General features: G+C 70.7%; 45 protein-coding genes and 2 pseudogenes (2 of these 47 cut by a window edge). 23 read left to right on the forward strand and 24 right to left on the reverse strand.

Annotated features, from left to right (window positions below):
* From trxB to murJ, 5 genes are all read right to left on the reverse strand, one after another.
* A protein-coding gene (gene trxB, locus OH804_RS28215) for a thioredoxin-disulfide reductase (protein ID WP_196920358.1) crosses the window boundary here: on the reverse strand, positions 1 to 578 show its 5' portion. Its footprint begins 373 nt before the window's first position; 578 of the gene's 951 nt are visible here — the first part of the coding sequence; its start codon is at positions 576 to 578; the stop codon falls past the left edge of the window.
* A 183-nt stretch (positions 579 to 761) separates the two neighbouring features.
* The gene (locus OH804_RS28220) at positions 762 to 1778 is read right to left on the reverse strand and encodes a hypothetical protein (RefSeq protein ID WP_406060580.1); all 1017 of its coding nucleotides are present in this window, start codon (positions 1776 to 1778) and stop codon (positions 762 to 764) included.
* Positions 1775 to 2476 carry an RNA polymerase sigma factor SigM gene (gene sigM / locus OH804_RS28225; protein WP_406060582.1) on the reverse strand — a complete coding sequence of 234 codons (702 nt, stop codon included), beginning with the start codon at positions 2474 to 2476 and terminating at the stop codon, positions 1775 to 1777. Before sigM ends, OH804_RS28220 begins: the two co-directional genes overlap by 4 nt.
* 43 nt (positions 2477 to 2519) lie before the next feature.
* On the reverse strand, positions 2520 to 4127 hold the full coding sequence (locus OH804_RS28230) for a protein kinase family protein (protein WP_406060584.1): 1608 nt from the start codon (positions 4125 to 4127) through the stop codon (positions 2520 to 2522).
* A gap of 445 nt (positions 4128 to 4572) precedes the next feature.
* Positions 4573 to 6324, reverse strand: coding sequence for a murein biosynthesis integral membrane protein MurJ (gene murJ / locus OH804_RS28235; RefSeq protein ID WP_406060586.1), 1752 nt, complete (start codon positions 6322 to 6324; stop codon positions 4573 to 4575).
* A 126-nt stretch (positions 6325 to 6450) separates the two neighbouring features.
* Here murJ and OH804_RS28240 point away from each other — a divergent pair, with 126 nt between their 5' ends.
* Positions 6451 to 7911: a CCA tRNA nucleotidyltransferase gene (locus tag OH804_RS28240; RefSeq protein WP_196920353.1), complete on the forward strand. Its 1461-nt coding sequence runs from the start codon at positions 6451 to 6453 to the stop codon at positions 7909 to 7911.
* 71 nt (positions 7912 to 7982) lie between these two features.
* On the opposite strand, the gene OH804_RS28245 is transcribed toward OH804_RS28240, so the two are convergent.
* Complete coding sequence (locus OH804_RS28245; RefSeq protein WP_196920352.1) at positions 7983 to 9500, reverse strand: flotillin family protein; 1518 nt, start codon at positions 9498 to 9500, stop codon at positions 7983 to 7985.
* A 29-nt stretch (positions 9501 to 9529) separates the two neighbouring features.
* On the reverse strand, positions 9530 to 10051 hold the full coding sequence (locus OH804_RS28250) for an NfeD family protein (protein ID WP_307788552.1): 522 nt from the start codon (positions 10049 to 10051) through the stop codon (positions 9530 to 9532).
* A gap of 138 nt (positions 10052 to 10189) precedes the next feature.
* On the opposite strand from OH804_RS28250, the gene OH804_RS28255 reads away from it, so the two are divergent.
* Positions 10190 to 10675 carry a methylated-DNA--[protein]-cysteine S-methyltransferase gene (locus tag OH804_RS28255; RefSeq protein WP_406060588.1) on the forward strand — a complete coding sequence of 162 codons (486 nt, stop codon included), beginning with the start codon at positions 10190 to 10192 and terminating at the stop codon, positions 10673 to 10675.
* 128 nt (positions 10676 to 10803) lie between these two features.
* Positions 10804 to 11733, forward strand: a complete 930-nt coding sequence (locus tag OH804_RS28260; RefSeq protein ID WP_406060590.1) for a hypothetical protein — start codon at positions 10804 to 10806, stop codon at positions 11731 to 11733.
* 94 nt (positions 11734 to 11827) lie between these two features.
* Here the strand turns inward: OH804_RS28260 and OH804_RS28265 are convergent, their stop codons facing one another.
* Positions 11828 to 12907: an inositol-3-phosphate synthase gene (locus tag OH804_RS28265; protein ID WP_091396616.1), complete on the reverse strand. Its 1080-nt coding sequence runs from the start codon at positions 12905 to 12907 to the stop codon at positions 11828 to 11830.
* A 23-nt stretch (positions 12908 to 12930) separates the two neighbouring features.
* On the reverse strand, positions 12931 to 13569 hold the full coding sequence (locus OH804_RS28270; protein ID WP_196920348.1) for a PadR family transcriptional regulator: 639 nt from the start codon (positions 13567 to 13569) through the stop codon (positions 12931 to 12933).
* A gap of 175 nt (positions 13570 to 13744) precedes the next feature.
* Between OH804_RS28270 and OH804_RS28275 the strand changes: the two genes are divergently transcribed.
* The 3 genes from OH804_RS28275 to OH804_RS28285 all read left to right on the forward strand — a co-directional run bounded on the left by OH804_RS28275 (position 13745) and on the right by OH804_RS28285 (position 18941).
* Positions 13745 to 14194 (forward strand): DUF5318 domain-containing protein, encoded by a 450-nt coding sequence (locus tag OH804_RS28275; protein ID WP_406060592.1) that lies wholly within the window; start codon positions 13745 to 13747, stop codon positions 14192 to 14194.
* Positions 14195 to 14391: 197 nt separating this feature from the next.
* Positions 14392 to 17313, forward strand: coding sequence for a transglycosylase domain-containing protein (locus OH804_RS28280; RefSeq protein ID WP_406060594.1), 2922 nt, complete (start codon positions 14392 to 14394; stop codon positions 17311 to 17313).
* A 125-nt stretch (positions 17314 to 17438) separates the two neighbouring features.
* A complete protein-coding gene (locus tag OH804_RS28285) occupies positions 17439 to 18941 on the forward strand; it encodes a glycosyltransferase family 87 protein (protein ID WP_406060596.1) in 1503 nt (500 codons plus the stop codon).
* A 117-nt stretch (positions 18942 to 19058) separates the two neighbouring features.
* Here OH804_RS28285 and OH804_RS28290 read toward each other — a convergent pair whose 3' ends face one another.
* Positions 19059 to 21404, reverse strand: a complete 2346-nt coding sequence (locus tag OH804_RS28290; protein WP_406060598.1) for a hypothetical protein — start codon at positions 21402 to 21404, stop codon at positions 19059 to 19061.
* Positions 21401 to 22192 (reverse strand): deoxyribonuclease IV, encoded by a 792-nt coding sequence (locus OH804_RS28295; RefSeq protein WP_406060600.1) that lies wholly within the window; start codon positions 22190 to 22192, stop codon positions 21401 to 21403. Before OH804_RS28295 ends, OH804_RS28290 begins: the two co-directional genes overlap by 4 nt.
* Before the next feature lie 629 nt (positions 22193 to 22821).
* Between OH804_RS28295 and rpsF the strand changes: the two genes are divergently transcribed.
* The 4 genes from rpsF to rplI all read left to right on the forward strand — a co-directional run bounded on the left by rpsF (position 22822) and on the right by rplI (position 24472).
* Positions 22822 to 23112 carry a 30S ribosomal protein S6 gene (rpsF, locus tag OH804_RS28300; RefSeq protein WP_036391391.1) on the forward strand — a complete coding sequence of 97 codons (291 nt, stop codon included), beginning with the start codon at positions 22822 to 22824 and terminating at the stop codon, positions 23110 to 23112.
* Between the two features lie 81 nt (positions 23113 to 23193).
* A complete protein-coding gene (locus tag OH804_RS28305) occupies positions 23194 to 23730 on the forward strand; it encodes a single-stranded DNA-binding protein (RefSeq protein ID WP_181518404.1) in 537 nt (178 codons plus the stop codon).
* The gene (gene rpsR / locus OH804_RS28310; protein ID WP_051723758.1) at positions 23730 to 24011 is read left to right on the forward strand and encodes a 30S ribosomal protein S18; all 282 of its coding nucleotides are present in this window, start codon (positions 23730 to 23732) and stop codon (positions 24009 to 24011) included. The genes OH804_RS28305 and rpsR overlap by 1 nt, the downstream gene beginning before the upstream one ends.
* Before the next feature lie 14 nt (positions 24012 to 24025).
* Positions 24026 to 24472: a 50S ribosomal protein L9 gene (gene rplI, locus OH804_RS28315; protein WP_112583905.1), complete on the forward strand. Its 447-nt coding sequence runs from the start codon at positions 24026 to 24028 to the stop codon at positions 24470 to 24472.
* A 165-nt stretch (positions 24473 to 24637) separates the two neighbouring features.
* Here rplI and OH804_RS28320 read toward each other — a convergent pair whose 3' ends face one another.
* Positions 24638 to 26194 carry a hypothetical protein gene (locus OH804_RS28320; RefSeq protein WP_196920340.1) on the reverse strand — a complete coding sequence of 519 codons (1557 nt, stop codon included), beginning with the start codon at positions 26192 to 26194 and terminating at the stop codon, positions 24638 to 24640.
* Positions 26195 to 26608: 414 nt separating this feature from the next.
* On the opposite strand from OH804_RS28320, the gene dnaB reads away from it, so the two are divergent.
* The 4 genes from dnaB to OH804_RS28340 all read left to right on the forward strand — a co-directional run bounded on the left by dnaB (position 26609) and on the right by OH804_RS28340 (position 33574).
* Positions 26609 to 29248 carry a replicative DNA helicase gene (gene dnaB, locus OH804_RS28325; protein ID WP_406066696.1) on the forward strand — a complete coding sequence of 880 codons (2640 nt, stop codon included), beginning with the start codon at positions 26609 to 26611 and terminating at the stop codon, positions 29246 to 29248.
* 167 nt (positions 29249 to 29415) lie between these two features.
* Positions 29416 to 31488, forward strand: coding sequence for a serine hydrolase domain-containing protein (locus OH804_RS28330; protein WP_406060604.1), 2073 nt, complete (start codon positions 29416 to 29418; stop codon positions 31486 to 31488).
* A 59-nt stretch (positions 31489 to 31547) separates the two neighbouring features.
* Positions 31548 to 32888, forward strand: coding sequence for a sensor histidine kinase (locus OH804_RS28335; RefSeq protein ID WP_406060606.1), 1341 nt, complete (start codon positions 31548 to 31550; stop codon positions 32886 to 32888).
* 41 nt (positions 32889 to 32929) lie between these two features.
* Complete coding sequence (locus OH804_RS28340) at positions 32930 to 33574, forward strand: response regulator transcription factor (protein ID WP_196920334.1); 645 nt, start codon at positions 32930 to 32932, stop codon at positions 33572 to 33574.
* A 3-nt stretch (positions 33575 to 33577) separates the two neighbouring features.
* On the opposite strand, the gene OH804_RS28345 is transcribed toward OH804_RS28340, so the two are convergent.
* From OH804_RS28345 to OH804_RS28365, 5 genes are all read right to left on the reverse strand, one after another.
* Positions 33578 to 34255 carry a maleylpyruvate isomerase N-terminal domain-containing protein gene (locus OH804_RS28345; RefSeq protein ID WP_406060608.1) on the reverse strand — a complete coding sequence of 226 codons (678 nt, stop codon included), beginning with the start codon at positions 34253 to 34255 and terminating at the stop codon, positions 33578 to 33580.
* 104 nt (positions 34256 to 34359) lie between these two features.
* Positions 34360 to 34743 carry a zf-TFIIB domain-containing protein gene (locus OH804_RS28350; protein ID WP_091396643.1) on the reverse strand — a complete coding sequence of 128 codons (384 nt, stop codon included), beginning with the start codon at positions 34741 to 34743 and terminating at the stop codon, positions 34360 to 34362.
* A 22-nt stretch (positions 34744 to 34765) separates the two neighbouring features.
* Complete coding sequence (locus tag OH804_RS28355; protein WP_366632172.1) at positions 34766 to 35398, reverse strand: phosphoribosyltransferase; 633 nt, start codon at positions 35396 to 35398, stop codon at positions 34766 to 34768.
* Between the two features lie 41 nt (positions 35399 to 35439).
* Positions 35440 to 36789, reverse strand: coding sequence for a glycosyltransferase 87 family protein (locus OH804_RS28360; RefSeq protein ID WP_406060610.1), 1350 nt, complete (start codon positions 36787 to 36789; stop codon positions 35440 to 35442).
* A 50-nt stretch (positions 36790 to 36839) separates the two neighbouring features.
* The gene (locus OH804_RS28365; protein WP_406060612.1) at positions 36840 to 39371 is read right to left on the reverse strand and encodes a putative bifunctional diguanylate cyclase/phosphodiesterase; all 2532 of its coding nucleotides are present in this window, start codon (positions 39369 to 39371) and stop codon (positions 36840 to 36842) included.
* A 737-nt stretch (positions 39372 to 40108) separates the two neighbouring features.
* On the opposite strand from OH804_RS28365, the pseudogene OH804_RS28370 reads away from it, so the two are divergent.
* The 6 genes and pseudogenes from OH804_RS28370 to OH804_RS28395 all read left to right on the forward strand — a co-directional run.
* Positions 40109 to 40342 (forward strand): annotated as a pseudogene (locus OH804_RS28370) (winged helix-turn-helix domain-containing protein); the annotation flags it as partial.
* A gap of 30 nt (positions 40343 to 40372) precedes the next feature.
* Positions 40373 to 43162 carry an ATP-binding protein gene (locus tag OH804_RS28375; RefSeq protein ID WP_406066698.1) on the forward strand — a complete coding sequence of 930 codons (2790 nt, stop codon included), beginning with the start codon at positions 40373 to 40375 and terminating at the stop codon, positions 43160 to 43162.
* Between the two features lie 283 nt (positions 43163 to 43445).
* Positions 43446 to 43937, forward strand: coding sequence for a cyclic pyranopterin monophosphate synthase MoaC (moaC, locus tag OH804_RS28380; protein ID WP_196920328.1), 492 nt, complete (start codon positions 43446 to 43448; stop codon positions 43935 to 43937).
* On the forward strand, positions 43934 to 44404 hold the full coding sequence (locus tag OH804_RS28385) for a molybdenum cofactor biosynthesis protein B (RefSeq protein ID WP_406060615.1): 471 nt from the start codon (positions 43934 to 43936) through the stop codon (positions 44402 to 44404). Before moaC ends, OH804_RS28385 begins: the two co-directional genes overlap by 4 nt.
* Positions 44405 to 44457: 53 nt before the next feature.
* Complete coding sequence (locus tag OH804_RS28390) at positions 44458 to 45714, forward strand: molybdopterin molybdotransferase MoeA (protein WP_406060617.1); 1257 nt, start codon at positions 44458 to 44460, stop codon at positions 45712 to 45714.
* On the forward strand, positions 45711 to 46139 hold the full coding sequence (locus tag OH804_RS28395; protein ID WP_196920325.1) for a molybdenum cofactor biosynthesis protein MoaE: 429 nt from the start codon (positions 45711 to 45713) through the stop codon (positions 46137 to 46139). The genes OH804_RS28390 and OH804_RS28395 overlap by 4 nt, the downstream gene beginning before the upstream one ends.
* A gap of 4 nt (positions 46140 to 46143) precedes the next feature.
* On the opposite strand, the gene OH804_RS28400 is transcribed toward OH804_RS28395, so the two are convergent.
* Positions 46144 to 47610 carry a glycosyltransferase 87 family protein gene (locus OH804_RS28400; RefSeq protein WP_406060619.1) on the reverse strand — a complete coding sequence of 489 codons (1467 nt, stop codon included), beginning with the start codon at positions 47608 to 47610 and terminating at the stop codon, positions 46144 to 46146.
* A 215-nt stretch (positions 47611 to 47825) separates the two neighbouring features.
* Positions 47826 to 48371, reverse strand: coding sequence for a DoxX family protein (locus tag OH804_RS28405; protein ID WP_196920323.1), 546 nt, complete (start codon positions 48369 to 48371; stop codon positions 47826 to 47828).
* Between the two features lie 133 nt (positions 48372 to 48504).
* On the opposite strand from OH804_RS28405, the gene OH804_RS28410 reads away from it, so the two are divergent.
* Complete coding sequence (locus OH804_RS28410; RefSeq protein ID WP_307788550.1) at positions 48505 to 49053, forward strand: N-acetyltransferase; 549 nt, start codon at positions 48505 to 48507, stop codon at positions 49051 to 49053.
* Positions 49054 to 49076: 23 nt separating this feature from the next.
* Here the strand turns inward: OH804_RS28410 and OH804_RS28415 are convergent, their stop codons facing one another.
* The 3 genes and pseudogenes from OH804_RS28415 to OH804_RS28425 form a co-directional block, all read right to left on the reverse strand.
* A complete protein-coding gene (locus OH804_RS28415) occupies positions 49077 to 50318 on the reverse strand; it encodes an ATP-binding protein (protein ID WP_196920321.1) in 1242 nt (413 codons plus the stop codon).
* A 154-nt stretch (positions 50319 to 50472) separates the two neighbouring features.
* Complete coding sequence (locus OH804_RS28420; RefSeq protein ID WP_406066700.1) at positions 50473 to 50922, reverse strand: hypothetical protein; 450 nt, start codon at positions 50920 to 50922, stop codon at positions 50473 to 50475.
* Between the two features lie 500 nt (positions 50923 to 51422).
* Positions 51423 to 51713: pseudogene (locus tag OH804_RS28425) on the reverse strand (hypothetical protein); the annotation flags it as partial.
* A 540-nt stretch (positions 51714 to 52253) separates the two neighbouring features.
* On the opposite strand from OH804_RS28425, the gene OH804_RS28430 reads away from it, so the two are divergent.
* Positions 52254 to 53258 carry an EamA family transporter gene (locus tag OH804_RS28430; protein WP_406060622.1) on the forward strand — a complete coding sequence of 335 codons (1005 nt, stop codon included), beginning with the start codon at positions 52254 to 52256 and terminating at the stop codon, positions 53256 to 53258.
* A 10-nt stretch (positions 53259 to 53268) separates the two neighbouring features.
* Positions 53269 to 53922, forward strand: a complete 654-nt coding sequence (locus tag OH804_RS28435; protein WP_406060623.1) for a prepilin peptidase — start codon at positions 53269 to 53271, stop codon at positions 53920 to 53922.
* 53 nt (positions 53923 to 53975) lie between these two features.
* Here OH804_RS28435 and OH804_RS28440 read toward each other — a convergent pair whose 3' ends face one another.
* On the reverse strand, positions 53976 to 57152 hold the full coding sequence (locus OH804_RS28440) for a UvrD-helicase domain-containing protein (protein WP_406060625.1): 3177 nt from the start codon (positions 57150 to 57152) through the stop codon (positions 53976 to 53978).
* Between the two features lie 61 nt (positions 57153 to 57213).
* A protein-coding gene (locus OH804_RS28445) for a metallophosphoesterase (RefSeq protein ID WP_196920316.1) crosses the window boundary here: on the reverse strand, positions 57214 to 57671 show its end. The gene runs 787 nt beyond the window's last position; 458 of the gene's 1245 nt are visible here — the last part of the coding sequence; the start codon falls outside the window, past its right edge; its stop codon occupies positions 57214 to 57216.

The following is a 57671-nucleotide window of genomic DNA, read 5'->3' on the forward strand; positions in this document are numbered from 1 at the left end:
GCCATGATCTTGCTGGCCCGGAATGAGTCGCGGCGGTGGATGATGGTCACCGACTCCGCGAAGCGGGTGAGGAAGGTGGCCTCCTCCATCGCGGAGTCGCCACCGCCGACGACCACGATCTGCTGGTTACGGAAGAAGAAGCCGTCACAGGTGGCACACGCGGAGACGCCGTGGCCAAGGTATTCCTGCTCGCCGGGCACGCCCAGCGGACGCCACGCCGAACCGGTGGACAGGATGATGGATCGCGCCCGGTAGGCGGTCTCGCCAACCCAGACGGTGCTCACCGCGCCGGAGCCCGCGTCGCCGGTGTCCACCAGCTCGACCCGGGTCACGTCGTCGGTGAGGAACTCGGCGCCGAACCGCTCGGCCTGCTTACGCATGTTGTCCATCAGCTCGGGGCCGAGGATGCCGTCGGCGAAGCCGGGGAAGTTCTCCACCTCGGTCGTGGTCATCAACGCACCACCGGACTGCACGCCCTCAATGATCAGCGGCTTCAGGTTGGCGCGTGCGGCGTAGACCGCCGCCGTGTAGCCGGCCGGCCCGGAGCCGATGATGATCAGGTTGCGGACCTCGTCCACTGCCGTCTCCCGAGTTGTGTGTGTTCGGCGTCGGCGCGAGCACCGATGCTGATCCGAGTTGCCGACGCCTGGGTGGGGCCGGCAGCTGACTTCCAGAACGTCATCGTACGAACCGGGGATTCCCGAGCCGGGCATCCGGTGGGTCAGGTCACGTGGGCGGTCATCGTGCCATCGACCGTGGATTCACCCTACCCGCGCCGAATACCGGCTGTCCGAGCCGGACCCGGGCACTCCGCACTCCGGGCCGCTCACCCAGACCCACCGGGCGCCGGTCGCATCGGTGAAACGAATGACCAGCGCCTGATCGTCCCGGAACCTCGCGTAGTCGACCACCTCGACCACCAGTGGGGCCGATCCGTGCTCCGCCGCGACGCTGGCCAGACACGTGGTCAGCGCAACCTCGTCGCTCAGCCGGGCCAGTTGGTCCGACCCGTCGGGAGACCGACGGCGTTCGCCCTCGGCATCCACCTTCGGCTGCTCGCCCGGCGTATTGCCGGTCGCCCGGCTGGCAGCTGACGTGCTCGGCGCGTCAGTGCCGTACGCGTCGCCGAGGGTCTGCGGGGTGTAGTTCGTACCACTGCGCAGTGCCGGCCCGGTGGTGCGGACCGTTCCGGCCCCCGCGACGCCCTCGGGCGCGCTGGCCGGCTGGTTCATGGCGTTGTCGCCGCCGGAGTCGTCCGCCGCGCGCATCGACAGCTGGTTGAGGCCGAGTGCGACGGCGATCACGGCGATCGTGGCGGCGGCCACCGGTGCGCCGCGGCGAGCCCAGCCACGCCGGCGGCGGCCCGGTCCGGTGGGCGCCCGGCGCCCCACCCCGCCGGGTGTGCGGACGGCCGGCTGCCGACCGGCCTGCGCCGGTACGACGAACGATGTCGCCGCCTCGCCGTCCGGATCGCCGTTGGGCGCGTCGGCGGGTGCCTCCTCGGTCGAGGTGTCGTTCGACGGCTTCGCGGAGGCCAACGCGGCCAGGAGGCGGTCGGTGATCGCCGACGGCATCTCCGGGGACGGTTCGGCCCAGCGGGTCAGGTCCCCCCGGACCTCGGTCACGGCGGGGGCCAGCAGCGCGTACGCCTCGGCCCAGGACGGGTCCGCGACGACCAGTTGGGCGACCTCGTCCTGCTGCGGGGTGCCGTCCAACGCCCCGCCGAGGTAGTCAGCGAGGAGGTCGAGGTCGACCTCCCGGAACCCCTCGGTCGTCACGTGTCCTCCTGGTTGGCGTCCCGCCGGTACCGGCCCGACCCCGATCCGACGCCTTCCACCGGGCCGGGGTTCCCCGGCGTGACGCCGGGCACGCCAGTGATCGGGACGGCGTGGTCCGAAGGCGTCCCGACGACGGCGGGGCGGAGGTGCCCGAGCAGTACGGCGAGCCGGGCCCGGCCCCGGGCACAGCGACTCTTCACCGTTCCCTCGGCGACGCCGAGGATGCGGGCGACCTCGGCGACCGGATAGCCCTGTACGTCGACCAGCACCAGTGCGGCGCGTTGCTCAAGGGGCAGCGCGGCGAGCGCCTCGCGGACCACCAGCACCGTGTCGTGGTCCGTTGCCGGTGCCGCCGGCTCCAGCCCGCCGGTGCCGTCCTCGGCCCGGTTGCCGTCCGGCAGCGGCACTGTGGGGTGCGCCTGCCGGCGTCGGATCCGGTCCAGGCAGGCGTTGACCACGATCCGGTGCAGCCAGGTGGTGACGGCGGAGTCGCCGCGGAACCGGCTCGCCGCCCGATGCGCCGACAGCAGGGCGTCCTGGAGGGCGTCGGCTGCCTCCTCGCGGTCGCCGAGCGTCCGCAGCGCCACCGCCCACAACCGGTCGCGGTGCCGGTGGAACAGTTCGGCGAAGGCGTCCCGGTCTCCGGCGACGTGCGCGCGCAGCAGCTCCAGGTCCGTTGCGGCGGCACGCCCGCCCATCACCGCGTCCAGCGAATGCGGTGCCCGGATCGTGGCGCCCGGCTCACGACCCCTGGACCGTAATCTCCTGCACCCCCAGCTTGAAGCCACCCTCGGACGGAGCCAGCTCGGTGATCCAGAACAGCAGGTACTGGTATTTCTGGTCGGCGTCGAAGCCGTTGAACGTCATGGTGGTGCCGTCGTGGTCCTCGAACGGCTGGCCGATGGCGGTCTTGTAGTTCGCGACCAACTGCTTGTCACCGTTGGAGCTGGACGGCGGGTTGGTCGTGCCGGCGAGCAGTTGGGCGGACGCGCCGGTGGCCGACAGGATTGCCTGCACCGACTTGACGGTGTGCGGCTCGCCGAGGTCGATCCAGACGCCCATGCCCTTCTTCAGGTTGCCGAAGTTGGGCCGGTCCCGGTAGGTCTCGGTCTCCCAGCCCTTGTCCTCGTCACCGTCGATGACCTTGTCGGCGCCGTCGACCTCACTGCGGTTCTTGCTGTCCGGGTCGATGATCCGGACGTCCTTCACTGTCAGCTTGCGCGCCGCCGTGGCGGCCGGGGTGGCGTTGCCGGCCGGGGCACTGGAGGTCGGCGCGGCGACCGGGTTGGACTGCGGGTCCTCGTCGTCGCCGCCCAGCGCGATGATCCCGATCAGCAGACCGACCAGGGCGACGGCCAGCAGACCGGCGATGCCGACGGCGACCTTGCGGCCCCCGGCCGCGGCCAGGGGCGACGGCTCTTCCCCGGTGTCAGCGGCGAACCGCAGCGGCCCGCTGTTGTCGAGGTAGTGCTCATCCTCGGCGGGCACGTCCAGTCGCGCCAACTCGGCGGCGAGCACGTCGGAGGAGGGCGGCGCGATCTCGGCGTCGAGCAGATCCATGGTCAGGTCGTCCAGGTACGCCGGAACGCCCGCCCGAACCTGGCGGGGTGCGGCGATGGCACCTGCGGCGTCCCGAACGGCGTCCGGGATGGCGGCGCGGCCGTGGCCGGCGGTGGCGCCGTGCAGCGGTGCCTCGGCGTGCGGCCAGGAACCGGTCAGTGCGAAGTAGAGGACCCCGCCGACCGCGCGGATGTCGTTCTCCTGGCTGTCGGCGCCGTCGGTGCGGGCGTCAGCCAGGACCACCCGGCCCTCGTCACTGATCATGACGGTGCCGGGGTGGACGTTGCCGTGCACCATGCCGGTGGCGTGCACAGCGGCGAGCGCACTCGCGACGGCGTTGCCGATGGCGGTGGCCCGAGCCGGGTCCAGGGGGCCGTCGGTCGCCAGGTCCCGCAGGGACTGCCCGTCGACCCACTCGCGCACCACGTACGCACGGTCGGCCTCGTCGATCGCGTCGTAGACCCCGACCAGGTTGGGGTGGATGACCCGGCTGGCCGCGACGGCGGCCTGAAGCATCTCGGTGGCGGAGTCGCCACCCGGGTAACGCAGCACCACGGCGACGGGACGGCGCAGGATGACGTCGACTCCGCGCCAGACCAGCCGACCCGCACTGTCGTTGTTGATGTGCTCAACCAGTTCGTACCGCTCGGCGAGGACTTCACCGGCCGTGGGAGCACCGAAGGTCATGACCGGAGGAGCGCTTTCGTCCGCCTCCTGACCCTCGCCGACCTGGGTCACCCGTCCTCCCTCGGTGATCGTGTCGATCGATGAACCCGAACTGCTGGGCATGTGGCTTCCCGCTCTGCCGTTGAAGGAACCGGCCGACCGGTGTCGACGCCCAGCGTCGGCCCCTGCCGTACCCGTCGAGAGCGACCTTACCCGGGTTGCCCGTCTCTCCGACATGTCATCTTCCCGCCGTACCTGGCGGGGTTCCGGCAGTCGGCGAACTCGTCCGGTTACGACCGTTGTCAGCCACGTTGCTGGCACATGTACTAGCTAATCTACGGCTTCACCGCAAGTGACCGACGCCGGGGCTGGGCTGGCGTGGCGCTCGCGTTACCTCGTACGTTCCCACCGATCGGGTTGCCACCCTCAGCCGTACGGCTGGTTATCCACAGCCTGAAGCGGCGGTTGACCGGCGAATCGCGGAGTTATCCACAGGTGCATCCCCAGCCTGGTGATCCGCAGTGACGGTCCGTATGAGTGTCAACTTGTTGTAATCGGGGGCGAACGTTCAGCGACCGAGGCGGCGGCGGACCATCCCGACCACCTCGGTGATCTCCCCGATCTTCAGCAGCATGGCCAGACCCAGGTAGGTCCCGCCGATCACCGCGCCACCGATCACCAACTGGAAGATCGCCTCCAGGCGGCTGGGGGTGTCGTCACCGGGCAGCAGCTTCACCACCAGAACGCCGACCACTGCCGAACCCAGCGCCGCAACCGCGACCCTGCCGCCGGTCCGCATGATCTCGCCGAGGCCGATTCGACCGACGCGCGGCCGAAGTAGCCAGGCCGAGCCGATCGCGGCAGCCAGATAGGAGACCGTGTTACCGATCATCATTCCCGCACCGGCGAAGCTCGCCGAGAAGGCGACGTACAGCACGATCTGCACCCCGATCCGGAGCGCCACCACCGGGATGTTGATGAGAGCCGGCGTGCGGGTGTCGGGCAGCGCGTAGAACGCGAAGGTGAAGAGCTGGCTGACCGCGAACGGGACCAGCGCGAGCGCGGCGGCGAGCAACACGACGGACGTGGCGGTGGCGTTGTCCTCGTTGAACGCGCCGAACCGGAACAGCGTGAACGCGATCGGGGTGGCGAGGACGGCGTAGCAGACCGCGATCGGGGCGAGCACCGCCGTGACCGTGCGGGTACCGCGGGAGAGGTCGGCGGCGAGGTCGGCGTACCGGCCGTCGGCGGCGGCCGCGCTCATCCGGGGCATCAGTGCCGTGATGATCGAGACGGCGATGATGCCGTGCGCGGTCATCAGCAGCAGGAACACGTTGTTGTAGATCAGCGGACCGGCGGCGTTCTCCTTGCCGGCCCGGTTCAGCAGGTTGAACAGCACGATCAGGCCGACCTGGCTCACCGCGACGTAGCAGATCATCCAGGCCCCGAGCCGGCCCAGCTCGCGTAGCCCCAGCTCGCGGAAGTCGAAGCGAAGCTTCCAGCGGAAGCCGACCTTGCGCAGCGCCGGCAGCAGGCCCATCGCCTGGATGGCCACACCGAGCAGGGTGCCGCCACCGATCAGCAGGATTCGCCCGGTGGTCATTTCCCCTGGCTGGACGATCTCCGCGCCAAATATGGCGATGTAGAGGCCGGCGGTGCCGATCACCACGAGGTTGTTCAGGATCGGCGCCCACATCGGGGCGGCGAAGTGCCCCCGGGTGTTGAGCACCGCACTGATGAGCGCGCTCAACCCGGAGAAGAAGATCATCGGCAGCATCAGCCGGGCCAGCCCGGTGACCAGCTTCGAATAGTCGCCGGTCGACTCACCGCTGCCGTAGAGCCAGGTCAGCGTCGAGGCGAACGCGACCGCGAGCAGCGCCGCCACGCCGAGGGCGAGCACCGCCAAGGTCAGCAGCCGCTGGGCGTACGCCTGACCGCCGTCGACGTCGACCTTGCGGCGGCGCACCAGCACCGGGATCAGCACGCTGGTGAGGACGCCGCCGAGCAGGAACTCGTAGACCATGCCGGGCAGGATCTGCGCGGTGGTGTACGCGTCACCGACCAGCGCGCCGCCGAGCGCCGCCGCGATCACCAGGTTGCGCAGGAAGCCGGTGCCCCGGCTGACCAGGCTGCCGATCGCCATCACCGCGCTGTTGGCCGCCGCGCTCGCCTCGCCGACCTGCTCCTGCGGTGGCGCGGTCGACTCCATGGCCGGCTGGTTCAGCGGCTCAGCGGAGATGAAGGTGGCGCCGTCCCCGGGACGGGCGTTGGCACCGCCATCGTTCGCGGCGTTGGCGCTGCGGTAGAGCCCGCCGCTCATCTCCAGCCTCCCAGGGGTACGTCGAGCCGGACACCGACCCGCACGCCACAGACCATAGTCAACCCCCACCCGTTACCCGCGCCCGGCGGATCGGATCACACCCCGGCCCGATAAGCTGGCGATCCCATGTCCGAAGCCTCCGCTCCTCACGCCGCCGACCGCCGCGAACTCACCGCCGCGCAGCGCAACGCCGTCGCCGAACTGCTCCGGGTGTCCCCGGTCGCCGACGAGTTGGGCCGCCGCTTCGTCCGCGCCGGTCACGAGTTGCACCTGGTGGGCGGTTCGGTGCGGGATGCCCTGCTCGGTCGACTCGGCGACGACCTCGACTTCTGCACCGACGCGCACCCCGACGAGACCCTGCGGATCATCAAGGGCTGGGCCGAGTCGATCTGGGAGACCGGTCGCGAGTTCGGCACCATCGGCGCTCAGCGCGACGGCCTCCGGCTGGAGATCACCACCTTCCGCGCGGAGTCGTACGACCAGGTCAGCCGCAACCCGGTGGTGGTGTACGGCACCAGCCTCGACGAGGACCTGAAGCGGCGCGACTTCACGATCAACGCGATGGCGGTCAGCCTGCCCGACCACCGGTTCACCGACCCGCACGGCGGGCTGGACGACATCTCGGCCAAGGTGATCCGTACCCCGAGCACGCCGGGTGAGTCGTTCGGTGACGACCCGCTGCGGATGCTGCGGGCGGCCCGGTTTGCCGCGCAGCTGCGTTTCGCCGTGCACCCGGACGTGCACCTGGCGATGACCGAGATGGCCGCCGACCTGGACCGGATTACCGCCGAGCGGATCCGCGACGAGTTCACCAAGCTGCTCTGCGGCGCGGACCCGATCACCGGGCTGCGGCTGCTTGTCGACACCGGGTTGGCCGAGCGGTTCCTGCCGGAGCTGACCGGGCTGAAGCTGGAGATCGACGAGCACGCCCAGCACAAGGACGTCTACGAGCACACGTTGACGGTCGTCGAGAACGCGATCTCCTACGAGGAGGAGGGCTGCGACTTCATCCTGCGGATGGCCGCCCTCCTGCACGACGTGGGCAAGCCGGCGACGAAGGCGGTCGGGTCCGACGGCCGGGTCAGCTTCCACCACCACGAGGTGGTCGGCGCCCGGCTGACCAAGGCCCGGATGAAGGCGATGCGGTACCCGAAGGAGGTCACCGCGAAGGTGACCGCGCTGGTCGCGCTGCACCTGCGCTTCTACGGGTACGGGCGGGGCGAGTGGACCGACTCGGCGGTGCGCCGCTACGTCGCTGATGCCGGTGACCTGCTGCCCCGCCTGCACAAGCTGACCCGCTCGGACTGCACGACCCGCAACCGGCGCAAGGCCGCCCAGCTCGCGGCCGACTACGACGCGCTGGAGGATCGGATCGCCCGGATCGCGGCCGAGGAGGACCTGGCGCGGGTCCGACCCGACCTGGACGGCAACGCGATCATGGAGTTGCTCGGCGTACCGCCGGGGCCGGTGGTCGGGCGGGCGTGGAAGCACCTCAAGGAGCAGCGCCTCGAGCACGGCCCGCTGGATCGCGACGCCGCCGAGGCGGAGCTGCTGCGCTGGGCCCGCGCTGAGGGCCTGATCACCTAGGGCTTCGAGCCCTGCGAAGACGCCGACGGGCGCCACCCCCGAACCGGGAGTGGCGCCCGTCGCGTACACGGTCAGCGGGTCTCGACGGCCTTCCCGTCGACGGACGCGGTGCCGTTGCCGGCCGGAGTGGACGCCGAGCCGAGCCTCGCCAGCAGCCCGGGCAGGTCGATCCCGGTGAGGTCGCTGCCGAGTTGGAGGCCCTGGGCCACGTTGCCGGCCACCGACCTGGTGAGCGACGACGCGCCGTCGGTGGAGATGACTGTCATCTTGTCGATCGCCCCGATCGGCGCACTTGCCGCCTCGACGACCTGTGGCAGCACCTTGACCAGCAGGTCCAGCACGGCCGCCTCGCCGTACGCGGCGAACGCCTCGGCCTTGCGCGCCATCGCGTCCGCCTCGGCCTCACCCTTCGCGAGGATGGCCGCGGCCTCGGCCTGACCTTCCCGCTCCACCGCCTCGGCGATGGCGGAGCGCCGCCGCTGCTCGGCCTCACCCTCCTTGGCGCCTTCGATGGCGTTCGCCTCGGCGAGCGCGGCCCGCCGGGCCCGCTCACCCTCACCGGTGAGGCGGGCCTGTTCGGCGGAGGCCTGCGCGGCGGCGATGACGGACTGGCGTTGCGCGTCGGCGTGCAGCACTGCAGCGTTGCGGGACGCCTCGGCTTCCTGTTCCACCTTGTACCGGGCAGCGTCGGCCGGCTTGCGCACCTCGGTGTCGAGTTGGCGCTGCTTCAGTTCGGCGTTGCGCTCGGCCACCTTCTGCTGCTCGGAGAGGATCGCCTGGTCCCGCTCGGCCTGGGCGAGCGGTCCGGCCGCCGCGGACTTCGCCTTGGCCGCGTCGATCTCGGCCTGGATACCGGCCTGCTTGAGGGCCAGGTTGCGGTTCGCCTCGGCGATTGCCTCCTCGGCGAGCAGCCGCTCCTGTTCGGCCTGCTGCCGGGCCCGGGCCTCGGCGATCGCCGCGTCCTTGAGCACCCGGGCGGCCTCGGGTCGGCCCAGGTCCTGAAGGTAGGAACCTTCGGCGAGGATGTCCTGGAGCTGGAAGGTGTCCAGCACCAGACCCTGGTTGGTCATCGAGTGCTCGGCCTCCTCGGCGACCGCACTGGCGAACGCCGCCCGGTCCCGGATGACCTCCTCGACGGTGAGCCGACCGACGATCGACCGCAGGGCGCCGGCCAGCACCTCCCGGGTGAAGTTGTCGATCTCGTCCTGCTGGTGCAGGAACCGCTGTGCCGCGGCCCGGATCGCGTCCTCGGTGCCGCCGACCTTGACGATCGCCACGCCGTGCAGGTCGGCGCGGATGCCCTGCTTGCTCACCGCGCCCCGGATGCCGACGTCGATCCGCCGGCTGGACAGGTCGAGCGACTGGAGTTTCTGCACCACCGGCAGCACGAACACCGATGCGCCCAGCACGACCTTCTGCCCGGAGTTGTCGGTGGACCGCGCACCGTCGGCGGTCTGCGTGGTGCGGCCCTTGCGACCGGTGACGATGAACGCCTCGTTCGGGCCGGCCACCTTGATCCGGGAGAGCACGAAGAGCACCAGGATGAGCGCGAGGAGGACCGCGCCACCGACGGCGATGAGTAGGGCCATATGAGGAGTCCCGTCTACGAGGGGGAAGGTCAGTAGGTCTCTACGTGAACGCTGGTCTCGCTGAGCGCCTGCACGACGAAGACCTGGGCGCCGATCGGGATCGGCTGGTCCGCGCGGGCGCTGAGCTTGACCGGTTGGCCGGCGAGGCGAATGCGAACCTCGCCGTACCCGTTGGCCGGCACCGGGGTGACGACCAGGCCGAGCGCGCCGACCAGGTCGTCACGGGTGGGGGTGGGGTCGGTGCGCATGTTCCGCGCCGCCCGGCTCAGCCGGGACGCCAACCAGCCGGTGGGCACGGCCGCGAGCACGCCGCCGGCCACCGCCCCGACGACCATGCCAGGGGTACGCGCACCGAGCAGCTCGTTGACGATGGCCGCGCCGAACCCGAACGCCCCTGCGAAGCCGGCCACCGTCTCGACCGAGATCGGCCCGTCCACGTCGGCGTGCCCGAAGTGGAGCAGCTCGGTGCCGAGCAGGGCGAGCGCGAGCACGCCGATGCCTGCCCCGCCGATGATCAGAAAGATGAGCGTCCCCGTTGCCACGACCTGCACGGTATCGACGCCGCGCAACGCCGAACGGCCCACCGAGACGCGGAGATGATCTATCGATTCGGGCCGCCGAGGAGTGGCGTTCAGCCCGACGCTGGTAGCCGGGCCGGCGAAGGAGCCCGCACCGGGGAGAATGGGTGGATGCGTTGGACTGTGCTCGACTCGCCGATCGGTGAGTTCTCCGTCGCCACCGACGGCACGAGCGTGTGCGGGGCGCACTTCGGCCGGGTGGACGCGGCGGCCGACGAGCCCGGCGACGCGTTGTCCCGGACGGCCGTCGACGAGCTGCGGGCGTACTTCACCGGCGAGCTGACCGCGTTCACCGTCCCGGTGTCGGCGCCGCGCGGCTCCGACTTCGAGCGCGCCGTGTGGCGGGAGATGACCCGGATCCCGTACGGGGAGACGCTGACCTACGGCGAGGTGGCGAAGATCGTCGGTGATCCGGGAGCGGCCCGGGCGGTCGGGGTGGCCTGCAACCGCAACCCGGTCCCGGTGATCGTGCCCTGCCATCGGATCGTCGGCGCGGGCGGAAAGTTGGTCGGCTTCGGTGGGGGCCTGCCCCGCAAGGTCAAGCTGCTGGAGTTGGAGGCCGGGGTCGCGCTGCGGCACGCCTGGTCGGGAGCCTGACGGCCGGAGTGGCGGCCGCCGGTCGCGCCTCTGCCCTGGACGCATGAATTCGACCGATCGGTCGATGTGGATGATCCGTCACAACAGCGACGATCGATCGTCAATGCGTCAACAACCTCGGGGGACCCATGACTGAGAACCAGGACAAGACCGTCGACCGCCGCCGTCTGCTGCGCCGAGCCGGCACCGTCGCCGCCGGCGTCGCCGGTAGCACAGTGGTTGGCGCTGCCGTCGCCGGCCCGGCCCAGGCCGCACCCGGTGACCCGGTGCTTCAGGGCAGCGCCAACAGCGCTGGCGCCGCCACCACGACCCTCACCAGCACCGCAGCCGGGCCGACGCTGCGACTGGCGAACCCGGCCATCATCAGCGAGGACGGCCTGGCTCTTGCCCGGCCGTCGCTGCAGCTGGCGCCGAGTGGCGACTACCTGCACCAGGATTCCCAGCCCGGCTCGGTCGGCATGGACAACTACGGCAACCTCCAGGTGGTCGCCGGGCAGTACAACGGCGAGGCCCTCGTCGATTACGTGCACACCAGCGGCAATTCGAACCGGATCGTGCCGATCATCCCGCAGCGGGTCATCGACACCCGCTCGGCCGCGGGGCGTGAGCGGATCGTCAACCCCTCGTCGACCACCCTGGACAGCACCGGTCGTCTGCGCGAGGGGCAGACCATCCACCTCGACCTGACGGACTTCGTCTTCTTCGGTGACGCGGTGTTCGGCAACATCACAGTGACGACCACCGCCGCCCCGGGTTTCGCGCGGGTCTTCCCGTACGGCGCCGGGGCGGGCAGCGTCTCGACGATCAACTTCCAGGCCAACCAGTCGCTGTCGAACGCGTTCATGTCCGGCATCGGCTTCGACGCGGACTACATCTCCGTCTTCGCGAACAAGACCACCCACGTCATCCTCGACGTGGTGGCGTTCGTGATCGGTATCGGCGCCGTCAACCCGGCGTACCTGCCGTTCTCGTCGGGCGCGCGTACCGCCGAGGCGCTCGCCGACCGTACGGCGCGGCGTGCCACCAAGGCGAAGCAGGAGTCGCCGAGCTGGAAGTGAGCCGGTCGCCGTACCCATCGGCGAGGCACTGAACGCGACGAAGGGCCGGGTCCGTACGGACCCGGCCCTTCGACCTGCTTGCTATGTCAGCGCGTCAGCGCGTGACCTCACCGGCGATGAACTCCTCGACGGCCTGGTGGGCGTCGTGGTCGGCGTACTGCACCGGCGGGGACTTCATGAAGTACGACGAGGCCGACAGGATCGGGCCGCCGATCTTCCGGTCCAGGGCGATCTTCGCGGCCCGGACCGCGTCGATGATGACGCCGGCCGAGTTCGGAGAGTCCCACACCTCGAGCTTGAGCTCGGCGTTGAGGGGGGTGTCGCCGAACGAGCGGCCCTCCAGGCGGATGTACGCCCACTTGCGGTCGTCCAGCCACGGCACGTGGTCCGACGGGCCGATGTGCACGTCGCTCTTGCTCATCTCGTGCGGAATCTGCGAGGTGACCGACTGGGTCTTCGAGATCTTCTTCGAGACCAGCCGCTTACGCTCCAGCATGTTCATGAAGTCCATGTTGCCGCCGAAGTTGAGCTGGTACGTGCGCAGCAGCTCGACGCCGCGGTCCTCGAAGAGCTTCGCGAGGGCGCGGTGCACGATGGTGGCGCCGACCTGGCTCTTGATGTCGTCACCGACGATCGGCAGGCCCGCGTCCTCGAACTTCTTGGCCCACTCGGGGTCGGAGGCGATGAAGACCGGCAAGGCGTTGACGAACGCGCAGCCGGCGTCGATCGCCGCCTGGGCGTAGAACTTGGCGGCCTGCTCGGAACCGACCGGCAGGTAGCAGACGACGACGTCGACCTGCGCGTCGCGCAGCGCCTGCGCCACGTCGACCGGGGTGGCGTCCGACTCCTCGACGATCTCGCGGTAGTACTGGCCCAGACCGTCGAAGGTCGGACCGCGCTGCACGCTCACGCCGGTCGGCGGCACGTCGCAGAGCTTGATGGTGTTGTTCTCGCTGGCGACGATCGCCTCCGCGAGGTCCATGCCCACCTTCTTGGCGTCCACGTCGAATGCCGCGACGAACTCCACGGCGTTGACGTGGTAGTCGCCGAAGGCGACGTGCATGAGACCCGGGACGCGGTCGTTCGGGTTGGCGTTCCGGTAGTACTCGACGCCCTGAACCAGGGACGAGGCGCAGTTACCCACACCGACGATGGCGACGCGGACGGAGCCCATAGCGTCTGCCTCCTTCTTTTCTGTCACGGCCGCTCATTCCTGGTCTCTCCAGGCGGAGGCGGGCTGTTGTCTTCTCGTCGGCCGCCGGCTGTCCCGGTGTTCGGGACCGTCGGGGCTCGGCCGGAGCGCTCGTTGGCGATGAGCTCCTCCAGCCAGCGGACCTCGCGCTCACAGGCATCAAGGCCGTGGCGCTGCAGTTCCAGCGTGTAAGCGTCGAGGCGCTCGGCCGCCCGGCCCAGCACGTCACGAAGCCCTTCGCGACGCTCCTCGATCTTGCGGCGGCGACCCTCCAGAATGCGTAGTCGGGTCGCCTGGTCGGTCCGGGCGAAGAACGCGAAGTGCACCCCGAAGCCCGTGTCGTCGTACGTCTCGGGCCCCGCCTGTGCGATCAGCTGGGCGAAGCGTTCCTTGCCTTCCGCGGTGATTTTGTAGACCACCCGACCTCGTCGGCTGGTCAGCGCGGGAACCTCCTCGGCAGTGGCGGGTGTCTCAGCAGCTTCGGTGATCCATCCCGCCGCCTGAAGCCTGCGTAGCGTGGGATAGAGCGAGCCGTAGCTGATCGCCGCCCGGATCGCGCCGAGTTTGGCGGTCAACTCCTTGCGCAGCTCGTAGCCGTGCATCGGAGACTCCTGCAGGAGGCCGAGGATGGCGAACTCGAGCACTGGCCACCCTCTCTTTACCCTCCGGCGTGGAGTGGTAACCGCCGCGATGTATCGGACCGATACATCGCACGTTAGCGGGTCGCGCGGGCCAGGGCAAACCCCCGTTCCGAGGTGCTTCCGTCACGGATCGTGAGCGTGGTCGCCTGCTCGGGCCGGACCGCGTACCCTTCTCCGCATGCGTACGCAGCGCCAGGTCGTCGACTACTCGCTTCAGAAGCGAGCAGTGCTGCGTGAGCTCCTGGCCGGCCGAGTCGGCACGTACGACGTCTGCGACGCGTCGCCGTACCTGAAGAACGCCGCTCGGTTCCACGGCGAGCCGACCGACCGGCGCTGCCCGATCTGCCGGAGCGAAAACCTGACCCTCGTCCACTACATTTACGGTGACGAGCTCAAGCAGTCCGCCGGCCAGGCCCGGACACTTACCGAGTTGCCCGTGCTGGCGATGACGCTGCGTGAGTTTCAGGTGTTCGTGGTGGAGGTGTGCCTCGGTTGTGACTGGAACCATCTCGTCGAGCAGTACCTGCTCGGCCGGGACGGGCTGACCGGCGACAGCGACGGCACGAGCGAACAGGACGCGGCGGGCGCCGAAGGCACCAGCCGGCGGAGGCGAGAGGCGCAACGGTGATCTCAGCTGGTTGTACCGGCCCCGGGGCCGCAGGTGAAACCCGGGACGGTCGACCGCTTGTTGGTCCGATTGGCCCGATTGATACGGCAATGACCCTGGTCGGCTGGCACCCCCGTGCCAGCGCCCCGGGTGAAGCAACTCACGGCAACCCGGTGGCGGCGCAGCCGCGCCCCACCGCGACCGGCAGGGTGTGAGGAATGAACTCGTACGGCGATCCCAGTTCTGCGCGCGGACGGACCCAGCACATGGGTCCAGACGGTGACCCCGGACCGGGCGCGGACGACGCGTACCGCAGACCCGGCGGCAACTCTGGCGGAAGCGGCTGGTCAGCCTCGGAAGGCGGCACGGCAACTCCGGGCCGCGCCTCGGTGACCCCGCGGGCGGCCGGTGGTCGCGCCACGGTCGGCGGCTCGGCCTCGGTGCCGCCGCGTGGCGCTGCGGCCGCCGGGTCCGCCTCGGTGGGTTCGGCAGCGGCCGGCCGGCCCGGCCGGGCCTCGGTTCCGGTGTCGCCAGCACCGGGTGTGGCCGCCGGCCGCGCCGGCGCCGGTCGGGCCTCCGTCCCGGTTTCCCCGGCGCCGGGCGCACCGGCTGGTCGTGCCTCTGTCGGTGCCGCCGCAGTCGGTGCGGCCTCGGTCGGCACCGCCTCGGCGGGCCGGGCCAGCGTCGGCTCCGCATCGGTCGGTGGCCGCGCCGCGGTCGCGCGGGCGAGCGTCTCACCGGTCTCCGGTGGTCCGGGCGGCCCTGGGGGGCCTAACGGGCCGGGCGGTCCCGGTCGGGGCGGCCGTGGTCCGGGCGACTCGGGCGCCGCCGCGGCGCGGGCGAAGAAGCGCAAGCGGATGAACCTGCTGATCGCCGGGTTCGCCGTCTTCATCATGCTCGCCGGCATCGGCGTGGTCGGGTTCACCTACTACTCGACAAGTGTGGTGCTTCCGGACGAGATCACTCCGCCGCAGGCGACCACCCTGTACGCCTTCGACAACAAGACGATCATCGCCAAGGTGGGCGATCAGAACCGAACCCTGGTCACCATCGACCAGATTCCCGAGTACGTGCAGAACGCGGTGGCCGCAGCCGAGGACCGGAACTTCTACCGGCACTCCGGTGTGGACTACAAGGGCATTGCCCGTGCCGGCTGGAACAACCTCTCCGGCGGCGACAAGCAGGGTGCCTCCACCATCACCCAGCAGTACGCCCGCAACGCCTATGACAACCTGAAGGACGACACGTACGCCCGGAAGGTGAAGGAGGCGATCTTCGCCTCCAAGCTCAACGACGAGTACACGAAGCCAGAGATCATGCAGCACTACCTCAACGTGATCTACTTCGGCCGGGGTGCCTACGGCATCGAGGCCGCGGCGCAGACCTACTTCGGCAAGTCGGTGGGCAAGCTCAATCCGGCTGAGGGCGCGGTGCTCGCGGCCCTGATCAAGCAGCCGGAACCCAGCTCCACCCACCAGGGGTACGACCCGGCGATCAACCTGACCGCGGCCCAGGATCGCTGGAACTACGTGATCGAGGGCATGGTCAAGGAGGGCTGGCTCGGTGTGCCCGGCAAGGAGCCGCGGCCGGCCGCGTACCCGACGAAGACCCTCAAGGCCCCGAAGAAGGGCGGCATCGGCGTCGACTTCGGCGTCGACACCCCGTACGGCAATGTCATCAACTACGTCCGGCAAGAGATGCGGGACAGGGGCATCTGCGTCGAGAAGGACACGGAGGTGACAGACGCCAAGCCACTGTGCTCCCAGGCGCTGATGGCCGGCGGTTACCGGATCCGTACCACCGTCGACACCAAGATGCAGGCGGCGGCGGTCGCGACGGCCCAGCGCAAGTCCAAGGGCTCCGAGTTGGCCGGTGAGCGGAGCAACATGATGGCCGCGGTGGTGTCGATCGACCCCACAAATGGTCGGGTCGTCGCGTACTACGGCGGTGACAACGGCACCGGCACCGACTATGCCGGCAAGAACACCGACTCCACCGGGGCGATCAGCGGCGGTCACTCGCCCGGTTCAAGCTTCAAGATCTACACCCTCGCGGCCGCGCTCAAGGAGAAGAAGTCACTCGAGTCTCGGTGGAAGGGCAAGGCATTCAAGCCGGAAGGCACCTTCAAGGTCAGCAACGCGGGCGACGACAACCCCGACTGCGGTAACTCCTGCACGCTGCGGGTGTCCACGCTCAAGTCCCTGAACGTGCCGTTCTACTACGTCACCGAGGAGATCGGCGCGGACAAGGTCGTGGACATGGCCAAGAAGGCGGGCGTCACCACCATGTGGCGCACGGACACCAACCCGGCGAAGGCCTACGACCTGACCAAGACCGACCCGAAGGACATCACGCCGGAGCCGTTCTTCAACGTGGTCGGCTACGGCCAGTACCCGATCACGGTGCTGGACCACGCCAACGGCGTCGCCACCTTCGCCAACGGCGGCGTCTACAACAAGGCGCACTTCCTCTACTCGGTGGAGAAGCAGAACCCGAACACCGGTAAGTGGGACAAGGTCTACAGCGAGAAGCTCGACTCGCAGCGCAGAATCGACAGGAGCGTCGTGGACGACGTGACGTCGGTGCTGAAGGACTACCCGGCCGCCGTCAACCACCGGCTCGATGACGGCCGCAAGGCGGCCTCCAAGACCGGCACCTGGGAACTCAAGGACGGCAGCGAGGACAACGGCGACGCCTGGATGATCGGTTACACGCCACAGTTGGCCACCGCGGTGTGGGTGGGCAACGTGCGGGACCGGAAGCCACTCATTCTCAAGGACGGCCGTAAGGTCAGCGGTGGAAACCTCCCGGGCGAAATCTGGGAGCGGTTCATGAACGAGGCGCTGAAGGGCAAGCCCAAGCTCGACTTCCCGCCGGCGGCGAACATCGGCGACAAGGACTCCGGAAACGGTGAACCGCCTCCGCCTCCGCCCCCGCCGCCACCACCGACCAACCCGGGGGGGCAGGGCCCTCCCTGTAACCCGCTGATCGACCTGTTCTGCCAAAACGGGGGCGGCAACCCTGGGGGCAACCCCGGCGGTAACCCCGGTGGTGGCAACCCCGGCGGCAATCCCGGTGGCGGCGGAAACGGTGGTGCTGGCGGCGGACTGCTGCCCAGCCTGCCACCCAACCGGGAGTGACCCGCGCCAACGCATGACGCCGCCGCCGGCCGGACGACCTGTCCGGCCGGCGGCGGCGTTTTCGTACCCGGAACTCCGCGCCGGGACGGGACGGGCAGCCCTGTCGTACGGCAGGATGCCTCTTCATGAGCACCCAGTCGACGCCCGGCATCGACGACGCCGGAACCACCGATCACCCGTCCCGCTCCGACGGGTTCGTCCGCGGCATCTCCAGCGTCATCGGCGGGCCGCTGGGCGACCACGCGACCGCGCTGGACCGGCCGGCCGGTCGGGAGCGTCGCTTCTGGACCGCCGTGCGGATCGTGCTGGCGTTGGCGTGCCTCACGCTCGCGTTGCACTGGGTGCAGAAGTCGCCCTGCCAGGACGGCGCCTGGCAGAACAACGTCCAGTACACCCGGTTCTGCTACACCGATGTCCTTGCCCTCTACTACGCCGAAGGTCTCAACGAGGGCAAGGTGCCCTACCGCGACCACCCGGTCGAGTACCCGGTGCTGACCGGCTACTTCATGGGGGCGCTGGGCCTGCCGGTGCACGCCATCGGCGACGGCGACCCCAGCATCAACCAGGGCCAGTGGTTCTACAACCTCAATGCGCTGGTGCTGAGCGCGCTCGCAGTCGCCACGGTGGCGGTGATCCTGGCGTTGCGCCGACGACGACCCTGGGACGCCGCGCTGTTCGCACTCGCCCCGGCGCTGGTGCTCACCGCCACCGTCAACTGGGACCTGCTCGCCATCGGGCTGGCCGCCTTCGGCCTGCTGGCCTGGGCCCGTAAACGACCGGCGGTGGCCGGCGTGCTGCTCGGGTTGGCCGGCGCGGCGAAGCTCTGGCCGCTGTTCCTGCTCGGGCCGATCCTCATTCTGGCGCTGCGGGCCGACCGGGTTCGTGCAGCGCTCGTCGCCATCGGCACGGCGATCGCGGCAGTGGTGCTGGTGAACCTGCCGGCCGCGCGGGCGTACCCGGAGAACTGGGACCGGTTCTTCGAGCTGAACACCACCCGGCCGATCGACTGGGGCACGCTCTGGTACATCGGGCGCTACCTGGACGGCAAGGTCGGCAACGACCCCGCCAAGCTGGGCCCGTTCGAGTGGCTGAACGCCAACATCCCGACCCTCAACACCCTCTCGTACGCGCTGTTCGGGCTGGCCTGCCTCGGCGTGGCCGTGCTGGCGCTGCGGGCGCCGCGCCGACCGCGGCTGGCCCAGCTCGGCTTCCTGGTGGTGGCGGCGTTCCTCATCTTCAGCAAGGTCTGGTCGCAGCAGTTCGTGCTCTGGCTGCTCCCCCTGGTGGTGCTGGCCCGGCCGAAGTGGGGCGCGTTCCTGGCCTGGCAGATCGCCGAGGTCTGCTACTTCGTCGCCTTCTACGGGGAACTGCTCGGCGCGGCAACCAGCAAGCCGGTCTTCCCGGAGGGCGTGTTCGTGCTGGCCGCAACGTTGCGACTGGCCACTGTGGTGGTGCTCTGCGTGTTCGTCGTCAAGGAGATCCTGCACCCCGAGCAGGACGCTGTGCGGGCCACCTACGCGGACGACCCGGACGGCGGGGTTCTCGACGGCGCACCCGACGCCCCCTGGATAGACCGATGGCGCCGCCCCGCAAGAAGCGAGCCCTCGGTGGAACCCATCACCACCTGACCCCTTGGGCCGAACGCGACCCGGACCAGGTCAGGGTTTTCGGGGAGCCCGCCCGGCTCCGGGCGGTCAGGCTTGATCCCTGCGCCGGGCGGGCTCCCCCGAAAACCGCCCTAAGCCTCAGAGGCGATAGACGACAGCGTCGCCGACGTCCTGCCGGCTGATCCCGAGCGACTCGACCGGCGCGTCGATGCTGATTTCCCACGGCGTGCCGACCACCTCGCCGCGCAGCAGCACCACCGTGCGGACGCCGAGCGTGCGCAGGTAGTCGACGCTCGTCTGGTCCGGGAACGACTGGCTCACCCGACGAACGTCGTCGAGCTGGCGCGGCGTGAAGCCGCTACCGCCGTTGACCACGTCCGGGAACCCGTCGGTCGACCAGAGCATCACATGCTGGTCCAGGCTCTGATTGCTGGGCAGCACCAGCAGCGGCCCCTGCGCCGACCGCATCGCGGCCGGTTGGGTCGGCACCACCGGATGCGGGGTGGTGTTCAGGCCCTCGACGGTGACCAGCAGCAGCGGCAGCAGGGTTGCCATCCGCAGCCACGGCCCCGGCCACGACGGGATCCGTTGCGCTGTCAACTCACGCACCCGGTCGGTGAGCGCGGTGACCGCACCCGCCGCGAGCAGGCCGAGCAACAACGTGGTCCAGAGCATCAACCGCCCGGGGGTACGCAACCCGCTCCAGCCCGGCAGATGCTCGAAGAGTGGCACGTAGGTGAAGGTCCCGTCGAAGAAACGGGTGCCCATCGCGAAGGCCATCGTCACCAGCACCCCGGCGAGCAGCAGCAGTCGGTGCCGCAGCCGCCAGACCGAGAAGAACAGCCCACCCGCGGCGAGCGCGTACAGCACGAAGCCCGGCAGCAGGGTCATCTCCGGATGCCAGGGCAGTGCCGCCCGGGCCCCCTCGTGCAGCCCACCCCAGATCCGCGACTCCCCGGGCGCCGTCACGAAGCCCGTCGCCGGCGGCGAGAAGAGGCTGATGTCGCCGATGGTGCGTTCGGCGTACGGGTGCAGCTCGGTCACCTTGAAGAACGGCACCGCCATCAGCAGACCGACACCGGCGAACAACACCCCGCCGAGCACATCGGCGGCGAACAACCGGCGACCGAACGGAACGGCCTGCCCGGTGCGCAGCCGCCGCGCGTAGAAGAGGACGGCAGCGACCAGCACCGTACCGGCCAGGAAGTACGCGAAGGGCAGTCCGATGCCGAACCCGAGGCTGAGCTGCCAGGCCGCCACCAGCCAACCGGCGTAGACCCAACCGTCGTGCCGGCGCTCCGGCCGGTACCCGTGTCGGAGGGACCACCCGTGCCCGCGCGCCAACATCGCCAGCGCCAGCGGGATCCCCCCGTTGGAGAGCACGTGCAGGTGCCCGGCCTGGGCCAACAGCCACGGCGCATAGGTGTAACTCACCCCGGCGACGGCCGCACCGATCCGGCCGGCCCCGAGCTGTCGGGCCAGCGCGTACGCCCCGAACGTGGCGAGCGCGTGCGCCAGCACGAACATGATGTTGTAGCGCAGCACGGCGTCCTCGGGACCGCTGCCGAGCATCCCAGCCGGGGCATAGCCGAGCAGCGTGTCGGAGAACGCGAAGCTCCACAGCTCGGGGAAGAACGTGTTCGACTGCCACAGGCGCGCCGGGTCGGCCAGCAGGATGTGCCCGGACCAGGCCATCTGCCAGGCCTGCAGGCTCGGATCCCAGTAGTCCTGTGGGAGGGTGTAGCGCGGGTAGCGCAGCGTCGGCCAGGTCATCAGCACGGCCAGTGCCAACGCGCCGAGGGCGGCAAGGGTCCACTCGTGGATCAGGAACCGACCGACGGCCCGGCCCACCCGAGTGAAGATGGAGGGCCGCGGCTCCGGTGCGGAGGCGAACGCCTCCCAACGCTCCGGGCCGACCGGCTTCGCCTCACCGTCGGCCTTGTCCGTGCCGTCGGCGTCACCCGCCTTCGCGCCCTTGGCCGGTTCGCCGTCCTTGGCCGGTGCGCCGCTGTCCTTGGCCGCGTCGCTGTCCTTGGCCGGTGCGCTGTCCTTGGCCGGGCTACTGTCCTTGGCCGGGCCGTCGTTCTTGGCCGGGCCGTCGTCCTTGGAGGCATCGGTGCCCTTGGCGGTGCGGTCGCTGGCTGCGGTGCCGCCCTCTGCGCCGTCCTGCTTGGCCGTGGCGGCCTGCTTCGCTGTGGTGCCCTGGTTCGCCGCGGTGCTCTGCTTGTCGCCGCGCCGGGCCGCGTCCTTGGCGGGACCGTTCGTCGCGGGGCCAGCCTTGGGGCCGCCGTTCGAGGCGGCTCCGGTCGTTCCGCCGTCGCCGGGTGCTGGCTGGCCCGGGGTGGTCTCGGCGAGAGCCTTGTCAGAGGTGCGAGCCGGCTGGGTGGGGGTGCCCGCCGCAGCCGTGGTGGCCTGCCGGCTCTGGGCGTCGGCGCCGGTGGGGGTGGGCCGGGCGTTGCCGGTCCCGGGCTGTCCGCTCGTCATGCCGCCGGGCTCTCCGCTCCGAGTTGCTCACGCAGAAAGTCGATGTCGGCAGCCTGGCCGGCCACACCGCCCGGCGTCTCCACGACCACCGGCGCGCCGGCCGCCCGGATCACCGCCACCACCAGCTCCGGGTCGATCGTCCCGCCGCCCAGGTTGTCGTGACGGTCCTGGCCGGAGTTGAACGCACCCTTGGAGTTGTTGGCATGCACCAGGTCGATCCTCCCGGTGATCGCCTTGACCCGGTCGACCAGACCGAGCAGTTCCTCGCCGCCCGCGTACGCGTGGCAGGTGTCCAGGCAGAAGCCCACCTCGTAGTCACCGATGGCGTCCCACAGTCGGGCGAGTGCGTCCAGCCGTCGGGCGCAGGCGTTGTCGCCGCCGGCGGTGTTCTCGATCAGGACCGGTACGCCGAAGCCGCCGGAGTCCGCCGCGTACGCAAAGGTCTTGCGCCAGTTGTCGAAGCCGACGGCCAGGTCGTCGCCGGCGTTGACGTGCCCACCGTGAACGATCAGGCCCTTGGCGCCGATGGCGGCAGCTGCGGTGGCGTGCCCGAGCAGCAGCTTCCGGCTCGGGATCCGGATGCGGTTGTTGAGAGTGGCCACGTTGATGACGTACGGCGCGTGCACGTAGAGGTCGACCTCGGCAGCGCTCAGCCGCTCGGCATCTTCACGAGGCTTGGGCGCCTTCCAACCCTGTGGGTCGGAGAGGAAGAACTGCACGGTGTCGGCGGACCGGGCGGCCGCCTCCGCCAGCGGGTCGGTCGAGTCGACGTGGGCTCCGATACGCATGCGAGCGAGCCTACGTCGCGACCCCGACGGTCGGGGCGAGGGCCGGGGCGGTGTCGCGTCACCGGACGGACCGACGATCGTTGATGGGTTTGAACCGGCGACCAGCACCCGGTGCCCGCCAGCGGCGCGAGCCTCGCACCCGGCGACCGGCGGTCGACGGCCGATAGCGAGGTCACCCCCGCCGCGCGGCCCGGCGCAGCGGGGGCGACCCCATCGCACACCGGCTACCGAGCGACGACGATTCTCGGAAAATTGTGCTTTTCCCCCCGACACGGTACGAGTGCTGTTGTATCGTCAGATAACAACACGATAAAGCTCCGCGGGGCGTCTTCGGTCCAACCTCATCGGTGTGGTCGTTCCTCCCCAGGTCCCACCCAAGGAATGCGGACCGGACGCCCCGCGGCCTCGTAGACGGGGGTTCACCACCGACCGGTTGACGGTCGGACGGTGGGCCCCCGTCGGCACGTCCGGGTGCGGACCCGACCGCCCCGGGCATGATCGTTGGGACCGGGTATCCTGGTCAGGTTGTCCGCGTCCGGCCGGGTTCCCTCGGCGCGTGCGGGCGGCGACACAAGACCTCCTGCCACGGAAGGACCGTGGCCGCTTAGCCCACAGGAGGTGAGCACGTCTTGCGTCACTACGAACTAATGGTCATCCTCGACTCCAGCCTCGAGGAGCGCACCGTCGCACCGTCGCTCGACACGTACCTGAACGTGATTCGGACCGCGGGTGGCTCGGTTGAGAAGACCGACGTGTGGGGCCGCCGGCGCCTCGCGTACGAGATCAACAAAAAGGCCGAAGGCATCTACGCCGTCATCGACCTGCAGGCCACGCCTGCAGCGGTGGCCGAGCTGGACCGTCAGCTCCGGCTCAACGAGTCCGTGCTGCGCACCAAGGTCATCCGACCGGAAATGCGCTAAGAGCATCCAACCCCGGTTCGTCCGGATCAGCCTCCGCGACTCTGTCGTACTGCTCTGCGAGCCTGTACGACGAGACGCTGAGTGCGCGAGGAGATGGTCATGGCAGGAGACACCACCATCACGGTCATCGGCAATCTGACCGATGACCCCGAGTTGCGGTTCACCCCCTCCGGGGCTGCGGTCGCCAAGTTCCGAGTCGCTTCGACGCCCCGTTTCATGGACAAGGCGTCGAACGAATGGAAGGACGGCGAGCCGCTGTTCCTCGCATGCACCGTGTGGCGGCAGGCCGCCGAGCACGTCGCCGAGTCGCTGCAGCGTGGCGCTCGGGTGATCGTGTCGGGTCGGCTGCGTCAGCGGTCGTACGAGACCCGCGAGGGTGAGAAGCGCACTGTCATCGAGCTTGAGGTCGACGAGATCGGCCCGTCGCTGCGCTACGCCACGGCGAAGGTGCAGAAGATGTCCCGCTCCGGCGGCGGTGGCGGCGGCTTCGGTGGCGGCGGTGGCGGTGGCAACCAGGGCGGCGGCGGAGGCAACTTCGACGACCCCTGGGCTTCGGCTGCTCCCTCTCCCGCGCGTGCCGGTTCGGGCGCCAATTTTGACGAGGAGCCACCGTTCTAATGGCGCCTAGCGCTCGCGATCGCAAACCAGGAGCACGTGCAACGGCCAAGGCTGCGGCACTGCGCAAGCCGAAGAAGAAGGTGAACCCGCTCGACAAGGACGGGATCGCCTACATCGATTACAAGGACACCGCGCTGCTGCGCAAGTTCATCTCCGATCGCGGCAAGATCCGCGCTCGGCGGGTGACCGGCGTCACCTCGCAGCAGCAGCGGCAGATCGCCCGTGCGGTCAAGAACGCCCGTGAGATGGCGCTCCTGCCGTACACGGCCACCACCCGCTGAGAGGAGGCACCGATATGAAGATCATCCTGACTCAGGAAGTGTCCGGCCTCGGTGCCCCGGGCGACATCGTCGAGGTCAAGAACGGCTACGGCCGTAACTACCTGCTGCCGCAGGGCTTCGCGATCGCCTGGACCAAGGGCGCGGAAAAGCAGGTCACGGTCATCAAGCGGGCCCGTGGGGCCCGCGAGATCCGCGACCTCGACCACGCCAACGAGGTCAAGGCTCAGCTCGAGGGTCTCAAGGTCAACCTGAAGGTCCGCGCCGGCGACGGCGGACGGCTCTTCGGCTCGGTCACCCCGGCCGAGATCGTCGACGCCGTCAAGGCGGCCAGCGGCCCGGTCCTCGACCGGCGTCGGCTGGAGGTGCCCGGTCACATCAAGTCGACCGGCACCTACCCGGTGAAGATCAAGCTGCACCCTGAGGTGACCGCAGCGTTCAACCTGAACGTCGTTCAGGGCTGACGTCCGCAACACCACCACGAGGGCCCGCACCGATCGCTCGGTGCGGGCCCTCGTGTCGTACCTCGTCCAACCCGGCACCGCCGGTGGGCTGCGGCGGCCGTCCGTGCGCCTGCCCGGCTGCCCCGACCTGCCGTCCGCCCGGTCTGATCCCGGCCCGCCGACGCGTCAACCGATGGGCTGGCCGGTCACCGCGCTGATCAACACCGTGGAGAGGCCACCACCGACCACCGCGGCGGCAACCGCGATGGTCGCCGAGCGCCACGTCGTACCGACCCGCCGCAGCAGCGCCGCCACCACCAGACTGCTCACCAGTGCCAACCCGAAGCGCGGCGAACCGGCCAGGAGTGACTCCAAGGCGCGGGACCGGGCCGAGTCGCACCCGCCCCCACTGATGTCGGTCACACAACCAGCCGGCGCCTGGCTGTCCAACGTCAACAGCCACACGAAGATCAGCATTGCCGGCACCAGATAACAGGCGGCCGTGTACAGCAGCGGCCGGACCGACCCACCCGGATCCGGATCCAGAAGGTCGTCCTCCAGACGCCGCGCCCAGGCACCCGTGGCCGCCGACTCGACCCGCCGACGCACCGACGCCGTTCCCACCGCAGGCCGGTCCGCCCGACGACGAGGCGCACCCGCTCGCGGCACACCCGTACGCGGCGCAGGCGCGCTGCGCGGTCGCGGAGCGGTGTATCCCACCACCGGAGACCGGGGCGCCGACGTCTGAGGATCCATCCAACGCGGGTCGTCATCCGCCAGCCGAGTGCCGGACCAGAAGCCGTCCTCCCGGCTCGGCCACCCCTCGGCCGCCACCGGGCGATCGGAGCGCGGCGCCAACGTACGGTCCCACTGGTCGTCCTCGATCGCGGACCGCTCCCACTGGCCGGTGCGGTCCGACCGCTCCCAGCCACCGACGCTCTCCGCCGCCGACCACTGCCCGCTCAGATCCCCGCTGTCCGCGCCGCTCGCCGGCGGCCAGGCGTGCACGCCCGAGGCGTCCCACGGGTCCACCGCTGGCGGGTACGACGGTTCGGGTTCCGCCGCCCGGTCCGATCCGCGAACCCACGGGTCGGCCGCCGGACGGGACCAGGACTCCTCCGCCGCGCGGCGGCTCCGCCGGCTGCGACGACTCGGCTCCGGGTCCGGGACCTGCTCGGCAGGAGCGGCCTCCAGATCCCCGCCCGACCAGATCACCTGTGGACGGCCGGCGGGCGCGCGGCGGGGACGCCGGTCCGAGACAGCACCAGAGACCGGCTCGTCCTCCCCGGCGTCGGCCCGTCGGCGACCCGCGTACCCCTGATCCTGCGGCCGGTCGAGCGTCCACTCCCGGGTGTGGTCCGAATCCGGCGCCGGGCCGATCGCTGCCTGCTCACGCCGACGCGTCTCGCTGCCCCGCCGACGACCACCCGACGACTCGGCGGACCGCCGGCCCGCGCCGGAGGTCCGCTGCTCGGGCTCGTCCTCGTCGTCATCGTCCGGTGCCGCGTGCCGACCGCCGCCGTCCGCGTGCCGGACCCCTGACTCCAGCGCCCACCGGGGCAGGTAGGCGTCGACAGGCTCGTCCTGGCCGCGGTCCAACGCACGCCGTCGGCTGGAGGTGCGGTAGCGCCCGTCCTCGTCGTACGGATCAACCGGAACGGACGCCGCGCGCTCACCCCACGAGGCGGTTGGCTGGCGCTCGCGCGGGCTGCCATCGCCGCGTCCCCAGTCCCGGTAATTCACGGCCGGAGTGTGACCCTTCTGAACCGAAAGCGGAATCCGCTGTCCAGGTGTAGCCGTTCGCTGGAGATAGTACGGGACGATCGTGTCACAGGCCCGACCGAAATATTCTCCTCCACAGGCTGGGGAGCATGTTTCACCAGGTCAGCGAGTTCTGGCCAAGAATTCCCCAACGGTTTTCCACAGGCTGTGCACACGCTGCGCACATGCTGTCCACCGGGATCCACAGGTTGTCCCGAGGCTCGTCCACCGGCGTTGTTGAGTCTCTGACCTCGGGGTCCGTATGGTTGGCCCTCGACCGCCGGCGATGGCCCCCGATCGACCGGACCGGTCGGAGGAGAAGTGTCAGACCCCAGCGGTAGAGCTGGGACTGGATCCGGCGCAGTGGAGGGGGGACCCGTGTCGGTCACCGACGACATGCGGGCAGAGCCACGCTCCGGCGGAGGCCAGCCACCCGGGCAGCGGGATGGCCAGTTCGACAAGACCCCGCCCCAGGACGTCGCCGCCGAGCAGTGCGTCCTCGGCGGCATGCTGCTCTCCAAGGACGCCATCGCCGACGTCGTCGAGATCCTCAAGACCAACGACTTCTACCGGCCGGTGCACGCCACCATCTTCGACATCATCCTCGACATCTACGGTCGCGGTGAGCCGGCCGACTCGATCACGGTCGCGGCGGCGCTCGCCGACTCCGGGGATCTGGTACGCATCGGTGGCGCGCCGTACCTGCACACCCTGATCGCCAGCGTGCCCACGGCCGCCAACGCGGCGTACTACGCCCGCATCGTCAGCGAGCGAGCCGTGCTGCGCCGGCTGGTCGAGGCCGGCACCAAGATCGTGCAGCTGGGCTACGGCACCGCCAGCGGCGGCAGCCGCGACGTGGACGACGTCGTCGACCTGGCCCAGCAGGCCGTGTACGACGTCACCGAACGCCGGGTCAGCGAGGACTTCGCGGTTCTTGCCGACATGTTGCAGCCGACGCTGGACGAGATCGAGGCGGTGGGCGCACAGGGCGGCATGATGACCGGTGTACCCACCGGCTTCAGCGACCTGGACCGACTGCTCAACGGCCTGCACGCCGGACAGCTGATCATCGTGGCGGGCCGGCCTGGTCTGGGAAAGGCGCTCGCGCTCGACACCCCACTGCCGACCCCGGGCGGCTGGACCACGATGGGTGAGGTCGAGGCGGGCGATCAACTTCTGGCGGCGGACGGCAGACCCACCACCGTCACACACGCCTTCGACGTCATGCACGACCGCCCCTGCTACGAGGTGGAATTCTCCGACGGCACTGTCATCGTGGCCGACGCGGAGCACCTGTGGAAGACCACCAGCCGCGCGAGCCGACGGCAGGCCCCGGTGCGGCAGAGGCGGCACTGGCCCGAGTCGTCGCTCGCCAACGTGCGTGCGGCACATCAGCGGCTGAGCTCCCTGCGGAACCAGCCGATCACGCTCTTCGACACGATCGAGCAGGTTGGGCCGGAGTTCCGGCACGTCCTGCACACCGTCGCCCGTGAGGTCGGGTCGGTTGGCCGGATTAGCCGTCCCATCGTCCGCAACGGCAAGCCGCAGAACTGGACTGCGCCCGGCTATCCGGCCGGTCCGCTTCTGAGCGCCCTTCTCGAGCGAGCCGAGCGAAAGGTCAATGCCGGCAGCCGGGTCGACCACGACGGCGTCGTCACCACTGCCGAGATCGCAGCCACGCTGCATACGGACACCGCCCAGCAGCGGCTCAACCACGCCGTACGGAACTGCGCTCCCATCCAACTCCCGGACCGTGAGCTGCTGGTCCCGCCCTACACCTTGGGGGCGTGGCTCGGTGACGGGCACAGCGACGCCAGCCGCTTCACCACGGCAGATCCGGAGATGGTCACGCACCTCGAGGCGGACGGCTTCATCGGGCTGTTGCGTCAGGTCGGGGTGGCGGGGAACAAGCACATCCCGGGCGCCTACCTGCGCGCCTCGGAGGCTCAGCGCAGGGCGTTGCTCGCTGGGCTGATGGACACCGACGGGACCGTCGCCCCCGCCGGCAACCTGCAGTACACGTCGACCTCGAAGCGGCTGGCTGACGACGTACGCGAACTCATCGTCAGCCTCGGCTACCGCTGCACCGTCAACGCGAAGCCGGTGCGCGGCCGCACCCGCGAGTCGTCGATCGCGTACACGTTGAACTTCTCCACCCCGGATGTCATCTTCCGGCTCAGGCGCAAGCAGGATGCACACGCCGAACGCCGCCGCACCGCCTCCGACGTTCGAACGAGCTCGCGCTTCATCGTCGACGTCCGGCCGGTCCCCAGCGTTCCGGTGCGGTGCGTGACCGTCGACAACGACGAACACCTGTACCTGGCCAGCCGGGCGATGATCCCTACCCACAACAGCACGGCAAGCATGGACTTCGCCCGAAACGCAGCGATCCGCGCCAACCAGGCGGCCGCCATCTTCTCGCTGGAAATGAGCAAGGTCGAGATCGTGATGCGACTGCTCTCCGCCGAGGCGCGGGTGCCGCTGCACGTGCTGCGCAGTGGTCAGCTCTCCGACGACGACTGGACCAAGCTGGCCCGGTGCATGGGTGAGATCAGCGAAGCACCGCTCTTCGTCGACGACACGCCGAGCATGAACCTGATGGAGATCCGGGCCAAGGCCCGCCGGCTCAAGCAGCGGCACGACCTCAAGATGATCGTGGTCGACTATCTCCAGCTGATGACCTCACCGAAGCGCACCGAGAGCCGCCAGCAGGAGGTCGCGGACCTGTCCCGTGGCCTGAAGCTGTTGGCCAAGGAGGTCGAGTGCCCGGTGATCGCGGTCAGTCAGCTGAACCGTGGCCCCGAGCAGCGCACCGACAAACGACCTCAGCTGTCCGATTTGCGTGAATCTGGCTCAATTGAGCAGGATGCTGACGTTGTCATCCTTCTGCACCGCGACGACTACTACGACAAGGAGTCCCCGCGGGCCGGGGAGGCGGATTTTATTGTTGCCAAGCATCGGAATGGGCCCACCGACACCGTGACCGTCGCAGCCCAACTGCATCTATCGAGATTTGTGGACATGGCCATCGGATGAGGTTTCGGCTGCCAGGGGCGCACATCGCACGAGCAACAGGATGATCAACTGCAGGGCTTCCACCTCGACACGTCAGCTGGTCGGCTGAGCCTTACCACTTAAGTCGTAAGTCGAATGTGGTCCTGCGCCAGATGGCGTGGCTGCGCTGCTGCAGCAGGCTCTCGGGTATGAACCAGAACGATGCACCAGCGCAGACTCCTTCCCGGTCGTACCGGTCCCGGTCGGCATTCCGCCTGCGGCGTCTCGGTGCCGCCCTGGCAACCGCGGTCGTCGTCGGGGCGGGCGTCGTCGGCTGCGGTGCCGGCGCCGCGCAGGAGCCGGCACCGACGAGCGACGCCCCGGCAGCAGCCGTCGAACCGCGCGTGTTGAACGCCAGCGACGTGAACGCCTGGCTCGACGAGATGCTCCCGGCCGCGCTGGAAGCCAATGACATCGCCGGGGCGACGGTCGCCGTCGTCAACGACGGTGGGACCGTCACCACCCGGGGGTACGGCCACGTCGACACCGGCAGCGAGGGCACCGAGCCGGTGCCGGTCGACCCCGAGCGGCACCTGTTCCGGATCGGATCGGTGTCGAAGCTCGCCACCGCCACCGCCGCGATGCAACTCGTCCAGGACGGCAGGGTCGACCTCGACGCCGACATCGCCGCCTACCTCGACTTCACCATCCCCCGCAACTTCGACGAGCCGATCACCCTGCGTCACCTGCTGACCCACACCGCCGGGTTCGAGGAGCGGATCGCCGGCCTCATCGGCAAGGAAGGCACCCGGGCCGACCTGCGCGAGGCTCTGGTCACCGACCCGCCGGAGCAGATCTACCGGCCGGGCACCGTGCCGGCCTACTCCAACTACGGCAACTCACTCGCCGGGTACATCGTCGAACGGGTCAGCGGTATCCCCTTCGAGGAGTACGTCGACCGTAACGTCTTCGACCGCCTCGGCATGACGTCGTCCTCCTTCGAGCAGCCGCTGCCCGCGGACCTGGCGGGCCGCGTGTCGAACGGGTACGACAACGCGTCGTCCCCACCCGGGTACTTCGAGATCATCGGCACCCCGCCCGCCGGCTCGATGAGCGCCTCGGCCCCGGACATGGCCCGGTTCATGCTCGCTCACCTCGGCGAACCGGTCGGCGGCACCCCGATTCTGGACGAGCCGACGCTTGACCTGATGCACCAGCCGGCGCTTGACGCCACCACGCTCGGCACCCTCGCCGGTGCACCCCGGATGACCCTCGGGTTCTTCGACGAGAGCCGCAACGGCCGTCGAATCCTCGGCCACGGCGGCGACACCCCCTTTTTCCACAGCCACCTGCAGATCTACCCGGACGAGGGCGCCGGCCTGTTCATCTCGCTCAACAGCACCGGCACGTCGGGCCTGGCCAACCACCAGCTTCGACAGAAGCTGACGAAAGCCTTCGCCGACCGTTATTTCCCGGCGGTGCCCGGCGCGGCGGCGAACAACGTGCCGGCGACCGAGCTGGCCGCCCCGACCACCGACGCCTCGGGCACGGCCGAGCGGGCCGCGATGGCCGCCGGCACCTACGAAAGCTCCCGCATGATCAAGAGCAACTTCCTGACCCTGATCGGCCTGTCCGGGCGTACCACGGTGAGCGTCCGCGATGACGGCCGGCTGCTGCTCGAACCGCGTCCGATGGCCGATTCCGCCGCCGTCTACGAGGAGATCGAGCCCTGGGTCTGGCGTGAGGTGGGCGGGCAGGAAACGATCGCGATGCGAGCGGTAGACGGCCAGGTCGAAGTTATCGGTTTCGACTCCGCGTTCGCCCTGGTGCCCGTCGAGGCCGCACGCAGCACCTACCTGGCCGTCCCGGTGATCGTCGGCTCGGTGGTCATCCTCCTGCTCACCGTCCTGGCCTGGCCGATCGGGGCGATTGGTCGCCGGCTGCGGCGGCGGGCACCGCGTGATCGGGCTGGACGCACCGCGCGCATCCTCAGCCGCGTCGGCGTCGGCTGCGCCCTGCTCGCGGTCGGCGGCTGGGTGGGCAGCTTCGTGCTCATCATCGGCCTGGAGGATCTCTCCACCGCCTCGTTGCGCACCGTGCAGGTGGCCCAGCTGATCGGCCTGCTCGGGGTGGTCCCCGCAGCGGTCCGGCTGGTGGACGACGTCCGCCGGCGGGTCGGCTGGTCGCGAACCGCCGGCAGCGCCCTGGTCCTGCTGGCCCTCGTCGGTACGGGATGGTTCGCCGTCGAGTTCATGCTGCTCTCGCCGAATATCTCCTACTGACCGTCCCGTCCCTACCCCTCCCGATCCGTCTCGATCTATGAGCAGAGGATGCTGACACGGTGAACGATCACATCGGGGGCGGCCCGCTCACCGCCGAGCCGACCGATCCGGCGGGCCCGCCCCGACTCACGAAGCGGTTGGACGTACTGCTCGCCAACCTCGGGGCGACCGGGCCGTTCGCCCGGGACTGTCTGCTCGCGGCCTGCGTCGCCGGGGTGACGTTCACGTTGATGGCGGCTCTGTTCTGGATCGTGACGCCACCGGGCGAAATCGTGGTCGACCCGGAGCGGGCCTGGCTGCTCGTCGCCCTCGGGGTCGGGCAGGCGCTGCTGCTCTGCCTGCGCCGGGTCCGCCCGCTGCTCTGCCTCGCCGGCATCGTCGGCCTTCAGGTCGCCATGATCGCCCTGTCCCCACCAGACGCGACGATCCGGGTACTCGCGCCCTTCGTCGTCGCGTACACCATCGGGGTTCTGCTGCCGGCCCGGACGGCGTTCATGCTGGTCGGCGCGGCGGTGGTGGTCGAGGCGGCAGCGGCGTTCGGCACCGCCGCCGTGACGAATCCGGACCTTCTGCTGTCGGCTGTCGGCCCTGCCGGGTCGAGCGCACTGTCCAATCTCGGCGCGGTCGTCGTCGGCAACTACGTGGCGATCCGTCGACGCTACACGCAGCTGTTGCGCCTGCAGGCCGCCGATGCGGTCCGGGCCCAGCAGACGAAGGTGCGGGCCGCGATCGAGGCGGAACGCAGCCAGATGGCTCGGGAACTGCACGACGTCGCCGCCCACCACCTGTCCGGAATGGTGGTGCAGGCGGCGGCGGTCCACCGGCTGGTTGACCGGGACCCGGAGGCGGCGAAGGCCGGCGTGGCCTGGATCCGGTCCCAGGGCAAGGAGACCCTGAACAACCTGCGGCTGGTGGTCGGGGTGCTGCGCGGCACCCCGGCCGACGGCAGCGGAAGCGGCGACACACCCGGCCACGATGGTGAGGGGAGCGTTCCGGTGCCGGGGCTGGCCGTGCTCGATGACCTGGTCCGGACCGCTCAGGACCTGGGCACGCCGGTCGAGTTCGTGGGCGTTGGGTCGCCACGTCCGGTCCCGCCGATCGCCGACGTCGCCCTCTACCGGATGGTGCAGGAGTCGCTGTCCAACGCGCGGCAGCACGCGCCGGGCGCGCCGGTGCTGATCACCCTGCGCTACCTGCCGCGCGAGGTGTCGCTGGCGGTGGTGAATGGTCCGCCAACGCGGCGTCCCGAGCCGGCGGTGCGCACCAGCAGCGGGGTCGGGCTGATCGGCATGCGGGAACGAGCGCAGTTGATCGGCGCGCGTTTCGCGGCCGGGCCGACGAGCGAAGCCGGCTGGTCTGTCACAGTGACGCTGACATCAAAGGGAAGTGATTCGTCGTGACCGGTTCTGGGACTGGGGCTGACGCTGGGACGATTCGAGTGATGCTGGTCGACGACCAGGCGGTGGTGCGGGCCGGCTTCCGGGTGCTCCTGGAGCAGGCGGACGACATCGAGGTGGTGGCGGAGGCGTCCAGCGGATCGTCTGCGGTGGCGGTGGCCGCCCGGCTGCGTCCCGACGTCATCTGCATGGATGTCCGGATGCCCGGCGGTGACGGACTCACCGCGACCCGCGAGATCCTCGCCGACGCGCCCGAGTCGCCGCCAGCCATCCTGGTGGTGACCACGTTCGACCTCGACGAGTACGTCTTCGGCGCACTCGAATCCGGGGCCAGTGGCTTCATCCTGAAAGACTGCGAGCCCGAGGACCTGATCGATGCGATCCGTCGGCTGGCCAACGGCTACGGTCTCGTCGACCAGGTCGTGACCCGCCGGGTGATCTCGGAGTTCGCCAGGCGGCGACCGGCGGCACCGCCTGAGTCCGCAGCGGCGCGCCAGCTCACCCCGCGCGAAGCCGAGATCGTACGGCTGCTCGCCAAGGGTTTGTCCAACAACGAGATCGCCGACGAACTCTTCATCGAGACCAGCACGGTCAAGTCACACCTCGGGCGGGCGATGACCAAGATCGGCGTACGGGACCGGGTGCAGACCGTGGTGTGGGCGTACCAGAACGGGTTGGCCCCAAGCTGACTGTCAGCCGAGCAGTGGGAACCAGCCCGCCGACTCGCCCAGCTCCAGCCGGTCCCGGTCGGTCAGTGGGACGCGCCCGGTGGCCTTCAGCAGGAAGTCGTTGTCGTCCCACGCGGTGGGTCGAACGGTGTCGTCGCTGAGCAGGCCGTCCATCGTCGCCACCGCGACGCGTACCGCCAGTGGGCCGGGCGGCGGCGCGTCGGGCAGTTCCAGCGTCAGGTCCAGGTGGTGGACGGCGGCCTCGGTGGTCAGGGTGGCGAGGAAATCCGGTACGCGCAGCACGTGCCCCTGCGTGGTCACGTACCCCTCGGGGTCGGCTGACGTGGCGGCGCGGACCGCCGCCGGGGCGGTGTCCTGCCAGAGGTCGACGATCCCGGTCGGGCGGTCGAAGGCGGCAGCCGATCGGCGGACCCACCAGGCGTGCCGGGCGGCCTGGTCGTCGCCGCCGGGAAAGTCACGCCAGTAGCTCACGTCGTCGACGTCGGCGGGACCGTCGGCGGGGCTGGCCAGTGTGACAAGTGCCCGCTGGGCGTCGCCAAGCACGTGCAGGAGCAGGTCGGCGATGAGCCAGCCCTGACAGCGGGTGGCTCGTTGCAGGCCGGCGTCATCCAGGCGACCGACCACCGCGGTGATCCCGTCGTACGCCTGGGCCAGCGCCTCGTCCGGTCGGATCGCGGTCATGCGATTGAGCCTCGCATGAAGCGCCGCGCCCGCCAACGATCAATGGCCCGGGTGATGTGCCCGGGTCGATACGTGGATCGACCCGGGCGGAAGGTCGGCCTGGATCAGCCGAACATCTCGTCGAGGAAACCCTTGCGCTTCTTCTGCCGGTAGTGCCCGTGGTAGCCGTGGTGTTGCTGCTGCTGGTGGCCGTAGGCCGGCTGCGGCGGGTAGCCGTGGGCGGGCGGGGGCGGCGGCGGGACGGCGCCGTAACCGGGCTGGTGCGGCGGGGGCGGCGGGGGCGGGTAGCCGGCCGGCTGCTGCGCGGGCTGCCCGGGGGCACCTCCGGTCTGTTGGCGGCTCCAGTTGGCCTCCGCCTCGAACAGCTTCTCCAGCTCGCCGCGGTCCAGGAAGATGCCTCGGCACTCCCCGCACTGGTCGATGACGACGCCGCTGCGCTCGTACTGGCGCATTTCTCCGTGACACTTGGGACAGGTGAGGCTACTCATCGCCCGACGGTACCCGGTGGACCTATGCAGTTGCTGTGAGCGCCTCGGTGACTTCTTCGTCGGACACCTCGTGGAAGTCGTCGTAGTAGACGCTGACCGCGCCGAAGTCCGCCGGACGTTGGGCACAGATGACCTGGTCGGCCTCGGCGGCGAGCAGCTCGTACGCCTCCTGCGCGCCGACCGGGACCGCGACCACGACCCGGTGCGCCCCGAGGTGGCGGACGACCTCGACGGCGACGCGGGCGGTCGCGCCGGTGGCGAGGCCGTCGTCGACGATCACGGCGGTCCGCCCGGTGAGGTCCAACTGTGGGCGGTTGCCCCGGTAGAGCCGTTCCCGGCGTTCCAACTCGGCCTGTTCCCGGTGGCGGACCTCGGCGATGTCGTCGCTGCTGAGCCGGCTGGCCACCGCGTCGTTGAGCACCTGGACGCCACCCGGACCGAGGGCGCCGAAGGCGACCTCCCGGGCCCACGGCATGCCGAGCTTGCGGACGACCAGCACGTCCAGTGGCGCGCCGAGCCGTTCGGCGACGACCCGGGCGACCGGCACGCCGCCACGGACGAGGCCGAGGACGACGACATCCGGTTCGCCGATGAGTGCGCTGAGCCGTTCGGAGAGCACCCGGCCCGCGTCGGCCCGGTCGCGGTACGTCGTCATGCCTTCAGGTTTACGCCCTGACGCGGCGTTCCGCCCGACAGTTACGCCGAAGTGGTCCGACCGGACCGCTCGTCGGGGACCGTGGCGGCCGCTGTGTCGTCCGGGCGGTGCAGGGCGGGGGCCCAGGTCAGCAGGGCCAGCGGGTACAGCAGGTAGCCGAAGCGGGTCGTGGGCATCAGGGCGATGGCGGCGAGCAGCCCGTACCCGCAGATGAGCGCGGTGGCGACGGCGGTGCGGGGCGGGCGGCGGGCGAGCCGGACGGCGATGGCCACGCCGGCGGCGACGAGCAGCGCGGCGGCGATCAGCCGGCCGGCGGGTAGCGCACTGGCGATCAGGTAGCCGGGGAACGGGGACTGCGCGGGGCTGGTGACCAGGCCGTGGCCGAGGGGGAAGCGCAGCACGTTCTCGGTGAGGGCGTCGCGGTCCACCAGCAGCGCCGGCAGTAGTGCCGCGATGGGCAGGCCGATGGCCCCGGCGGCGACCCGGGTGCCGGCGCGCCGGGTCAGACCCCAGACGATCAGGACCAGGGCCACCGGCCAGGCGAACAGCTTCAGCGCGCCGGCGAGCCCGACCGCGAGGCCGGCCCGGCCGGGTCGGTCGGCGGCGGCGAACGCGAGGGCCAGCAGGCAGAGCGCGAGTACGGGTAGGTCGTCGCCGCCGGTGGCGAGGGTGAGGGCGCAGATCGGCAGTACGGTGGCGGCCTGCACGCCGCGCAGCACTGCGGCGTCCCGTCGCTGGGCTGCGGTGGAGGTGGCCTGGCCGGTGGTGGCCGGTGTTCGGCGCAGGGCGGCCACGGCCAGGGCGAGCGCCAGCGCGGTGCCCACCGCGAACCAGACCCGGGAGTCGGTCCACCAGGTGTCGAGCAGTGCTCTGGGCAGGCCGAACATCGCCATGCCGGGCTGGTACGGGGTGTAGCCCATCAGTTGCTCGCCGGGTGGCAGGGCGGCGATGGCGTCGGGTCCGAGGTAGGGGGTGCCGTGCTCCAGGAGGCGGCTGCCGGCCTGCTCCACGACCAGCACCTCCTCCTGCGCGCGGTCGGTGCGCCCGCCGGCCCGGTCGATGCTCTGCCAGGCCAGGGGCAGCAGTGTGGTGGCCGCCCAGGCGAGACCGGTGACCGTCCAGCGGGCCGGCAGACCGGTCAGCCGGGAGGTCGGGGAGCGTCGACGCAGCAGGAGTTGGACGATCACCGTCAGCGTTGCGATCAGGTAGCCGACGGCGGCGACCGCGCCCCAGTGGCGGTGCGGCAGCAGTGTCGACGTGACAGCGGTGATCGCGGCGAAGATGGCCGAGACGGCGTAGAGGCCCAGGTCGAGGGCGAGTCCGCCAGCGGCGTTGTCGAGTGTCCGCCAGTGCCAGCGACGGCGGCGGGCGGTCGGGTCGTCGACGATCACGCGCGACAGTCTGGCAGACCGGGCTGTCCGCGTAGTGGGCCGATGCCTGCTCAGGCGGGCAGGTGTGGCAGGCGGTCCGGCCGGGAACGGCCGGCCTGGCGGCGGTTCTGGCTCAGCCGGATCACCGCCCCGGCGTCGTGCAGCGGCGCGGCCAGGGTGCCCGGTCGGCCGCCCGAACCGCGCTGCATCGCCGCGAGCAGGGTGCCGGACGGCACCGGCCGGGCGAACAGGTGCCCCTGGCCGGCGACGCAGCCCAACTCCCAGAGGGCGCGCCGCTGCGGCTCGCTCTCCACGCCCTCGGCCACCACGTCCAGGTCGAGGCTGCGACCCAGGTCGAGGGTGGAACGGATGACGGCGGCGGCCTCCGCCGAACTCTCCATCGTCGTCACGAAGCTCCGGTCGATCTTCAGCTCGTGCACGGGGATCCGGGAGAGCAGCGACAGCGAGGAGTAGCCGGTGCCGAAGTCGTCCAACGCCAACCGGACTCCCTCGTCGCGTAGCCGGCTGAGCACCCGGTCGACCACGTCGAGTTGGCTGAGGGTCAGCGTCTCGGTCAACTCCAGGACCAGCCGGTCCGGTGGTAGGTCGTGGGCGCGCAGACGGGCCAGCACCGAGCCGGGGAACCGCGCGTCGAGCAGGCTGCGCGGGGACACGTTGACCGCGACCGGTACGTCGAAGCCGGCATCGCGCCAACTGACCGCCGCGATCAGCGCCTGGTCGAGGATCGCCTCGGCGAAGGCCGGTAGCAGGCCCGAACGTTCCACCGCCTCCAGGAACCGCAGCGGGTCGATCATGCCGTGGGTGGGGTGGTGCCAGCGGGCCAGCGCCTCAGCGCTGGTCACCTCACCGGTGCCCAGGTCGACGATCGGTTGGAAGTTGACCACGAACTCGTGGTCGGCGACCGCGCGCGGCAGGTCACCGCCGAGAGTGAGGCGGCCGAGGTCGGCCGTGTCCCGGGTCGGGGCGTACGTGGAGATCCGTTGCCCGGCCCGCTTCGCCTGGTACATGGCCACGTCGGCGCGGCGCAGCAACTCGGCCATGCCGCCGTTGGACGGGGCGCCGGAGATCCCGCCGCTGGCCTCGACGCTGATTCGCATGCCATCCAACTCGAACGGCTCGTGCAGGGCGGCGAGCAGCGTCTCGGCCCGGTGCGCGGCCACCGCCGGGGCCGGCAGACCCCGCAGGAGTACGGCGAACTCGTCGCCGCCGAGGCGGGCCACCAGGTCGGTCGCCTGGGCCGCACCCCGCAACCGGTCGGCCACCTGCACCAGCACCTGGTCGCCGGCGGCATGCCCGAGCGTGTCGTTGACCTCCTTGAAGTGGTTGAGGTCGATCAGCACCAGCGCGGTCACCCCGTCGGCGTGCCGGGTGCTCAACTGCTCGGTGCCCTCGTCGAGGAGGTGTCGGCGGTTGGCCAGGCCGGTCAGCGCGTCGTGCGAGGCCGCGTACGCGTGCTCGTCGGCGACCCGGGCCAGCTCGGCGTACGCCTGCGCGTTGCGGACGGCCGTGCAGAGCGCCGAGGCGAAGGTGCGCAGGGTGTACTGCTCCCGCTCGGAGAGCTGCACCGGGCCGCGGAAGCGCAGTCGGAGCATGCCGACGTCGACGGTCCGGTCATGTCCTTCCAGCGGCGCGGGGACGATGGTGCCGTCCACGTCGGTGGGCGTGCCGGTCGGCCCGTCGAAGGTGATGCCGCCGGTGCCACCGCGCACGGTGCGGCCGCCGTCGCGCAGCTCGATCTCGACCTCGTCGGCGGAGAACAGCTCGGCGGCCTGGATGACCGCGGTGGTGAGGACGTTGTCCAGGTCGACCACGTTGAGCGCGTCGGTGGTGCGGGCCAGCCGCTGCCACGCCTGCTGCTCGGTGCGGCCTCGAATGCGTGCGGAGTAGGCCAGGTGCAGGCTCAGGACCAGAGGTGGGACGGCGAGCAGTAGCCGGGGGTCCATCCGGATGATCAGCAGCGTGCAGGCCGCAACGGCGAACCGCACGGCGAAGCCAGCGAGCCGAAGGTCGAGATTGCTGCGGAAGTGCTTCGCGATCCTGGTCTGGGAGGCGAGTGCGATGACCGGGATGGCGAGCAGATCGTCCAAGAGCGCCGCGACCAGGTAGGCGAGCGCCAACGGCCCCAGCAGCATCAGGGGGGCCGTCCCGGTGGGCGGCCAGGTCCAGGTTGTCATCGCGAGTGCCGTGCCAGCGCCCCAGGCGACGATGACGTTCTTGCCGATACCGAAGGCCAGCTTTATCGGTGTGAGGCGAAGCGAGGCGAGGGCGATCCCGACTGCGGTGCAGAGCACTACCACCGAGGTCGGAGCGATGGCCGCACCGACGATGATCGCTGTCTCGTTCCAGCTGATCGACTGAGTCGTCGACCGGATCCGTACGCGAGCCTTGACCAGCGTGCCCAACGCGATCATGAGCGTGAGCATGAGCAGGACTGCGGCGTCGCTCACCGTCTCCAGCTTCGCCGAACGCCATGCGGCCGGAAGTGACGTGGCGACGATGACCGCGGCAACAACGACGACGAGACCGACGAGCAGCAACAGCCGCCGATCGGTCTCAATCTCTCGTCGCTGAGGAAGGGTCATGCCGCTCCCGAAGGACTGCCTGCGCGTTCTCGCAGCCTACTGCTCGGGCCCTCAGAAGTCCTGTGTCGAACTTGTCAGTTCCAGTCGGTGCCACGCATCGCGTTGCCCCCTTCTCCCGCTGCGACAATTGGAGTACCTGTCCCGTGATGGGGAGGTCTTCCTCCGAAAGGCAGCTTAAGAGGCGGAAGGGCAGGCTAGAAGAAATAAATGTCGGTATGCGCAACATTAGCCAAGTTGACGCCCGTTTATCACGTTCTGTCCATCGTTACTGAACGGAGTGCGGTCGAGCTTGCCGGCGTTGGATTCAAGTGGCACCTTGCAACTGCGGACGGTATCTGACGAGGTTATGGGACTCCTTATTCGTTGAGTCTGAGGGCTCCTCAGGAGTTACCTCATCCGGAGTTTGGTCAAGCGTGAGGGCGGCATGGGCAGAGTTGGTGCGGCCGAGGGCGCCCAGCGGGGCAGGTAATGGCACCAGCCTTCGCCCGGGTTCTTGGCGACGACGGGTGAATAATCGCGTTTCGGCAGGCGGGGGTGCAACTTGCTGCCGGCACCGTGCGGTCCTGGACTGGCATTCGCGCAGCTCCTCCCGTTACTCCTACACACCGAACGTCGTTCGTATCGCCCCGTAAGCGGTGCGCCACCCCACGGGGTCGTACACTCCGTTGCGTGATCGGCTGAATACCTGATACGGCTGGCGGGGGCGGGTGGAGATTCAGGTTCTGGGCGGCCTTTCGGTGCAACTGTCTACCCGCACGCTGCGCCTTGGTACACCCAAGCAGCAGGCAATCTTCGCAATGCTCGCCGTTCAGCCCGGTCGACTGGTGACAGTGGACGACCTCGTCGATGAGTTATGGGCCGATCGCCCACCGCGATCGGCCGTAGCGAATGTGCGGACCTATGCCGCCAATCTGCGCCGGACTTTCGAGGCTCACCCGGCCGGTCGTGACGCCATCGAGCGCCAACGCAACGGCTATCGGCTCGTAGTCGACCCGGAACGGGTGGATGTCTTTCGCTTCGAGCTGGAACGGAACGCGGGTCGGGAAGCGCTGACGGTTGGCCAACTGGACCGCGCCCGCGAGCTGCTGGGGCGCGCCCTGGCTCGGTGGCGGGGACCGATGCTCGCCGGTGTTCCGTTCGGGCCCGTCCTCACCTCCCGGACCATCGCCGCCGAGGAGGAGCGGCTGTTGACCGTGGAGCTTCTCGCCGACGTCCAACTGAGATCGGGCCGGGACGACCTGGCAATTCCGCTGTTGCGCGAAGTGGTGGCCCGCCATCCTCTCCGTGAGCCGACCCATGTCCTCCTCATGCGGGCCCTGCACGAGCGCGGGGACAACGCGGAGGCGCTGGCGGTGTACGACGAGATCCGAACAACACTGACCACGGAGCTGGGTGTGGGCCCCGGGGGCAACCTTGAGGAGTTGCGCCGCTCCATCGTCACGGCGATGTCGCGCCCAGGTTCGGGGCGGGCCACCGTACGGGTTGCGGGAGTTGGCCGGGCGCGCTCGGTAGCGGTCGGGGCGGGTGTGCCGGTCGGCGCGGCATCGGAGGAGGCGGACCGGATCAGCCCGGTGGATCACCTTCCCCGGGCGGTCACCGACTTCGTCGGCAGGGAGGACGTGGTGTTGCGGCTGCTGGCGGAGACCCGGCGGGTCGAGGAGCGGGTGCCGGCCGTACACATCATCGACGGCATGGCGGGCAGCGGGAAGACGGCCCTCGCCGTGCACCTCGCCCGTCGGCTGTCCGATCGATACCCGGACGCCGCGTTGTTCATCGACCTGTGCGGGCACGGTGACAAGAACCGGATCGAGCCGGCGGGCGCTTTGTTCACCCTGCTTCGACAGCTTGGGGTGCCGGCCGACCGGGTTCCGGTGGAGTTCGACGACAGAGTGGAGTTGTGGCGACAGGAGCTGGCCCGCCGCAGGGCAGTGGTGGTTCTCGACAACGCCGCGAGCAGCGAGCAAATCATGCCCCTGCTGCCGGCGGAGCCGACCACCGTTCTGGTGGTTACCTCGCGGCGACGGCTCTCCCATCCGGATGCCGGACCGTCGCGGACGCTGCCGGTGATGAGCCCCCACGAGAGCGTGGATCTGCTCCGCGTGAGCGTCGGCCGGGACAGGGTCGAGGCCGAACCGGAGGCGGCCGCCGAGGTGGTGCGTCGGTGCGGGTACCTCCCTCTGGCGATTCGGCTGGCCGGTGCCAGGCTGGCGCATCGGCGCGGCTGGCGGTTGGCGGACCTGGCCGGGCAGATGGCTGGCGACGCTCCAGTGCTGCACCATCTGGCTCAGGAGGAGAGCACCGTCACCGGGGCCTTCGCCGCTTCCTATGAGCCGCTCACGAGTTCGACCAAGCGTGTCTTCCGGTTCCTGGGTCTGTACCCCGGCAGTCGCTTCGGCGTGCCGGCAGCCGCCGCGCTGACCGGGCTGACGATCACGGAGGCTCGCGCGGCGCTCGACGACCTCGTCGACAGGAACCTGGTGGAGGACCTGGACTCGACGCGATATCGACTGCACGACCTCATGCGGCAGTACTCCATCGAGCTGTGTTCGCGTACCGACTCCGCGAGCGACCGAAAGGCCGGTTTGGCTCACCTGTTCGACTTCACTCTGGCGGTGGCTTTGGAGGTCGCCAAGACGCTGGAGCTCAACGACCTGGAATCTCGCGTCACACATCTCCCGTTCGGGCGACCTGAGTTGGTCGACGCGATCGGGGCGCCCACCGCTGACTGGTTGGAAGCGGAGCGGACGGACCTGGTAACGATGGTAAGGGCAGCGCTCGATGAGGGCTTCCACGAGCACTCGTGGCGGCTGGCCCGTGCCCTCTGGCGATTCTGTTACATCCGCGGATACTTCGAGGACATCATTACGACCCACCGGCACGCGCTGACCGCAGCGGACGCATCCGGGGACGTCGGTGCAGCGGCCTTGATGAGCAACTACCTCGCTTCCGGATATATCCGGACTGGCGAAAACCGGGAAGCACTGCACCATTTGACCCGCGCTGTCGCCCTCTCCAAAGACTCGCGGGACGTGCTCAGAACCGCGCGGTACCGCGCCAATCTCGCCGCTGTCTACTACTGGAGCGGCAACCTGACTGGAGCGGTGAGGGTCGGTCTTGAGCGCTTGCGTGACTACAAGGGATACGGCAAAGCCAAGGTGCCGATGGCGCTGCCGAACCTCGGCATGGCACTTACCTCACTGGGTCGCTACGAGGAGGCGTTGCGCCTGCATCGCCTGCACCTGGCGTGGGCCCGGACAAACTCCGACGTCTTCCACACACTCAACGCCCTCAGCCACATCGGCGCCGTGCGGGTCCGAATGGGCGATCTGCCGCAGGCGATCCGAATACTCCTGGCCTCGTTAGCGCTACGCGATCGCACCGGCCACCGGTACGCCGAGGCTGAGGTGCGCAACGACCTCGGGATCGCCTATCGCGGTCTGGGTCGTCTGGTGGAGGCCCAGCAGGAGCACGAGTTGGCGCGGAATCTGTCGATCGGTTCAGGGGAGCGACACGTCGAGGCGGCCGCGCTGAACGAACTCGGGCGGACCCTGCTGGCGCAGGGGCGGAGTGGCGAGGCGTTCGAGGTGCACCAGGAGGCGTTGCGGTTGGCTACTCGGATCGCGCACCCACACGAGCAGGGTCGGGCCCTGGCCGGGCTGGCCGAACACTTCGTCCGCACGGACCCGGTCGAGGCGCGGCGGCACTGGGAGCGGGCGTTGGCGATCTTCCGGCGGATGGGGGTGCCGGAGCGCTTCGAGGCCGAACGCCGTCTCGCCGAACTGGCTTCCTGAACGGTGGATTCGGGGCCCTGACCAGGCAAAACGGCTCTTATCGATTTCTTATCGCCGGGCCCGGTAACTTCTCGGCCGTATCGGCGAACGGGGGAGGTTCTGCCCGTGGGCAGAACCGGGTCGTCGACACGCACCCGCTGCCGGGTCCCCCCAGCGACCTCGGCGGTGGGTTGGTGAGGGAGGAGCGGCGTCGGGGCCGTTGCGCCGTCAGCACCCGGTGCGGCCGTCAGCGTGACGCCGCTCCTTCCGACCACCGTCGTACCGCACCGATAGGCTCACGACCGTGACCGAACCTGCGCAGCTCAGCCACGTCGATCGCGCCGGCGCGGCCCGCATGGTCGACGTCTCCGCCAAGGCGGTGACGGGGCGGCTGGCCGTCGCGGCCGGCCGTTTGCGGACCACACCCGAGGTCATCGACCTGTTGCATCGCGACGGGCTGCCCAAGGGTGACGCGTTGGCCGTCGGGCGGCTGGCCGGGATCATGGGGGCCAAGCGCACTCCGGATCTGATCCCGCTCTGCCACCCGATCGCCCTGCACGGTGTCACAGTCGACCTGACGCTGACCGCCGACACCGTGGAGATCACTGCCACTGCCCGCACTGCGGACCGGACGGGGGTGGAGATGGAGGCGTTGACGGCGGTTGCTGTCGCCGGTCTCGCCCTGATCGACATGGTCAAGGCGGTCGACCCGGCGGCCTCGGTGGAGGCGGTCCGGGTGCTGCGCAAGGAGGGCGGCAAGACCGGCGAGTGGGTTCGTCCGGAGGACCGGCCGTGATCCGGGCTCGGGTGATCGTCGCTTCCAATCGGGCCGCGGCCGGTGTCTACGCCGACACCAGCGGGCCGCTGCTCGTGGCCGGCCTGCGCGAGCTGGGCTGCCAGGTCGACGAGCCGGTGGTGGTGCCCGACGGTGAGCCGGTCGGTGACGCCTTGCGGGCCGCCCGCGCGGACGGTGTCGACGTGGTGGTGACCAGCGGCGGCACCGGGGTGACCCCGTCGGATCGGACACCTGACGTGACCCGTGGCCTGCTGGATTACGAGATCCCCGGCATCGCCGAGGCGATCCGCGCGCACAGCCGTGACCGGGTGCCGACGTCGGTGCTGTCCCGGGGCCTGGCCGGGGTCGCCGGCCGGATGCTGGTGGTCAACCTGCCCGGCTCGACCGGCGGCGCCCGGGACGGTCTGGCCGTCCTCGGGCCGATCCTCGGGCACACCGTCGACCAGCTTCGCGGCGGGGACCACTGACCGGTGCGCGCCAGGCCCGGGCGGGTGTCGGTCAGTGCCGATAGGCTCGGCCGGTGAGCACGGAAACCGCACCCACAGCGGATCGGGTCGCCGCACCTCCGCCAGCCGGGTGGGAGGAAGCGCGTTCGCGGGTCTACGCGGTCGGTCTGGCCGCCGCGCTGCCCGCCACCGCCCGACCACTCGTCGACACCGACGGGTCGACCCTGGCCGAGCCGTTGACCACCCGCACCGACCTGCCGGCGTTCCCCACCTCCAGCGTGGATGGCTGGGCGGTGCGCGGCCGTGGGCCGTGGCGCGTCGTCGGTCGGGTCCTGGCCGGCAGCACCCCCGCGCCGCTCACCGAGGACGACACCACAGTCGAGATCGCGACCGGTGCGATGGTGCCCGAGGGCGCCACCGCCGTGCTGCGCGTGGAAGAGTCGACAATCGCTGACGGCCTGGTCAGCGGCGTTCCCCGGGAGGCGCCCGAGTGGCGGAAACCCGGCGAGGAGGCGTACGCCGATGAGGAGTTGTTGCCGGTCGGCACGCCGGTCGACCCGGCGGTGATCGGCCTGGCGGCCGCCTGCGGGCACGACACGCTGCGGGTCCGGCGGGCGCCGCGTGCCGCGCTGCTGGTCTTCGGCGACGAGTTGCTGACGGCGGGTCCGCCCGCCGCCGGTCGCATCCGCGACGCGCTGGGGCCCGCGGTGCCGGCGTGGCTGCGACGGTACGGCTGCCAGGTCCGCCCATCCGACGTGGTCGGCCCGGTGGCGGACACGCTGCCCGCGCACGTGGCGGCCCTGCGCTCGGCGCTGTCCAACGCCGATCTGGTCTGCACCACCGGCGGCACGATGAACGGCCCGGTCGACCACCTGCACCCGACCCTGGAGGCGCTCGGCGCCGACTACGTGGTCAACACGGTGGCCGTCCGCCCCGGCTTCCCGATGCTGCTGGCCCGGCTGACCGGCCCCGACGGGCGCGCCCGGTTCGTGGCCGGGCTGCCGGGCAACCCGCAGTCCGCCATCGTCGCGCTGGTGTCGTTGGTCGCCCCGCTGCTCGCCGGCCTCCAGGGCCGGTCGATGCCGCTGCTGCCGCAGGTCACGTTGGCCGAGGCGGTGCCCGGTCGCGGCGACCACACCCACCTGGCGCTGGTCCGACTGGACCGGGCCGCCGGCGTCGCGTTCCCGGTCCGCCACGTCGGTTCGGCGATGCTGCGCGGCCTGGCCGGCGCGGACGGGTTCGCGGTCATCCGACCCGGCACCAGCGGCGAGCCGGGCGACCGGGTGCCGATCGTGCCACTGCCGTTGTTTCCCGGGGAGCGTGCGTCGTGACCGCACCAACGATCACCTTCGGCGAGGTCACCGACCAGCCGCTGGACCTCGCCACGCACGAGGCGGCGGTCGCCGACCGCCGGGCCGGCGCCGTGGTGTCCTTCCAGGGCGTGGTCCGCGACCACGACCACGGCCGCCAGGTCACCAGCCTGGAGTACGAAGGGCACCCGAGCGCCGCACAGGTGCTCCGCGAGGTGGCCGCCGAGATCGCCGCTGAGCCCGACGTCTACGCGGTGGCGGTGTCGCACCGGGTCGGCCCCCTGGCGATCGGGGACGTGGCGCTGGTAGCCGCGGTGAGCACCGCGCACCGGGCGGCGGCCTTCGCGGCCTGCGCCCGGCTGGTCGACGAGGTCAAGGCGCGACTGCCCATCTGGAAGCGGCAGGTCTTCACCGACGGCACCGAGGAATGGGTCAACTGTCCCTGACCGCTCAGCGGTGGCCGTTGACCACCACTGCCCTGGCGAGCCGGTCGCCGTAGAACGCCGGCTCCGCGCCGGGGCGCCAGGGCAGCGCGGCGACCAGCACGATCAGCGCGAGCGCCAGCGAGTTCTCCATCAGTGCACCGAACAGGCCGTCCTGGTAGTGCGACATCTCCGGCAGTTGGTGTTCGTACGGCCAGATCGGCGAGATCAGGAAGAGTAGGTAGAGCCCGATCGCGGCGACGCCGTGGCGGAGCCCGGTCAGCGTCGGGTACCAGATCGGCGGCCGTAGCCCGTTGACCCCTGGTAGACCGCCGAAGACCGGCCCCTGGCCGGTGCGCTGCGGCATCCCCCGGCTCGCCTCGCGGCGACGTACGGCGGCGTCGGCCAGCACGATGATCGCCGGGATCACCCAGACCAGGTGGTGCGTCCAGGAGATCGGGCTGATCACGTTCGCTGTGAGACCGACAAGCGTGAAGGCGGTCAGCTCGTCACCGTCGGCGCGGGAACTGGCCGCCCGGGACAGGCCCAGCGCCAGGACCAGGACCGAGAAGGCCAGCCACAGCAGCCCCGGGGTCTCGATCGAGTCGTACAGCCGGGCGAGCAGACCGGCGAGGGACTGGTTGGGAGTCATGTCGGCCGCGCCGACCCGTTCGGTCTGCCACAGCACGCTGCCGAAGTAGGTCCGCGACTCGTCACCGACGATCGCGAAGGTCGCCACCGTCACGCCGATCGTGGTGCCGATGGCGGTGGCAGCCACCCGCCACTGACGGGTGATCAGCAGGTACGCGATGAACAGCGCCGGGGTGAGCTTGACCGCGGTGGCGAGGCCGATACCGGCCCCGGCCCAGGCCCCGCCGTAGATGAAGCGCAACAGCGGGCCGTCGGTGGCGGCGTAGTGGGTGCCCCGGCGGGACCGCCAGCGGAGGCCGATCAGGTCAGCCATGATCAGGGCGAAGAGCAGGATGTTGACCTGGCCGTAGCCGAGCGTCTCCCGGGCCGGCTCGATGGCGACCGCGAGGGGCACCGCCAGGGCCACCGTGAACCACAATGGCCACCCCAGCCGGTCCACGATGGGTCGGAGCAGCCCGGCCAGCACCAGCGCCAACGCGGCGATGCTGGCGGCGGCGTTGACCATGCCGGCCGCGCCGATCGGCAGCTGCGCCATCGGCAGCATGACCAACCCGGCGAAGGGTGGGTAGGTGAAACCCAGGGTTGTTCCGGGCGCGATGAACTCGTAGAGCTCGTGACCGCTCGCCCACCACACCACGGCACCGTGGTAGATCTTCATGTCGAAGAAGTTGTACGGCCGCCCGAAGGTGCCGATGGCGAGCCATGCGGCATAGGCGACGGCGGCCACGATGGCGCCCCGTACGACGTTCCTGCGATCGATCCCGCGCGTCACGCGGTCGATCCCGCGTGTCACACGTTGGATTGGGGCGAGGCGGTCCGCCCGTCTACCGACAGCCGTCGGCATGGCGTGGCCACCCCCGTACCAAGGTCGTCCTACCCGTCCAGGTCCTGCACGGAGCCTAGAACGGCGCCTCACGTCAGTGCCTCCCGCGTTATGCGACCGTGTCCGATCCCACACATGTTTTTGACATTTCCACCGCGTTAACGCCTACCGGGTGGTTCAGGTAATTCGTCGCCTTAGCGGGGGGTGGGGGTGAGACAGAGACGGATCGACGCAGGTCAGCCGGGAAGTCGACGTGCGGTGGACGCCGAGCGGACGGCGATGCGGGCCTCGCGTCGGGCCGTCCGGACGGCACGTTGCATGGAACGTCGAGAGTGGCCGATGCGATGACCCGTCCGCCACCGCAGACCGGGCTTGCCGCCGGTGTCCGCCGCGGCGAGCAGCAGACCGCCGAGGAGCCCGAGGTTCTTCAGGACGTGAATCTGGTTGTTGTTCTTGGCGATCGGGTCGTCGTTGTTCCAGAAGGGATGCCCGGCGATGGTCACCGGCACCAGCGTGCCGGCGAGGACCAGCGCCGCCGGCCGACTGAACCGGCCGGTAGCCAGCATCAGACCCGCGCTGACCTGCACGGCCGCGTTGAGCCGGATCAACGTCTCGGTCTCGGTGGGGAAGCTCGGGTGCGCCTTCTTCAGCACGGGTGCGACCTTGTCGGTCACCGGTTTCGCGGCCACCGCCAGCCGGCCGGGGGCGCGGAAGTTGCGATACCCGCTGACCACGAAGATGCCGCTCAGCATGGCGCGGGCGAGGGAGCGTACGGGCGTCATGGATCAGTCATACCCCGTCGCGGCGTTTGCTACCCCGTCAACCGCAGGATCGGATTGGTGTTCGTACACGTACGCCACGCCGAATCGAGCGACAGTCACTGATGGACGGGAGCTGGCGGGTAACGTCGCGCGGGTGACCACGCTGCGGCTACGCCCCGAGGACCCGGCCGACGCCGGCCCGGTCCGCCGCGTCCTGGCCGCCGCCTTCGCCCGCCCGGACGTGGCGACGCCACCGGAGGTCAGCCTGGTCGACGAGCTGCGCGACACCACCGCCTGGTTGCCGGAACTGGCCATGATCGCCGAGTACGGCGGTGAGGTCGTCGGTTACGCGCTGCTCACGAGGGTGCGGCTGCGGCCGGAGCGGGGCTCGGACGTGCCCGCCCTGGCGCTCGGCCCGGTGGCGGTCGCACCGCACCGACAGCGAGTCGGGCACGGCACGGCGGTCGTGCAGGCCGCCCTGGACGCCTCCACCGAGCTGGGCGAGCGGCTCGTCGTCGTCCTCGGCGCCCCGGCCTTCTACCGCCGGTTCGGGTTCGGCCCGGCGAGTGAGCTGGGCCTGACCGGCCCGTGGGCCGGCCTCGGTGAGCCCTGGCAGGCGCTGGTGCTGCCGCCGTCCACCAGCGAGGAGGGCACGCCGCCGCGCGGTGAGGTGCTCTTTCCGGCGCCCTGGTCGAAGGTCTGACCGGGCCGGCCCGTGGTTGGCGGTCAGGCCGGCTGGGTCCGCAGGTACCGGCCGAAGTGCGGGACCGTGAAGGCGACGGTGCCCCGTTCCCCGGAGTAGATCAAGCCCTTCTTGATGAGCGCGTCCCGGGCTGGGGAAAGGCTGGCCGGTTTGCGACCCAGGGCACGGGCGATCTCCGCGGTGGGCACCGCGGCGTCCATGTCGTCGCGGACCACCGCGCCGGGCTCGCCCTCGACCGCTGACATCATGGCCATCGCCCGCATGTACTCGCGTTCGGCGGGAGTGGCCCGTTCGAACCGGGACCCGAAGAACCCGACCGCCAGTTCGGCCTCCGCCTCGGGCGCCGCGACCCGCACGTCGGCCGCGGTGATCGGCGAACGCGGCGCATGATCCCAGGTCGCCTTGCCGTACGCCTGCACGAAGTAGGGGTAGCCGCCGGACTTCTCGTAGAGCAGGTCAAGGGCCTTCTGCTCGTACTCGACCTCCTCGCGCTCGGCGGGCGCGCAGAGCGCCCGGTCGGCGGCGATCCGGTCGAGCCGGTCGATGCGTTGATAGCGGAACAACCGCTCGGAGTACGACTTGGCGGCGCTGAGCACGGCCGGCAGGTGCGGAAGGCCGGCGCCGACGACGATCAGCGGCGCGCCGAGCTGGGACAGCTCGTGACAGGCGGCGCAGAGCGCGGACACGTCCTCCGGGCCGAGGTCCTGCATCTCGTCGATGAAGATGGCGATGCCGGTGCCGACGTCGCTGGCCACGGCGGCGGCGTCACTGAACAGCTCGACCAGGTCGATCTCGATGTCGCCGGAGTCGGCCCGGCCGCTGGCGGCTGGCACGTCGATGCCGGGTTGCCACCGGTCGCGCAGTTTGGTGGCGGCACCGGACCGGCCGGTCGGGGTGGACCGCTGGGCGAACGCCTTGAGGACGCCGAGGAACGCGTCGATCCGGTCCGGTGCGCGGTGGCGGGGGGCGAGCTCCCGGACCGCCATGTGCAGCGCGGCGGCGACCGGTCGGCGCAGCGACTGATCCGGTCGGGCCTCGATCTTGCCGCTGCCCCAGAGTCGGTTGATCGCCTGCGACCGGAGGGTGTTGAGCAGGACCGTCTTGCCGACGCCCCGCAGCCCGGTGAGCATCAGGCTGCGCTCGGGTCGGCCCCGGGCGATGCGCTCGAGCACGATGTCGAAGACGTCGAGCTCCCGCCCCCGCCCGGCGAGTTCGGGCGGACGCTGGCCGGCGCCCGGCGCGTACGGGTTGCGGACCGGATCCACGCATCGCAGATTATCGGGCCATCTAGCTGCGAGGCTAGACATGGATAGATGAGGGTACCGGCGTGTCGAGACCGTCGACCACAAACTAGGGCTGTCTAGCGTCCACGCTAGACAGCCCTAGTTTTGGCAATCGGACCCGATCGGCCGGATCGGGCTAGCGCTTCTTCAGACAGAGCACGTAGTCGAACAGGTCGACCGAGTTGTCGTGCACGTAGTTCGCTGTCGCCTGCGGCGCGAGCGTCTCGCACCGGTCGCCGTCGGTGGTCGCCGGAATCCGCAGCAGCACCTGATAGGTGTTCGGGCCGCACGGCACCTTGCGCAGCTCAGCGTCGTCCTCGCTGCCGTCGTTCACCACGCAGTCACCCCGCGCGAACTCCTCGTCCGGAGTCGGCGCGGCCGACGTCGGGGCGTCGCTGGCCAGAGCGGGTGGCACGACCGGGGCGCTCGTCGACGGGGTACGCGCGGCGTCGCTGCCAGCGTCGGCCACCTTCCAGACCGCCCAGCCGGCCAGGCCGAGGCACGGGCAGAGGACGAGCAGCACCACCACAGTGATGATGAGAGCGACGTTGCGGCCGGTCTTCTTCACCGGCGCAACGGGTGGCATCCCGTAGCCGCCGGGCGGCTGCTGACCCCACGGCGCGGGCGGCTGACCCGGCATCGGGCCGGCCGGCTGACCGGGCATCGGGCCCGCCGGTGGGTACGGCCCGGGCGGTGGGAACGGCCCGGACTGCGGTGTCGGCCCGGCCGGCGGGTAACCCGGCCCCGACGAGGGCGGGGTCGGGCCGGCCGGCGGGTACGGGCCGGGTGGTGGGTATCCCGAGCCCGAGGTGGGCGGCGGCGCCCACATCGGCGTGGTCGGCGGCTCCGGGTCGGTGGGCGGCGGCGCCCACATGGGTGCCGTCGGTGGTTCCGCGTCGGTCGGCGGCGGACCCCACTGCTGCCGGGTCGGGTCCTCCGCGGTCGGCGGGGTGCTCCACTGGGGCAGAGTCGGGTCGACCGGTGGTGAGCTGTCCGGCCCGCTGGGCGGGCGCTGGGACTGGTCGTCCGGCTGATCGGAACCCGCAGGTCCGTAGGTCGTCATGTCATCCCCGGGGGTGGGTGGTCTCAGCGTTGCTTGAGGCAGAGGACGAAGTCGAGAGTGTCCAGCTCACTGTCGAAGAAGTACCAGTTGGTGTAGCCCTCTACCTTGCCGCACTTGGCCTCGGCGTCCCGCTCGCCGCTGGTCGGGCCGTCGATCCGGCTCAGCACCTCGTACGACTTGGCGGCACAGCCGCTGATCAGCAGCTTGGGCTTGCCGCCGGCGGTGCCGTCGTTACGGACGCACTGGCCGACCTTCGCGAACCGGGGATCTGCCGACGACTCCGGCGCGGCGGCGCTCGGCGTGGGCTCGACCGCGTCCGCGCTGGGCTCACCGGCGGCGGCCGAGTTGCTCGGCGCGGCTGCCGGCGCCGGGTCGCTCTGCCCACGGCGGAACCAGAACATGCCGGCGGCGGCCACCACCAGCAGGACGACGACGGCCAGTACCGCGATCAGCGGCCCTCCACCACGTCGGCGTGGTGCCGGATCCTCGCCGTACTGCTCGTCGGGCCGGTACGGCTGCCCGCCGTAGTTCGGGGTCGGCTGGTACGGGCCGCCGTAGGGCGCGCGGGGCTCGGGACCGTAGGGCGGGGTGGGCGGGCCGCCGTACGGCCCGGGTCGTCCCTGCGGTGCGGGTGGGTACGACGGGACCGCCGGCGGGTAGGACTCCGGCGCGGGCGGGTAGGGCTGCTGCCCCGGGTGACCCGGCGTCTCGTCGGGTCTCTGCCCACGCCACGGCCCCGGGTGGCCGCCCCCCGGTTGTCCGTAGTTCGTCATGCCGCCCTCCTGCACGAGTGGTGAGAGGCCGGCCACCAAAGCGGGACGCGGACTCCGAGGTCACCGTAGCGTGGTCCACTGATGAGCTCACCTTCACCGAGCGCCACGGCCCTCGGCGGCCGTCGCGCCAGCGCCACGCCAACCCTGATCTGGACCGCGTTGATCGTGGTCTACCTGCTCTGGGGGTCGACCTACCTGGCCATCCGGATCGCAGTGGAGACACTGCCTCCGCTGCTGTCGGCCACCCTCCGGTTCGCCGTGGCCGGCCTGATCCTCGCGGTGGTGCTGCGACTGCGTCGAGGTCCCGGCGCGCTGCGGGTGGACCGACGGCAACTCGGCTCGGCCGCGCTGGTCGGGGTGCTCCTGCTCGCTGGTGGCAACGGCCTGGTGGTGCTCGCTGAATCGGGACCGCCGGGGGTTGCGGTGCCGTCCGGGATCGCTGCGCTGCTGGTGGCCACGGTGCCGCTGCTGGTGGTGCTGTTGCGTTCGGCCACCGGGGACCGGCCGCCGATCTGGACGTTCGCCGGGGTCACAGTGGGCTTCGTCGGCCTCATCCTGCTGGTGCTGCCCGGCGGTGGTTCGGCAGCGGTGCCGCTGCTCGGGGCGTTGACAGTGGTGGCGGCGGCCGCCTCGTGGTCGGCCGGCTCGTTCCTGTCCGGACGGATCCGGATGCCCGCCGACCCGTTCGTGGCCACGGTGTACGAGATGGTGGCCGGCGCGCTGGTGCTGGCGGTCGTCGCCGCCGGTCGGGGCGAACTGGCCGACTTCCACCCGGCGGAGGTCAGCACCCGGTCCTGGTTGGCACTGGTTTACCTCATGGTGGCCGGTTCGCTGGTGGCCTTCACCGCGTACGTCTGGTTGCTGCAGAACGCGCCGATCTCGCTGGTGTCGACGTACGCCTACGTGAACCCGGCGGTCGCGGTGGCGCTCGGCGCGTTGCTGGTGGCTGAGCCGATCACCCCACAGGTGCTGCTCGGTGGTGCCGTCATCGTCGTCGGGGTCGCCCTGGTGGTGTCCACCGAACGGCCGCGTCGGGCGGGCACGGGATCACGTTCGGGGGCCACGCCGGTGCGCGACCGCCAGTAACGTCCGGCCCATGTCGGCCGCCGCGCTGGTGTCGATCGCGCTGCTCGGTGCGCTGGTCGGCCTCGTCGTACCCCCGGTGTCGCGGCGCTTCACCACGCCGGACGCCCGGTCACGGGCGTTTCCGGGGCGGCAGCCGGTCCGGCGGCCCTGGGGCGACCCGGTGGTGGCGGCCAGCGTCTTTGTCTGCCTCGCCGTCGCCGTGGGTGACGACCCGGCGTTGCCGGTCTTCCTGGCGGTCGCGGCGGTCGGTCTGGTGCTGGCCCGGGTCGACCTGGCCTGCCTGCGGCTGCCCGACCCGTTGGCCCTCGTCGCCGGGACGCTGGCCCTTGGTGGTCTGACCGCTGCGGCGCTGCTGTCCGGCACTCCCGGCCGGCTGCTCGGCGCGCTGGGAGGTGCGGCGGTCGCGGGCCTGGCACACGTGCTGCTGGCAGTGCTGCCCGGCTCCCGGCTGGGTTTCGGGGACGTGAAGCTCGCCGCCGTCCTCGGCCTGCCGCTCGGCTGGTCGGGTCGGGACGCCCTGCTGGCGGGGCTGCTCCTGCCGCATCTGCTGCACGGCGGCCTGGTCCTCGGTCTGCTCGCCGCCCGGAAGGTGCACCGGAACACCCTGCTGCCCCTCGGCCCGGCCCTGCTGGCCGGCGCCTGGCTCGCCGTCCTCCTCGACTAACACACCCCGCCCTGCCCCAGCCGGGGCGCCGGGGCGCGGGGCGGGGACGTCGGTCAGATCAGGCGGAGTTGGCGGTCCTTGGGGCGGCGGGGTTCGGCTTCGCCGAAGCGTTCGAAGAGGCCCGGGTCGATGGTGCCGAGGAACGGGGAGGGCGCGCAGTCGCGCTCGGTGCCGTGGCGGGTGCGACGGGCGGCGTGACTCACGTACAGCCGGTCCTGGGCCCGGGTCAGGCCGACGAAGAACAGCCGACGCTCCTCGGCGACGGCGTCCTCGTCGGGGGTCGAGCCCGGCCAGCGCAGCGGCAGCAGCCCGTCCTCGACGCCGACCAGGAAGACCACCGGGAACTCCAGGCCCTTCGCGGCGTGCAGGGTGAGCAGCGTGACCGCCTCGGCACGCGGGTCCAGCGCGTCCACCTCCGCGCCGGTGGCCAACTGCGACAGGAAGGTCTCCAGGTCGTCGCCGCAACGTCGGGCCAGCGGGGTCAGCAGGTCCACCGCCGAGCGGACGTCCTCGGGACGGACCGTGCCGCCCGCGCCGTCCAGGGTGGGCACTGCGAACCGCTCGGCGACCACCTGACCGGCCAGCCGCACCCGGGCGGCCAGCGAGCCGGCCAGACCGTCGGCGTGCCGTAGCTCGCGGGCGATGGCAGCCACCCCGGGCCGATCCCGCAGCCGGTCGTGGGAACGCTTCTGAACGGGGATGTTTGCCCGGGTCAGGGCGTCCACGATCGGGGCGGCCTGCGCGTCGGTGCGGTACAGCACGGCGATGTCGGAGAACGACAGCGAGGTGGACCGGCCGTCGATGCGACCCGAGTCCAGCGAGCGGTGCGACAGCCCACCGACCAGGTCGTCGACGGTACGCACCACGAAGTCGGCCTCCTCGGCCACCGACGCCGCCGGGTAGCGCCCGACCAGCGGGGCCTCCGGGTCGAGCCGGGCCGGGTCCAGTCGTCGGCCCCGGACCAGCGAGGACGGTGCGATGGCCTGCACGGCGGCGGCCAGGATCGGGGCCGACGAGCGGTAGTTGCGGTTGAGTCGGACCAGCCGGGCGTCGGTGAAGTCCTCGGAGAAGCGCAGGAAGTAGCCGACGTCGGCACCCCGGAACGAGTAGATCGCCTGGTCCGGGTCGCCGATCGCGCAGAGGTTGCCGTCGGCCGGGCTGAGCAGCCGCAGCAGCTCGTACTGCACCTCGTCGACGTCCTGGTACTCGTCGACGAAGATCCACCGCCAGCGGTCCCGGTACCGCTCGACCAGCTTCCGGTCGGCCCGCAGCAGCTCCACCGGCAGGGTCACCAGTTCGTCCAGGTCGACCAGATCCTGCTTGCGGAGCAGCGAGGTGTAGGCGGCGCTGTCGTCGCCGGCCTCGGCGCGGGCTGCCGCCCGCTCGGCGTCGTCGGCGATCCGGAAGTCGACCGGAAGGCCTGCCGCGTCGGCGTTCTCCCGCAGGATGGTCAACCCCAGCGCGTGGAACGTACCGACTGTGACGTCCTCGGCGACCGGGCCGAGCAGGCCGTCGAGGCGGTGCCGCAGCTCCTCGGCGGCCCGCCGGGTGAACGTGATCGCCAGGCAGTGCTCGGGAAAGACGTTCAGTTCCGCGCAGAGGTACGCGATCCGGTGGGTGAGCGTCCTGGTCTTACCGGTGCCCGGGCCGGCCACGATGAGCAGCGGGCCGCCGGGTGCGGAGGCGGCCACCCGCTGCATGGCGTCCAGTCGGTCCAGCAGGCCGGTGCCGACCTCCTCCATGCCGGAGAGCATCGGCTCGAACGGCTCGTGCGGAGACGGCGGCGACGCGATCGGCGGCGCGGGTGCCGGGGTCGGCTTCCGCTTCGGCTCCGCCTTCGCCGCCGGGCGCTTGGCCGCGACCCGGGGAGCCGACTCCGCAGGCCGTCGCTGCGCCGGCACCGGTACGTCGAACAGTGTCTCCTGCGCGCCCAGCTCGGCCCTGTCGAAGAGCGTGATCACGCCGTACTCGCCGTCGTAACCGGGCACCCGGCGCACGTCGCCGCGCCGCAGCCGCCCGATGCCCTCGGCGAGCAGCTCACCACCGGCCTGCGCGATGTCGCTCAGCGGCGTGGTGGTCAGGATCTCCAGCTCCGGGCCGAGTGCGGCCAGCAGCTCGTTGAACCGCCCCTCGACCTTCTTCGACCGGGCACCCACCTTGTTGATCTCGCCGAGGATCTCGGCGAGCGGTACCAGGTGGGTGACGTCCCGGGCGTGCGCCGGCCGGTGCCCGTCCGGGCGGTCCGCCAGCTCCTCGATCCGGCTGAGGACACCCACGGTGAGGGGTTTGCCGCACTCGGGGCAGCGCCCGCCGGCGGCCCGGGTGCGCTCCGGAGACCAGTTGATCCCACACAGCCGGTGCCCGTCCGCGTGGTACTTGCCCTCCTCCGGGAAGAACTCGATCGTCCCGGCAAGGCCGTCACCGGTACGCAGCGCCTCCCGAACGGCGAAGTAGTTCCGTTCGGCAGTCAGCACTGTCGCCTCCCGACCGAGCGCCGGCGGCGAGTGCGCGTCCGAGTTGGACACCAGTTGGTAGCCGTCCAGGCTGCCGACCCGCCAGTTCATCGCGGGGTCGGAGGAGAGCCCGGTCTCCACGGCGAAGATGTGCTCGGCCAGGTCGGCGTAGCAGTCCGCGATCGCGTCGAAGCCGGACTTCGAGCCCAGCGCGGAGAACCAGGGCGTCCAGATGTGCGCGGGCACCAGGTAGCCGTCCGGGCTGGCCTCCAGGGTGATCTCCAGCAGGTCGCGGGAGTCCAGTCCGAGGATCGGCCGGCCGTCAGAGCCGAGGTTGCCGATCCGGCCGAGCGCGGTGTTGAACCGGGCCACCGCGTCCAGGTCCGGTAGGTAGATCAGGTGGTGCACCTTGCGGGTCCGGTCGTCCCGCTTGTAGATGGTGGAGATCTCCACGCTCAGCATGAAGCGGACCGGGTCCGCCTCCGCCGTCCCGGCGAGCCGGGGTGGCAGCCGCCGGGCGATGTCCCGTTCCGCCTCCGGGTCGAGCCGGTAGAGCCCTGGCTCGGCCGGGCGCAGCGTCTCCCGCAGGTGGTCGTACCAGGCGGGGTGGGTGAAGTCGCCGGTGCCGAGCAGGCCGATGCCCTTACGCCGAGCCCACCACGCGAGGTTCGGCAGGGTGAGGTCACGGCTGCACGCGCGCGAGTACTTCGAGTGGATGTGCAGGTCCGCGACGAATGGCGGTAGGCCACCGGGGGGTACGGCGCTGAACGGGGGCACGCCGCATCCTGTCACGCCCGCCGCGCCGGCCACCCGCCGCCACGCGCGGACGTGACCTCCGCTATGCCGAGCGCAGCTCGACCAGACTGATCTGCGGCTCCGCCCCGACCCGGACCGGAGGCCCCCAGAAACCGGCGCCGTTTGTCACGTAGACCTTGGTGCCGTCGACCTCGCCGAGCCCGCTGACCACCGGCTGCTCCAGCCCGACGGCCAGGTTGAACGGCACCATCTGCCCGCCGTGGGTGTGCCCGGACAGTTGCAGGTCGACGCCGTAGCGGGCCGCCTCCTTGGCCGCCAGCGGCTGGTGCGCGAGTAGGACCACGGGGCGGCTCGGGTCGCGGTCACCGAGGGCGGCGGCGAAGTCCGGCCCGGCGGCGAGGCCGGTGCCCACCGCGGTGAGGTCGTTCACCCCGGCCAGGTCGAGCACACCGCCCCGGGCCTGGATCTCCTGCCGCCGGTTCTGCAGCACCCGCAGACCGAGCCGGTCGACCTCCTGGACCCACTCCTCCACGCCGGAGT

This window comes from Micromonospora sp. NBC_00860, assembly GCF_045207375.1.
In the GTDB taxonomy this organism is placed as follows: Bacteria; Actinomycetota; Actinomycetes; order Mycobacteriales; family Micromonosporaceae; genus Micromonospora; species Micromonospora vinacea.

What these genes read in the sequence shown, in the direction of transcription:
- OH804_RS28345 (WP_406060608.1), bottom strand. Translation starts at nt 34,255, where the DNA reads ATGACCGCGATCCGACCGGACGAGGCGCTGGCCCAGGCGTACGACGGG.
- sigM (WP_406060582.1), bottom strand. Translation starts at nt 2,476, where the DNA reads ATGGGCGGGCGTGCCGCCGCAACGGACCTGGAGCTGCTGCGCGCGCAC.
- OH804_RS28435 (WP_406060623.1), top strand. Translation starts at nt 53,269, where the DNA reads ATGTCGGCCGCCGCGCTGGTGTCGATCGCGCTGCTCGGTGCGCTGGTC.
- OH804_RS28295 (WP_406060600.1), bottom strand. Translation starts at nt 22,192, where the DNA reads ATGCGTATCGGAGCCCACGTCGACTCGACCGACCCGCTGGCGGAGGCG.
- dnaB (WP_406066696.1), top strand. Translation starts at nt 26,609, where the DNA reads ATGCGGGCAGAGCCACGCTCCGGCGGAGGCCAGCCACCCGGGCAGCGG.
- OH804_RS28240 (WP_196920353.1), top strand. Translation starts at nt 6,451, where the DNA reads ATGTCCGAAGCCTCCGCTCCTCACGCCGCCGACCGCCGCGAACTCACC.
- rpsR (WP_051723758.1), top strand. Translation starts at nt 23,730, where the DNA reads ATGGCGCCTAGCGCTCGCGATCGCAAACCAGGAGCACGTGCAACGGCC.
- OH804_RS28260 (WP_406060590.1), top strand. Translation starts at nt 10,804, where the DNA reads ATGACTGAGAACCAGGACAAGACCGTCGACCGCCGCCGTCTGCTGCGC.
- OH804_RS28290 (WP_406060598.1), bottom strand. Translation starts at nt 21,404, where the DNA reads ATGACGAGCGGACAGCCCGGGACCGGCAACGCCCGGCCCACCCCCACC.
- OH804_RS28400 (WP_406060619.1), bottom strand. Translation starts at nt 47,610, where the DNA reads ATGCCGACGGCTGTCGGTAGACGGGCGGACCGCCTCGCCCCAATCCAA.
- OH804_RS28275 (WP_406060592.1), top strand. Translation starts at nt 13,745, where the DNA reads ATGCGTACGCAGCGCCAGGTCGTCGACTACTCGCTTCAGAAGCGAGCA.
- OH804_RS28255 (WP_406060588.1), top strand. Translation starts at nt 10,190, where the DNA reads ATGCGTTGGACTGTGCTCGACTCGCCGATCGGTGAGTTCTCCGTCGCC.
- rplI (WP_112583905.1), top strand. Translation starts at nt 24,026, where the DNA reads ATGAAGATCATCCTGACTCAGGAAGTGTCCGGCCTCGGTGCCCCGGGC.
- OH804_RS28245 (WP_196920352.1), bottom strand. Translation starts at nt 9,500, where the DNA reads ATGGCCCTACTCATCGCCGTCGGTGGCGCGGTCCTCCTCGCGCTCATC.
- OH804_RS28405 (WP_196920323.1), bottom strand. Translation starts at nt 48,371, where the DNA reads ATGACGCCCGTACGCTCCCTCGCCCGCGCCATGCTGAGCGGCATCTTC.
- OH804_RS28330 (WP_406060604.1), top strand. Translation starts at nt 29,416, where the DNA reads ATGAACCAGAACGATGCACCAGCGCAGACTCCTTCCCGGTCGTACCGG.
- OH804_RS28430 (WP_406060622.1), top strand. Translation starts at nt 52,254, where the DNA reads ATGAGCTCACCTTCACCGAGCGCCACGGCCCTCGGCGGCCGTCGCGCC.
- OH804_RS28340 (WP_196920334.1), top strand. Translation starts at nt 32,930, where the DNA reads ATGCTGGTCGACGACCAGGCGGTGGTGCGGGCCGGCTTCCGGGTGCTC.
- OH804_RS28365 (WP_406060612.1), bottom strand. Translation starts at nt 39,371, where the DNA reads ATGACCCTTCCTCAGCGACGAGAGATTGAGACCGATCGGCGGCTGTTG.
- OH804_RS28355 (WP_366632172.1), bottom strand. Translation starts at nt 35,398, where the DNA reads ATGACGACGTACCGCGACCGGGCCGACGCGGGCCGGGTGCTCTCCGAA.
- OH804_RS28420 (WP_406066700.1), bottom strand. Translation starts at nt 50,922, where the DNA reads ATGCCACCCGTTGCGCCGGTGAAGAAGACCGGCCGCAACGTCGCTCTC.
- OH804_RS28350 (WP_091396643.1), bottom strand. Translation starts at nt 34,743, where the DNA reads ATGAGTAGCCTCACCTGTCCCAAGTGTCACGGAGAAATGCGCCAGTAC.
- OH804_RS28230 (WP_406060584.1), bottom strand. Translation starts at nt 4,127, where the DNA reads ATGCCCAGCAGTTCGGGTTCATCGATCGACACGATCACCGAGGGAGGA.
- murJ (WP_406060586.1), bottom strand. Translation starts at nt 6,324, where the DNA reads ATGAGCGGCGGGCTCTACCGCAGCGCCAACGCCGCGAACGATGGCGGT.
- OH804_RS28265 (WP_091396616.1), bottom strand. Translation starts at nt 12,907, where the DNA reads ATGGGCTCCGTCCGCGTCGCCATCGTCGGTGTGGGTAACTGCGCCTCG.
- OH804_RS28280 (WP_406060594.1), top strand. Translation starts at nt 14,392, where the DNA reads ATGAACTCGTACGGCGATCCCAGTTCTGCGCGCGGACGGACCCAGCAC.
- OH804_RS28285 (WP_406060596.1), top strand. Translation starts at nt 17,439, where the DNA reads ATGAGCACCCAGTCGACGCCCGGCATCGACGACGCCGGAACCACCGAT.